General features: G+C 67.9%; 54 protein-coding genes (2 of these 54 running past the window's edge). 38 read left to right on the top strand and 16 right to left on the bottom strand.

What is annotated here, in order from left to right; all coding sequences use genetic code 11:
* Positions 1-277: the 3' end of a 4-hydroxyphenylacetate catabolism regulatory protein HpaA gene (gene hpaA / locus FHR96_RS11400; protein WP_183387805.1), read on the top strand. Its footprint begins 623 nt before the window's first position; the window shows 277 of its 900 coding nt (coding positions 624-900); the start codon falls outside the window, past its left edge; its stop codon occupies positions 275-277.
* Between the two features lie 65 nt (positions 278-342).
* Here hpaA and FHR96_RS11395 read toward each other — a convergent pair whose 3' ends face one another.
* Positions 343-2,244: an FAD-binding monooxygenase gene (locus tag FHR96_RS11395; protein ID WP_183387804.1), complete on the bottom strand. Its 1,902-nt coding sequence runs from the start codon at positions 2,242-2,244 to the stop codon at positions 343-345.
* A 589-nt stretch (positions 2,245-2,833) separates the two neighbouring features.
* Between FHR96_RS11395 and FHR96_RS11390 the strand changes: the two genes are divergently transcribed.
* The 3 genes from FHR96_RS11390 to FHR96_RS11380 are packed head-to-tail and all read left to right on the top strand — an operon-like array spanning position 2,834 to position 5,690.
* Positions 2,834-3,835, top strand: a complete 1,002-nt coding sequence (locus FHR96_RS11390; protein ID WP_246392896.1) for a TRAP transporter substrate-binding protein — start codon at positions 2,834-2,836, stop codon at positions 3,833-3,835.
* 44 nt (positions 3,836-3,879) lie between these two features.
* Positions 3,880-4,377, top strand: coding sequence for a TRAP transporter small permease (locus tag FHR96_RS11385; RefSeq protein WP_183387803.1), 498 nt, complete (start codon positions 3,880-3,882; stop codon positions 4,375-4,377).
* Positions 4,374-5,690, top strand: a complete 1,317-nt coding sequence (locus FHR96_RS11380; RefSeq protein WP_183387802.1) for a TRAP transporter large permease — start codon at positions 4,374-4,376, stop codon at positions 5,688-5,690. Before FHR96_RS11385 ends, FHR96_RS11380 begins: the two co-directional genes overlap by 4 nt.
* Before the next feature lie 158 nt (positions 5,691-5,848).
* Here the strand turns inward: FHR96_RS11380 and FHR96_RS11375 are convergent, their stop codons facing one another.
* The 4 genes from FHR96_RS11375 to hmgA all read right to left on the bottom strand — a co-directional run bounded on the left by FHR96_RS11375 (position 5,849) and on the right by hmgA (position 10,253).
* Positions 5,849-7,069, bottom strand: a complete 1,221-nt coding sequence (locus tag FHR96_RS11375; protein ID WP_183387801.1) for a Bcr/CflA family efflux MFS transporter — start codon at positions 7,067-7,069, stop codon at positions 5,849-5,851.
* Between the two features lie 124 nt (positions 7,070-7,193).
* A complete protein-coding gene (gene maiA / locus FHR96_RS11370; RefSeq protein WP_183387800.1) occupies positions 7,194-7,838 on the bottom strand; it encodes a maleylacetoacetate isomerase in 645 nt (214 codons plus the stop codon).
* Between the two features lie 18 nt (positions 7,839-7,856).
* Positions 7,857-8,876, bottom strand: a complete 1,020-nt coding sequence (locus tag FHR96_RS11365; protein ID WP_183387799.1) for a fumarylacetoacetate hydrolase family protein — start codon at positions 8,874-8,876, stop codon at positions 7,857-7,859.
* Positions 8,877-8,930: 54 nt separating this feature from the next.
* The gene (gene hmgA, locus FHR96_RS11360; protein WP_183387798.1) at positions 8,931-10,253 is read right to left on the bottom strand and encodes a homogentisate 1,2-dioxygenase; all 1,323 of its coding nucleotides are present in this window, start codon (positions 10,251-10,253) and stop codon (positions 8,931-8,933) included.
* Positions 10,254-10,372: 119 nt separating this feature from the next.
* Here hmgA and FHR96_RS11355 point away from each other — a divergent pair, with 119 nt between their 5' ends.
* Positions 10,373-10,840, top strand: a complete 468-nt coding sequence (locus FHR96_RS11355) for a MarR family winged helix-turn-helix transcriptional regulator (protein WP_183387797.1) — start codon at positions 10,373-10,375, stop codon at positions 10,838-10,840.
* A 48-nt stretch (positions 10,841-10,888) separates the two neighbouring features.
* Here FHR96_RS11355 and bhcR read toward each other — a convergent pair whose 3' ends face one another.
* From bhcR to serA, 5 genes are all read right to left on the bottom strand, one after another.
* Positions 10,889-11,725 (bottom strand): HTH-type transcriptional regulator BhcR, encoded by an 837-nt coding sequence (gene bhcR / locus FHR96_RS11350; RefSeq protein WP_183387796.1) that lies wholly within the window; start codon positions 11,723-11,725, stop codon positions 10,889-10,891.
* A gap of 226 nt (positions 11,726-11,951) precedes the next feature.
* Positions 11,952-13,298 (bottom strand): uracil-xanthine permease family protein, encoded by a 1,347-nt coding sequence (locus FHR96_RS11345; RefSeq protein ID WP_183387795.1) that lies wholly within the window; start codon positions 13,296-13,298, stop codon positions 11,952-11,954.
* 41 nt (positions 13,299-13,339) lie between these two features.
* Positions 13,340-14,695 (bottom strand): 8-oxoguanine deaminase, encoded by a 1,356-nt coding sequence (locus tag FHR96_RS11340; RefSeq protein ID WP_183387794.1) that lies wholly within the window; start codon positions 14,693-14,695, stop codon positions 13,340-13,342.
* A gap of 323 nt (positions 14,696-15,018) precedes the next feature.
* Positions 15,019-15,936, bottom strand: a complete 918-nt coding sequence (locus FHR96_RS11335; protein ID WP_183387793.1) for a DMT family transporter — start codon at positions 15,934-15,936, stop codon at positions 15,019-15,021.
* Between the two features lie 130 nt (positions 15,937-16,066).
* A complete protein-coding gene (gene serA / locus FHR96_RS11330; RefSeq protein ID WP_183387792.1) occupies positions 16,067-17,317 on the bottom strand; it encodes a phosphoglycerate dehydrogenase in 1,251 nt (416 codons plus the stop codon).
* A gap of 290 nt (positions 17,318-17,607) precedes the next feature.
* On the opposite strand from serA, the gene FHR96_RS11325 reads away from it, so the two are divergent.
* The 4 genes from FHR96_RS11325 to djlA are packed head-to-tail and all read left to right on the top strand — an operon-like array spanning position 17,608 to position 21,518.
* Positions 17,608-17,886, top strand: coding sequence for an exodeoxyribonuclease VII small subunit (locus FHR96_RS11325; protein ID WP_183387791.1), 279 nt, complete (start codon positions 17,608-17,610; stop codon positions 17,884-17,886).
* The gene (gene ispA / locus FHR96_RS11320) at positions 17,873-18,760 is read left to right on the top strand and encodes a (2E,6E)-farnesyl diphosphate synthase (RefSeq protein WP_183387790.1); all 888 of its coding nucleotides are present in this window, start codon (positions 17,873-17,875) and stop codon (positions 18,758-18,760) included. Before FHR96_RS11325 ends, ispA begins: the two co-directional genes overlap by 14 nt.
* 38 nt (positions 18,761-18,798) lie before the next feature.
* Complete coding sequence (gene dxs, locus FHR96_RS11315; RefSeq protein ID WP_183387851.1) at positions 18,799-20,760, top strand: 1-deoxy-D-xylulose-5-phosphate synthase; 1,962 nt, start codon at positions 18,799-18,801, stop codon at positions 20,758-20,760.
* Complete coding sequence (gene djlA / locus FHR96_RS11310) at positions 20,757-21,518, top strand: co-chaperone DjlA (protein WP_183387789.1); 762 nt, start codon at positions 20,757-20,759, stop codon at positions 21,516-21,518. Before dxs ends, djlA begins: the two co-directional genes overlap by 4 nt.
* Positions 21,519-21,600: 82 nt before the next feature.
* Here djlA and uraH read toward each other — a convergent pair whose 3' ends face one another.
* Entirely contained in the window at positions 21,601-22,008 is a 408-nt protein-coding gene (gene uraH / locus FHR96_RS11305; protein WP_183387788.1) for a hydroxyisourate hydrolase, read from the bottom strand.
* A gap of 141 nt (positions 22,009-22,149) precedes the next feature.
* On the opposite strand from uraH, the gene FHR96_RS11300 reads away from it, so the two are divergent.
* Positions 22,150-22,821 (top strand): heavy metal response regulator transcription factor, encoded by a 672-nt coding sequence (locus tag FHR96_RS11300; protein ID WP_183387787.1) that lies wholly within the window; start codon positions 22,150-22,152, stop codon positions 22,819-22,821.
* Positions 22,821-24,197, top strand: a complete 1,377-nt coding sequence (locus FHR96_RS11295) for a heavy metal sensor histidine kinase (protein ID WP_221195786.1) — start codon at positions 22,821-22,823, stop codon at positions 24,195-24,197. Before FHR96_RS11300 ends, FHR96_RS11295 begins: the two co-directional genes overlap by 1 nt.
* A gap of 47 nt (positions 24,198-24,244) precedes the next feature.
* Here FHR96_RS11295 and FHR96_RS11290 read toward each other — a convergent pair whose 3' ends face one another.
* The 3 genes from FHR96_RS11290 to ribA all read right to left on the bottom strand — a co-directional run bounded on the left by FHR96_RS11290 (position 24,245) and on the right by ribA (position 26,089).
* Entirely contained in the window at positions 24,245-24,535 is a 291-nt protein-coding gene (locus FHR96_RS11290) for a hypothetical protein (RefSeq protein ID WP_183387786.1), read from the bottom strand.
* Between the two features lie 123 nt (positions 24,536-24,658).
* On the bottom strand, positions 24,659-25,324 hold the full coding sequence (gene trhA / locus FHR96_RS11285) for a PAQR family membrane homeostasis protein TrhA (RefSeq protein ID WP_183387785.1): 666 nt from the start codon (positions 25,322-25,324) through the stop codon (positions 24,659-24,661).
* Positions 25,325-25,450: 126 nt separating this feature from the next.
* Positions 25,451-26,089, bottom strand: coding sequence for a GTP cyclohydrolase II (ribA, locus tag FHR96_RS11280; protein WP_183387784.1), 639 nt, complete (start codon positions 26,087-26,089; stop codon positions 25,451-25,453).
* Positions 26,090-26,227: 138 nt separating this feature from the next.
* Here ribA and hemE point away from each other — a divergent pair, with 138 nt between their 5' ends.
* The 3 genes from hemE (at position 26,228) to speE (ending at position 28,643) form a co-directional block, all read left to right on the top strand.
* Positions 26,228-27,304 carry a uroporphyrinogen decarboxylase gene (hemE, locus tag FHR96_RS11275; RefSeq protein ID WP_183387783.1) on the top strand — a complete coding sequence of 359 codons (1,077 nt, stop codon included), beginning with the start codon at positions 26,228-26,230 and terminating at the stop codon, positions 27,302-27,304.
* Positions 27,297-27,668, top strand: a complete 372-nt coding sequence (locus FHR96_RS11270; protein WP_183387782.1) for a VanZ family protein — start codon at positions 27,297-27,299, stop codon at positions 27,666-27,668. Before hemE ends, FHR96_RS11270 begins: the two co-directional genes overlap by 8 nt.
* Positions 27,669-27,743: 75 nt before the next feature.
* A complete protein-coding gene (speE, locus tag FHR96_RS11265) occupies positions 27,744-28,643 on the top strand; it encodes a polyamine aminopropyltransferase (protein ID WP_183387781.1) in 900 nt (299 codons plus the stop codon).
* Positions 28,644-28,880: 237 nt separating this feature from the next.
* On the opposite strand, the gene FHR96_RS11260 is transcribed toward speE, so the two are convergent.
* Positions 28,881-29,366 carry a hypothetical protein gene (locus FHR96_RS11260; RefSeq protein WP_183387780.1) on the bottom strand — a complete coding sequence of 162 codons (486 nt, stop codon included), beginning with the start codon at positions 29,364-29,366 and terminating at the stop codon, positions 28,881-28,883.
* A 215-nt stretch (positions 29,367-29,581) separates the two neighbouring features.
* Between FHR96_RS11260 and FHR96_RS11255 the strand changes: the two genes are divergently transcribed.
* Both FHR96_RS11255 and FHR96_RS11250 read left to right on the top strand, forming a co-directional pair.
* Entirely contained in the window at positions 29,582-30,010 is a 429-nt protein-coding gene (locus tag FHR96_RS11255) for a host attachment protein (RefSeq protein WP_183387779.1), read from the top strand.
* Positions 30,011-30,221: 211 nt separating this feature from the next.
* Positions 30,222-32,351, top strand: coding sequence for a methyl-accepting chemotaxis protein (locus FHR96_RS11250; protein ID WP_183387778.1), 2,130 nt, complete (start codon positions 30,222-30,224; stop codon positions 32,349-32,351).
* Positions 32,352-32,407: 56 nt separating this feature from the next.
* Here the strand turns inward: FHR96_RS11250 and FHR96_RS11245 are convergent, their stop codons facing one another.
* Positions 32,408-33,331, bottom strand: a complete 924-nt coding sequence (locus FHR96_RS11245) for a LysR family transcriptional regulator (protein WP_183387777.1) — start codon at positions 33,329-33,331, stop codon at positions 32,408-32,410.
* A 159-nt stretch (positions 33,332-33,490) separates the two neighbouring features.
* Between FHR96_RS11245 and FHR96_RS11240 the strand changes: the two genes are divergently transcribed.
* From FHR96_RS11240 to FHR96_RS11135, 22 genes are all read left to right on the top strand, one after another.
* Positions 33,491-34,267, top strand: coding sequence for a ferredoxin--NADP reductase (locus tag FHR96_RS11240; protein WP_183387776.1), 777 nt, complete (start codon positions 33,491-33,493; stop codon positions 34,265-34,267).
* A gap of 235 nt (positions 34,268-34,502) precedes the next feature.
* Positions 34,503-35,282 carry a GntR family transcriptional regulator gene (locus FHR96_RS11235; protein ID WP_343066364.1) on the top strand — a complete coding sequence of 260 codons (780 nt, stop codon included), beginning with the start codon at positions 34,503-34,505 and terminating at the stop codon, positions 35,280-35,282.
* Between the two features lie 260 nt (positions 35,283-35,542).
* Entirely contained in the window at positions 35,543-35,860 is a 318-nt protein-coding gene (nirD, locus tag FHR96_RS11230) for a nitrite reductase small subunit NirD (RefSeq protein ID WP_111382319.1), read from the top strand.
* A 3-nt stretch (positions 35,861-35,863) separates the two neighbouring features.
* Positions 35,864-36,169, top strand: a complete 306-nt coding sequence (locus FHR96_RS11225; RefSeq protein ID WP_183387775.1) for a recombinase-like helix-turn-helix domain-containing protein — start codon at positions 35,864-35,866, stop codon at positions 36,167-36,169.
* A gap of 52 nt (positions 36,170-36,221) precedes the next feature.
* Positions 36,222-37,253 carry an aromatic ring-hydroxylating oxygenase subunit alpha gene (locus FHR96_RS11220; protein ID WP_183387774.1) on the top strand — a complete coding sequence of 344 codons (1,032 nt, stop codon included), beginning with the start codon at positions 36,222-36,224 and terminating at the stop codon, positions 37,251-37,253.
* A gap of 1 nt (position 37,254) precedes the next feature.
* Complete coding sequence (locus tag FHR96_RS11215) at positions 37,255-38,010, top strand: SDR family oxidoreductase (protein WP_183387773.1); 756 nt, start codon at positions 37,255-37,257, stop codon at positions 38,008-38,010.
* A gap of 10 nt (positions 38,011-38,020) precedes the next feature.
* On the top strand, positions 38,021-39,226 hold the full coding sequence (locus tag FHR96_RS11210) for an NAD(P)/FAD-dependent oxidoreductase (protein ID WP_183387772.1): 1,206 nt from the start codon (positions 38,021-38,023) through the stop codon (positions 39,224-39,226).
* Between the two features lie 37 nt (positions 39,227-39,263).
* Complete coding sequence (locus FHR96_RS11205; protein WP_183387771.1) at positions 39,264-40,538, top strand: MFS transporter; 1,275 nt, start codon at positions 39,264-39,266, stop codon at positions 40,536-40,538.
* Positions 40,539-40,760: 222 nt separating this feature from the next.
* Entirely contained in the window at positions 40,761-41,888 is a 1,128-nt protein-coding gene (locus tag FHR96_RS11200) for an FAD-dependent monooxygenase (RefSeq protein ID WP_183387770.1), read from the top strand.
* A gap of 54 nt (positions 41,889-41,942) precedes the next feature.
* Positions 41,943-42,920 (top strand): TRAP transporter substrate-binding protein DctP, encoded by a 978-nt coding sequence (gene dctP, locus FHR96_RS11195; protein ID WP_183387769.1) that lies wholly within the window; start codon positions 41,943-41,945, stop codon positions 42,918-42,920.
* A 68-nt stretch (positions 42,921-42,988) separates the two neighbouring features.
* Entirely contained in the window at positions 42,989-43,501 is a 513-nt protein-coding gene (locus FHR96_RS11190; RefSeq protein WP_183387768.1) for a TRAP transporter small permease, read from the top strand.
* 42 nt (positions 43,502-43,543) lie between these two features.
* Positions 43,544-44,860 carry a TRAP transporter large permease gene (locus tag FHR96_RS11185; RefSeq protein ID WP_183387767.1) on the top strand — a complete coding sequence of 439 codons (1,317 nt, stop codon included), beginning with the start codon at positions 43,544-43,546 and terminating at the stop codon, positions 44,858-44,860.
* A gap of 28 nt (positions 44,861-44,888) precedes the next feature.
* Positions 44,889-46,466: a sulfatase family protein gene (locus FHR96_RS11180; protein ID WP_183387766.1), complete on the top strand. Its 1,578-nt coding sequence runs from the start codon at positions 44,889-44,891 to the stop codon at positions 46,464-46,466.
* Positions 46,467-46,797: 331 nt separating this feature from the next.
* Positions 46,798-47,610, top strand: coding sequence for an IclR family transcriptional regulator (locus FHR96_RS11175; RefSeq protein WP_183387765.1), 813 nt, complete (start codon positions 46,798-46,800; stop codon positions 47,608-47,610).
* Between the two features lie 160 nt (positions 47,611-47,770).
* Complete coding sequence (locus FHR96_RS11170) at positions 47,771-48,700, top strand: VOC family protein (protein WP_183387764.1); 930 nt, start codon at positions 47,771-47,773, stop codon at positions 48,698-48,700.
* 174 nt (positions 48,701-48,874) lie between these two features.
* Positions 48,875-49,399 (top strand): cupin domain-containing protein, encoded by a 525-nt coding sequence (locus tag FHR96_RS11165; RefSeq protein WP_183387763.1) that lies wholly within the window; start codon positions 48,875-48,877, stop codon positions 49,397-49,399.
* Between the two features lie 11 nt (positions 49,400-49,410).
* Positions 49,411-50,226 (top strand): alpha/beta fold hydrolase, encoded by an 816-nt coding sequence (locus FHR96_RS11160; protein WP_183387762.1) that lies wholly within the window; start codon positions 49,411-49,413, stop codon positions 50,224-50,226.
* A 13-nt stretch (positions 50,227-50,239) separates the two neighbouring features.
* Complete coding sequence (locus tag FHR96_RS11155) at positions 50,240-51,034, top strand: SDR family oxidoreductase (RefSeq protein WP_183387761.1); 795 nt, start codon at positions 50,240-50,242, stop codon at positions 51,032-51,034.
* A 16-nt stretch (positions 51,035-51,050) separates the two neighbouring features.
* Positions 51,051-51,845, top strand: a complete 795-nt coding sequence (locus FHR96_RS11150) for an aspartate dehydrogenase (protein ID WP_183387760.1) — start codon at positions 51,051-51,053, stop codon at positions 51,843-51,845.
* Between the two features lie 14 nt (positions 51,846-51,859).
* Positions 51,860-53,326: an aldehyde dehydrogenase gene (locus tag FHR96_RS11145; RefSeq protein ID WP_183387759.1), complete on the top strand. Its 1,467-nt coding sequence runs from the start codon at positions 51,860-51,862 to the stop codon at positions 53,324-53,326.
* A gap of 28 nt (positions 53,327-53,354) precedes the next feature.
* Positions 53,355-54,989 carry a thiamine pyrophosphate-binding protein gene (locus tag FHR96_RS11140; RefSeq protein ID WP_221195784.1) on the top strand — a complete coding sequence of 545 codons (1,635 nt, stop codon included), beginning with the start codon at positions 53,355-53,357 and terminating at the stop codon, positions 54,987-54,989.
* A 143-nt stretch (positions 54,990-55,132) separates the two neighbouring features.
* Positions 55,133-56,056: the 5' portion of a DcaP family trimeric outer membrane transporter gene (locus tag FHR96_RS11135; protein ID WP_183387758.1), read on the top strand. Its footprint extends 288 nt past the window's final position; the window shows 924 of its 1,212 coding nt (coding positions 1-924); the start codon lies at positions 55,133-55,135; the stop codon falls past the right edge of the window.

Raw genomic sequence — 56,056 nt, 5'->3', positions numbered from 1 at the left:
GCACCACTGGGTCCTGACGCAGTATGCCGATGCCTTGGGCGTCACCGAGAACCGCCTGAACGAGATCTGCCGGCGCACCGCGGGCAAACCCAGCAAGCGGCTGGTTATCGATCGCTTGATGCAGGAGGCGCGGCGGCTGCTGATCTTCACCACGGCCTCGGTCAACGAGATCGGCTACCAGCTGGGCTTCAACGATCCGGCTTACTTTTCGCGCTTCTTTACCCGCGAGGCAGGGGTGACGCCGGGAAGGTATCGCAGCAGCAATCGGGGCTCGTAAGCCCCCGCTGACTGTTGCTCACGGTCCTGAAGCTCGAGTGGCGACGTGCGATATGCACCATGGTCTCATCGGCGCGGAGCGTTCAGGTTTCCGTCGAAGAACGCGGCCAGATCCTCCATGGCCCCCAGGGGCAGTACCTGAGAGACGTACTGGTCTGGGCGCACCACGACGACGGCACCTTGCCGGTCGATGCCACGGGCCGCGAAGATGTCGGCCTGAGGATCGATGGCGTAGACCTTCTCATAATCGGTCAACTGGAAGGGGCCCACCTTCGGCATGAAGATGCCGGGAATCGTTGGGCCAAAATCGACTTTTCCATGGGGCTGCTGGTAGATCACCTTGACGTCGAACAGGCTGTCCAGGTCGCTGCCTTCCGGGGTGTATTTCACCACCGGCGAGTCCTGAGACTTCAGCAGCCATTCGGCCCAGGCGGCCAGGCGTGAATCCGCCCCCGGCGCCGTGCTATCGGCGAAGGCATAGAGGCGCCAGCGGCCGTCGGCCGTGGCGTGATGTCCCAGATGGGCAGGATTTCCATCACAGACCCGCATGACCGGCGCCGACTTGAAGCGCTTGCCCACCGGGAAGCCGGTGGCCAGAGACTGGTGTGCCGTGTTGCCGGTGATCATCGATTCCCGGTACTCGGTCATAAAGCCGGCGGGGAACTCGGCGGTCTTGACGTAGAAGTCTGCCAGCTCCTGGGGATCCTCGAACTCCTCGGCGGGCTTGGCCATCAGGCTCGACCATTCCTTGTCGAAGTCGATCAGGTTCTGGGCGACTTCCTGGCGCTCGCTGGAGTAGGTCGCCAGCAGGGATTCCGGGGCGATGCCCGACAGCACGTGGCCCAGCTTCCAGGCGATGTTCCAGCCGTCTTGCATGGAGACGTTCATGCCCTGGCCGGCCTTGGCACTGTGGGTATGGCAGGCGTCGCCGGCGATGAAGACGCGCGGCATGCGCGACCCCTCTTCCTCAGGTGGCACATCGTCGAACTTGTCGGTGATGCGGTGGCCCACTTCGTAGACGGTGTACCAGGCGCAGTCCTTCACGTTAAGAGTATAGGGATGCAGGATCTGGTTGGCCTTGGCGACGGTGGTTTCCAGGCTGGTCTGGCGAATCTGGCGGTTGTCGTCCTCGGCGACCTCGCCGAGATCGACATACATCCGGAACAGGTGGCCACCTTCGCGCGGGATGTGCAGGATGCTGCCGCCGCTGGCCGACTGTATGGCGCACTTGGTGCGAATGTCCGGGAAGTCGGTCGCGGCGAGCACGTCCATGACGCCCCAGGCGTGGTTGGCTACTTTACCCACGTGCTTGCGCCCGATCGCCTTGCGCACGCCGCTGTGTGCCCCGTCGCAGCCCACCACGTACTTGGCCTTGACCGTACGCTCCTCGCCCTCCTGCTCGCCACAGACATGCTGCAGCGTCACGGTGACTGGGTATTCCTCGCCATGATCGATGTCCAGGCCCAGGAACTGCAGACCGTAGTCGGGTTCCAGCCGGGTCGGAGAGTTCCTGGCGAACTCGGCGAAATAGTCCAGCACGCGGGCTTGGTTGACGATCAGGTGCGGGAACTCGCTGATCTTGCCGCCGCCATCGTCGAGGGCCACGGAGGAGCGGGTGATGTGTGACGGTTGTTCCGGATCCGGTGCCCAGAAGGCCATCTCGCTGATCCGGTATGCCTCCTCGGTGATCCGTCCGGCGAAGCCGAACGCCTGGAAGGTCTCTACGCTACGGGCCTGGATACCATCGGCCTGGCCGATTTCCAGTCGGCCGGGACGGCGGTCGACGATCCGAGTGGTGATGTTCGGAAACTTCGCCAGCTGCGCGGCGGTGATCATGCCGGCCGGGCCGCCGCCGACGATGAGTACGTCGACCTGCTCCGGCAGGGTCTCGGGGCGGTCGATGCCGCTGCCAGCGGCTGCTTCGACGCGGGGATCGCCGGAGACGTAACCGTGATGATGGAATTGCATTTTATCTCTCCTCCTTTGTTCTTCGGGCCGACCGGCGAGCCCCTGGGGTGTTCGAGGCCATCGGGCACCGAGGCCGCATCGTGGGGGCTACCGTGATGGTTTGCCGAGCGCTTCCGGCTCGGCACTGGTTCGGCTCCGGCCGTTATCAGGACGTCTGACATCCTCACTCACCGCCCGCAGGGAGCACAGGTGTTTTCCGGAGGAGAGATTGCACTTTCCGTGGGTGCGTCTTAGACCTTGGTCGCCCTAAGGACGTGGCGTGCATTGGCGGTTTGGGGCCGGCCCGTGACCGCGGACATAGACATTGGTCTACGGCAGCATGGCTCATTCGCTACGCAGAACCATCCTATTTTTTCATCAAGTAATTGTTTTTAAATAGAAAATATATGTTTTGTCGATGGGGGAAAAGGCGCTGGGACGCCGTTTGACCGGCATCACTTCGGGTGCTAAAACCGTTAAGTTATTAACATTAATATCTTAATAAATGCGCGAACGACGACATGGGTCGTCATCGACAGTCGATGAGAGGCAAAACATCATGAATAGAACAAGTAAGCGATTATTCGCGTCACTGACGATGGGAGCCGCCTTGGCATCGCCGATGGCCCTGGCCAGCGACACTGTGACGCTAAGGATCATGCATTTCCTGCCGGCCGTGTCGAATGCCCAGCAGAATGTCATCGAACCCTGGTGTAATGACCTGGAAAATCGATCGGAAGGACACATCGAATGCCAGATTTACCCCTCGATGCAGCTGGGCGGTAATCCGGCGCAGCTGGCAGATATGGTGCGGAATGGCGTGATCGATATCGCCTGGACGGCACTCGGCTATTCGGCGGGACGCTTCCCGCGCAGCGAGGCGCTGGAGCTGCCTTTCATGCTGCCGGGCGGAGGCGTCGAGGGCAGCGACATTGCTTGGGATTTCTATCAACAATATGCCCAGGAGGATTTCGAGGATTACAAGGTTCTCGCCCTCCAGAGCGACGGGGGTGGCAGCATCCATACGGCGGATACGGCCGTCCATGACATGGACGACATGGAGGGTTTACGCCTGAGGGCATCGACGCGAATGGCCGCGTCTCTGATCGACTCTCTGGGAGGCACGCCGGTCAGCATGCCGCCGGCCCAGATCGCCGACACCCTGGCCAAAGGCGTCATCGATGGGGCCATGGCGGTCTGGGAGGTTGTGCCGCCGACCAAGCTGGATGAGGTCACTCACTACCACTCCCAGACAGCGGAGAATCAGGCCACGCCTACCGTGACGACCCTGGCGATGCTGATGAACAAGCGCAGCTATGAAGGCATGCCCGAGGATCTGCGCAAGATCCTGAACGAGCTCAGCGGACGTGCGCTGTCCGTCCGCTTCGGCGAGTCCTGGGATCGCGCCATCGACTCCGTCCGTAGCGATATCAGTGCGGATCCCGACCACACCGTGATCACCCTGAGCGACGAGGAATACGTCGCCATGCGTGATGCCTCGCGCCCGATCATCGAGGATTGGGCGGCATCGAATGCCGGCGGTATCGACCGACAGGTGCTGGTCGAGGGACTGCAACAGATCGTCGAGCAGAAGGCGCCGAATCTGCAATGAAGGGGGCGGTCTCGGGCGAAGTTCCTGTCTTGGGAGTCATAAAGATGGAAAATGTGTTGCGTCGACTCTCGATTGGTTGCGCTGTGGCGGGTGGTGCCATCGTCCTGGCGATGATCGCGATGTCACTCGTTTCTCTGGTGGGACGAAAGCTGTTCTCCGCACCTGTTCCTGGCGATATCGAGCTGCTGCAGATGTCGATCGCCGTCGCCGTGGCGGCCTTCTTGCCTCTCTGTGAGATGAATGACAGCCATATTCGAGTGGACCTGACCGCGGGGCTCTTCACGCCAGTGGCCAACCGTATCCTGCTCGGCGTAAGTCATGTCGCCTTGGCGGGCATCGCGGCCCTGCTGGCCTGGCGCACCGCGCTGATGGCGGCCGATAGCTACGCCTATGGCGCCATCAGCACCATGCTGAGCGTGCCGCTGTGGATTCCGCAGTTCGCCCTGGTGCCGGGCCTATTGCTGCTGTCGCTGTGTGCCCTATACCGCGGCGTGGTAAGTGTCGGGACCCGATTGGATGATGATAGTGAGGTGCGCTCATGAGTGGACTCGAGATAGGCGCGATCGTCCTGGCGGTGCTGATGATCATGCTCGGCCTGCGCATTCATGTCGGCGTGGGAATGCTGCTTGCGGGAGTTGGCTGTTACCTGATAGTAAACGAGGGGGATACCAATGCCCTGCTCTTCACCCTCAATAACCTCGTCTATGCGCGCTTCTCGAGCTATGACCTGGCGGTCATTCCGCTGTTTGTGCTGATGGGGCAATTTGCGATCCACGGCGGCCTGTCGCGGGCCCTGTTTCGGGCCGCGGCGGCCTTCATTGGCCACTGGCGAGGTGGGCTTGCGATGTCCGCGGCCGGGGCCTGCGCCGGCTTCGGTGCCATCTGTGGCTCGTCCCTCGCGACGGCAACGACGATGAGCCAGGTCGCGATGCCGGAGCTGGCGCGCCACCATTATGACAAGCGCCTCGCCGCCGGTACCGTCGCCGCGGCGGGAACCCTGGGAATCCTGATTCCTCCCTCGGTTCCCTTGATCATCTACGCCGTGCTGACGCAGGAGTCGATTGCTAAGCTGTTTATGGCCGCCGTGGTCCCCGGGGTGATCGCCATGCTGGGCTACATGGTGGTGATCCGCCTGGTCGCGACCCGTACCATGCGCGATGTCCCGCCTGCCCCGAGGCATGACTGGCGCGAAAGGCTCGATGCTCTCTGGGAGGTGGTGCCGGTCATCCTGATCTTCGTCGTGATCATCTTCGGCATCTACGGCGGCTGGGCCAACCTCACCGAGGCCGCCTCGATCGGGGCCGCCGCCTGCGGTGGATATGCGTTCCTGCGCGGTGGTATGCGCCGCGCTGGGCTCTACCGGAGCCTGCTCGGGACCGCCGAAGCGACGGCGATGATCTATCTGGTCGTGGTGGGGGCCGACCTGCTCAATAGCGGGCTTGCCCTAAGCCAGATGCCCGCCGAACTGGCCGACTGGGTGATGGGCAGTGGACTCGCGCCGCTGAGCGTCTTGCTGTGCATCCTGGTGATCTATCTGCTGCTCGGCTGTGTAATGGACTCTTTGTCGATGATCCTGCTGACCATCCCGATCTTCTACCCGATTGTCCTCGGGTTGGACCTGTTTGGCCTGGATTCCACGGGCAAGTCGATCTGGTTCGGCATCATCGCACTGATGGTGGTGGAGATTGGGCTGATCACGCCTCCCATGGGTATGAACCTGTTCATTGTTCAGAAGTATGGTCCCGGTACGACAATGGGGACCGTCAGCCGTGGCATTGTTCCCTTCCTGTTCGCCGATACATTGCGGATCGGGCTCTTGGTTGCTATCCCGACTCTCTCCTTGCTGTTTTTATAGGCTTCGATGCGGAATGCGGTCCTCTTGGCCGCACTTGGCCGGCTTGTCATTGCGAGCCGGCCTTTTTTCGCTTGAAGGGGAGCAACCGCTGAGCTCTGGGGAGAGCGAGATTTACCTCCTTGCATCGAGTCGTGGTTGGAGCGATGACGCGGAGTCGTTCACCGGGCGTGGGAGCCATCGGTCGCCAGGTCGTGCGTTTGTCTCGCTTTGACCAGCCGGGCATAGGCCGCCAGGGCCAGTACGCCGGATAGCCCGATGGCCAGGGTCATGGCGAGCGAGGTGCCGTCGTGGAACTGGCCGACCATGGCCCCGCCCAGGGCGGCGATGGTCATCTGCAGGAAGCCGAACAGCGAGGAGGCCGAGCCGGCGCACTGCGGGTTGGGCGCCAGGGCCCCGGCCATGCTCTGCGGCATGACGATGCCGAAGCCGATCATGTAGACGATGTGCGGCAGGATGATGGCCCAGGCGGTATGGACGCCGAGCAGCGCCAGGGCGGCCATGGTCACGCCGCCCAGCGCGCAGAGCAGGGTGGCGCGTGACAGCAGTCGATCGCGCCCCAGCCGCCGGCTGTAGCGCCCGCTGAGCATGCTGCCGGTGAAGAAACCGCCGACGATCAGCGTGAACAGCACGCCGTAGAGCCCCGGCGATACCCCCAGGTACTCGATCAGCACGAAGGAAGAGCCGGACAGGAAGGCGAACATGCCGGCGAAGGCGGTGGCGTTGGTCAGCGTGTAGCCGACGAAGGCGCGCTGGCCGAGCAGCATCCGGTAGTTGGCGAGGATGGCGCCCGGGGCGATGGACTGGCGGCGCTCGGCGGGCAGCGGCTCGGGCAGCCACCAGGCCAGGATCGCCAGCATCAGCACCGCGTAGCCCGCCAGCAGCCAGAAGATGGCGGTCCAGCCGAACGTGGTCAGCAGCCCCGCGCCGACGATGGGGGCCAGGGCCGGGGCCATGGCCATGACGCTGGCCATGTAGGAGAGCACCCGCCCGGCCTCGACCGGGCCGTGGATGTCGCGCACCGCGGCCCGGGCCAATACCGGCCCGGCGGCGCCGCCCAGCGCCTGCAGGAATCGGCCAAGCAGCAGCCATTCGATGTCCGGCGCCAGGGCGCACAGCAGGCTGGCCACCAGGAAGAGGCCGAAGCCGGCGATCATCACCGGGCGGCGCCCGAAGCGGTCGGAGACCGGGCCGCAGAACAGCTGGGCCAGGGCAAAGCCGGCCATGTAGACGCTGAGCGTGAGCTGGACCCGCTCGGGGCTGGCGCCGAGCGCCTCGGCCATGGCCGGCATGGCGGGCAGATACATGTCGGTAGCCAGTGGTCCCAGCGCGGTCAGGGCGGCAAGCACGGCGACGGTAGCGGCGGAAGTCGGCCTCAGCACGGCGTCTCCTCGGTGAGTGAATGGTCACCAACGATGACGGGCGTCGCCTGCGCCACGCCCGTCATCGTCAGGAAGCCACCGGAAGGAACGGGCTTCGGTGCTTCCTTAGCCCGCTTATTGTACCTCAGCTCGCGTCGGGCTGCTCCTCGGGGGCCGCTTTCCTGAACGCTTCCAGCGCCCGGGCGTTCCCGGCGATACGCCGGATCCGCGGGTAGGCCGAGAGGTCGCACTCGAAGCGCTCGGCGTTGAACACCTGGGGCACCAGGCAGATGTCGGCCAGGGTCGGGGTGTCGCCGTGGCAGAACTCGCCGCTGCCGGCCTCGCGGCTGAGCTGGGTCTCCAGGGCGGCGAAGCCCTCGTGGACCCAGTGCCGGTACCAGGCCAGCTTGGCCGCGTCGTCGACGCCGAGCTCGCCCACCAGGTACTTGAGCACCCGCAGATTGTCGAGCGGATGGATTTCGCAGGCCACCAGCTGGGCCAGGGCGCGCACCCGGGCGCGGTCGGCGGGGTGTTCTGGCAGCAGCGCCGGGGTCGGGTGGCACTCCTCCAGATACTCGCAGATCGCCAGCGACTGGGTCAGCCGTAGCCCGTCGTCGGTCTCCAGCACCGGCACCAGACCCTGCGGGTGGCGCGCCAGGTGGGCCTCGCCGCGCTGTTCTCCCTTGACCAGGTTGACCGGGGCCTGGTCGTACGCCAGACCCTTGAGGTTCAGCGCGATGCGCACCCGGTAGGCGGCCGACGAGCGGAAATAGCCGTAGAGCGTCGTCATTTGCCTCTCTCCTGGGGCTTACTTGGCCTGATATTGCACGACCCGCTGGTCGATGGCGCCGAAGATGCTCTTGCCGTCGCGGTCGAACATCTCGATGCGCACCCGATCGCCGAAGCGCATGAAGGGGGTCCTGGCGCTGCCGTGGAGGATCGTCTCGACCATCCGCACCTCGGCCAGGCAGCTGTAACCCACCCCGCCGTCGGCCACTGGCTTGCCGGGGCCGCCGTCGGCGTCGGGGTTGGAGACGGTGCCCGAGCCGATCACCGCGCCGGCACCCAGGTAGCGGGTGCGGGCGGCGTGGGCGACCAGCTCGGGGAAGCCGAAGATCATGTCCGGGCCGGCCTCGGGCTCGCCGAACTTATCGCCGTTGAGGTGCACGGTCAGCGGCAGGTGGACGCGGCCGTCCTTCCAGGCGTCGCCCAGCTCGTCCGGGGTCACGCAGATCGGCGAGAAGCTGGAGGCCGGCTTGGCCTGGAAGAAGCCGAAGCCCTTGGCCAGTTCGCCGGGGATCAGGCCGCGCAGGCTGACGTCGTTGACCAGCATGATCAGCTTGATGTGGCCGGCGGCCTGCTCGGGCGTCACCGCCATCGGCACGTCGTCGGTGATCACCGCGATCTCGCCCTCGAAGTCGATGCCGTGCTCCTCGCTGATCGCCTCGATGTCGGCGCTCGGGGCCAGGAAGCGATCGCCGCCGCCCTGGTACATCAGCGGGTCGGTCCAGAAGGTCTCGGGCATCTCGGCGTTGCGCGCCTGGCGCACCAGCTGGACGTGATTGAGGTAGGCGGAGCCGTCGGCCCAGTCGTAGGTTCGTGGCAGCGGCGAGTGCAGGGCGGCCATGTCGAGCTCGAAGGCGCCCTCGGCGCGGCCCTCGTTGAGCGCTGCGTAGCGCTCTTCCAGGCGCGGGGCGAGCGCGTCCCAGTCCTCGATCGCCTGCTGCAGCGTGGCAGCGATCCCGGTGGCGCTCACCACGCGGGTCAGGTCCCGGGAGACGATGATCAGTTCGCCGTCGCGGCCGACGTTCAGGGTAGCCAGTTTCATGGAAGCGGTCCTCTTGTCGTCGACGAGGCCTTTGGCCTCGTCCGTGTCAGGGTGTCAGGGCGTGTTCGGGTCGAAGTGGGCACGCAGGGTCGACCAGACGTCCACGTAGTCGTGCTGGCGGAAGTCGGCGGCAAGCGCGGCCTCGGTGGGGTGGAAGACGTAGCGGCTCTCGAACATGAAGGCCAGCGTATTGCCTTGATATTGCGGTTCGAGTTTCGCCTTGCTGGCCTTCTCGAAGGTGTCGGCATCGGGCCCGTGGGGCGACATGCAGTTGTGCAGGCTGGCGCCGCCGGGCACGAAGCCCTCTGCCTTGGCGTCGTACTCGCCGTGGATCAGGCCCATGAACTCGCTCATCAGGTTGCGATGGAAGTAGGGCGGACGGAAGGTGCCTTCGGCCACCATCCAGCGCGGCGGGAAGATCACGAAATCGACGTTGGCCGTGCCGGCGGTGTCCGAGGGCGAAGTCAGCACGGTAAAGATCGACGGATCAGGGTGATCGAAGCTCACGCTGTTGATGGTGTTGAAGCATGCCAGGTCGTACTTGTAGGGCGCGTAGTTGCCGTGCCAGGCCACCACGTCCAGCGGCGAGTGGTCGAGCCGGGTGCTCCAGAAGCGGCCGGAAAACTTGGCCACCAGCTCGAACTCGCCCTGGCGGTCCTCGAAGGCGGCCACCGGGGTCAGGAAATCGCGCGGGTTGGCCAGGCCGTTGGCGCCGATCGGCCCCAGGCCGGGCAGCTCCAGGGGGCTGCCGTAATTCTCGCAGACATAGCCCCGGGCCTGTGTTTCGCGAGAACCGTCGCTGCCCCCGGCCAGGCGCACCTGGAACTTGATGCCACGCGGGATCACGGCGATCTCGCCGCTGCCCACCTCGAGCTCGCCGAGCTCGGTGCGCAGCCGCAGGGTGCCCAGCTGGGGCACGATCAGCAGCTCGCCGTCGGCGTCGTAGAAGAAGCGCTCGGTCATGTCGCGGTTGAAGGCGTAGACGTGCACCCCGCAGCCGGTCTGGGCGGCGGCGTCGCCGTTGACGGCGACGGTCAGCAGGCCGTCGATGAAGTCGGTAGGCGCCTCGGGCAGCGGGGCGGGGTCCCAGCGCATCTGGTTGGGATCCGCGGCGGGGCGGGCCGGCGGCGCGGTGGCCACGCGGCCCGCCTCCAGCGGCCGGTAGGCGCTCTGCACTACCGAGGGACGGATGCGATACAGCCAGCTGCGCAGGTTGTGGGGGCGTGGGGCGGTGAAGGCCGACCCGGAGAGCTGCTCGGCGTAGAGGTCGTAGGGGCAGCGCTGGGGAGAGTTCTGGCCTTCGGGAAGCGCACCGGGCAGGGCCTCGGTGGCAACGTGGTTCCGGAAGCCCGGCTGATAGTCGAGCGATGTTGTCATTCTTTACGACCTCCTGGGCAAAAATGGTTTCAAGTGAAACTATGCCAAGGCTAGACCCTGTTGGTTTCATATGCAACCATTTCCCGGCCCTTCCCGAACTGACTCGCAGAGTGATGCCCATGCCCACCGACGATGCCGCGCCGACGAGCTTCGATCTCGATCATTTCCTGCCCTATCGCCTCAACAGCCTGGCCGATCGCATCAGCCAGGCCCTGGCCCGCCTCTACGAGACGCGCCACGACCTGAGCGTGGCCCAGTGGCGGGTGCTGGCCTGGCTGCATCATCGCGAGCAGTTGACCGCCAAGCAGATTCGCGAGGCCACGCGCATGGACAAGGCGCGGGTATCCCGGGCGGTGCAGGCGCTGGAGGATCGGGGGCTGATTCGGCGGCGGCCATCGCCGGAGGACCAGCGCCGTCACGAGCTGCGTCTTACCGAGGCGGGGCTGGCGCTGCTGGAGGAACTGATTCCCGAGGCGCGGGCCTGGGAGGCGGAGCTGGTCGCGCCGCTGAGCGTGGATGAGTACCGCCAGCTGTTCGAGCTGATGGCTCGGTTGGAGGGGCAACTGGGGCGGCTGGAAGGGGAGTGAGATAGAGAGGCGTGAGGAGAGGGGCCCGGCGGAAGCGCCGGGCCCGGGTCAGGCCAGGGCCTCGTCGTGGGCGGGGATACGGCCGCCCAGCCGGGCGGTGATCTCCTCGGCGGCGTCGCGAACCTGCTCGCCGAGCTCGGTGAGACGCTCCTCGGGAATCCGCGCCATGGGGCCGGAGACCGAGATGGCTGCCAGCGGAATGCCCTGCTCGTCGTGGATGCAGGCGGCCACGCAGTGCAGGCCGATGGCGTGCTCTTCGCGATCGCAGGCGTAACCCTGGCGGCGGATCTCGGCCAGGCTTTCGCGTAGCGCGACGGTATCGTGGATGGTGTTGGTCGTGACGCGTGCCAGGCCGCGTTCGTCGAGCACGCGTTCGAGCTCGTCGTCGGGCAGCCAGGCCATCAGCGCCTTGCCGACGCCGGAGGCGTGCAGCGGGGCCCGGGAGCCCAGGCGGGTGATCATGCGCATCATTTGCGGTGACTCGCTCTGGGCCAGGAACACCGCGGTACTGCCGTCGCGCACGCCGAGGTTGGCGGTTTCGCCGGTCTGGGCGGTCAGCCGGCGCAGGAAGGGCCGGCTGGTGCCGACGAAGTCGCGAGCCTCGAGGAAGCTGTTGCCGATGCGAAAGGTCTTGACGTCGATCTTCCACATCCCGAGCTCGTTGTCCTGGGTGACATAGCCCTGGCTCTGCAGGGCCTGGAGCAGCCGGTGGGTGGTGGAGGGGGCGAGTTCCGCCTGTTCGGCGATCTCCGACAGCGCCAGGCCGCCGGGGCTGCCCGCCAGGCGCTCCAGCAGGTTTAGCCCGCGCACCAGGGACTGGCTGTGGCCGCCACTGCTCTTGCCCGATGCCGGTCGTCCCGCCGTTCTGCGCTTGACTTCACTCACTGCCTGATCTCCTGCTGCGACTGCTCTGGAGCTATCAGCATACCCGCTCAAGCGCGGCCTGTCTTGCCTGCGGAAATGGTTTCCATCGATGGACGCCTGCGCGCCGGAAACGCGCCTCGATGCTGGGACGCGGCGCCGGGGCCGGCGACGGAAGAGAAGGGAGATAGGGGCCGGCTTGCCGACCCGCGGGGAAAGCGTGGCCGCCCCATTGGGGCGGCCGGTGGGGTCAGACGTCGTCGCGGAAGGTGCGGTCGTGCTTGGGCAGCACCAGGTTCAAGATGATGGCGCACAGCGCGCCGGGGATCAGCCCGGATTCGATGATCGCCTGGACGTTCTCGGTGTAGCCGGCGTAGAGGCCCTCCTGGGCGGGCAGGCCGATGGCCGCCGACAGCGAGATGCCGATGATCACCATGTTGCGCTTGTTGAAGTCGATGTGGGAGAGCATCTTGATGCCGGCGCTGGCGATCATGCCGAACATGATCAGCACCGCCCCGCCCAGCACGGCATTGGGAATGCTCGAGATCAGTCCACCCAGCTTGGGTACCAGGCCGGCCAGTACCAGGAAGCCGCCGCCGATGGCCACCACGAAGCGGCTGACCACCCCGGTGAGGGCGACGATGCCGACGTTCTGACTGAAGCTGATCTGCGGGAAGGCGTTGAAGACGGCGGCGAACACGCTGGACAGGCCGTCGGCCATCACCCCGCCGGAGAGCTCCTTGTGGGTGGGTTCGCGGTCCATGCCGCCGGCGGTGGTGCCGACGATGTCGCCGATCGACTCGGCGCAGGTGACCACGGCCAGCAGCACCACCGGCAGGATCGCCGAGAGGTGGAACTCCACGCCGATGGCGAACGGCGTCGGCAGCGAGAACCAGTCGGCCGAGCCGATGGAGGAGAAGTCGACGACGCCGAACGCCAGCGCGCTGCCATAGCCCACCAGCAGGCCGATCAACGGCGCGGTCTCGGACCAGATGCCGCGGCCGAACTGGTGCAGGCCGAGCGTCACCACCAGCACCAGGGCGGCCAGCAGCAGGTTGTGTGCGGCACCGAAGTCGTCGGCACCGAAGCCGCCACCGGCGTAGGCGAAGCCCACCGGCATCAGCAGCGTGCCGATCATGACCACGAAGACCCCGGTGACCACCGGCGGGAACAGGAAGCGGAACCAGGGCAGGAAGAGCCCCACTAGGGCCATGGCGATGCCGCCGCACAAGGCCGCGCCGAGCGCCGCCGGAATGCCCATGCCCACGGCGATGGGGATCAGCACCGGCACGAAGCCGAAGCTGGTGCCCATGACGATCGGCAGCCGAGCGCCGATGGGGCCGAGGCCCAGCGATTGCACCAGGGTCGCTACCCCGGCCACGAACATGGCCGCCTGGATCATCAGCGTCGTCTGGTCCTCGGGGAGGTCGGCGGCGCCAGCAATGATGATCGGCACGGTGACGTTGCTGACGAACATCGCCAGGATGTGCTGGATGCCCAGCGGAATCGCCCGGCCGAGCGGCGGCATGGCATTGACGTCGTGGGTACTGCGCACCTTCGGCGCCTTGGCCTCGGTGGCGGTATCGGGTGTCGACATGGGTGGTCTCTCCTGTTGTCGTTGTTGGAAACCCGTTCGAACTAGACGGCGCTGCGTAGCGCCTTGGCAGCCTGGTCATGGCGGGCCAGCAGGGCGTCGAGATCGACGCCGACCGGCCGGCCCTCGGTCACCCGCCACTGCCCGGCGACCATCACGCGATCGGCGCGGTGGGCGCCACACAGCAGCAGGGCGGCGATGGGATTCTCCGCGCCCGAGAAGCGCGGCTCGTCGAGGCGGAACAGCGCCAGGTCGGCCTGCTGGCCGGGCGCCAGGCCGCCGATGTCGTCGCGGCCCAGGCAGCCGGCCGAGCCCTGGGTCGCCCAGCGGATCACGTCATCGTGGGTGACCCGGCTCGGAGCGTAGCGCAGCCGCCCCAGCAGCAGCGCCTGGCGCATCTCCTCGGCGAGGTTGGAATGGTCGTTGGAGGCGGAGCCGTCCACCGCCAGGCCCACCGGACAGCCGGCGGCTTCCAGATCCAGGGTGCGGCACAGCCCCGAGCCCAGCACCATGTTCGAGGAGGGGCAGTGGGCGATGCCGGTGCCCGCGGCACCCAGCCGAGCGATTTCCTCGTCGTTGAAGTGGATGCCGTGGGCCAGCCAGGTGCGGGCGGACAGCCATCCAGTGGCCTCCAGGTAGTCCAGCGGGCGCATGCCGAACAGCCGCTCGCAGTAGGCGGTCTCGTCCTCGGTCTCGGCCAGGTGGGTGTGCAGGCGCACGTCCTTCGCCTCGGCCAGGCGGGCGCTCTCCTGCATCAGCTCGCGGCTCACCGAGAACGGCGAGCAGGGCGCCAGGGCGATGGTGGTCATGGCGCCGTCACCGCGCTGGTGGTGGGCATCGATCAGCCGCGCGCTCTCGTCGAGGATGGTGCGCTCGTCCTGGACCACCGACTGTGGCGGCAGGCCGCCGTCATCGCGACCCACGCTCATCGAGCCGCGGGTCAGGGCGGCGCGTACGCCGAGGCGCTGGGCGGTTTCCACCTGCACGTCGATGGCCTGGGCAAGGGCGCCGGAGAACACGTAGTGGTGATCGGCCACGGTGGTGCAGCCGCTCATCAACAGCTCGACCATGGCCAGCTCGCTGGCCACCGCCATCTGCGACTCGTCGAGGTGGGCCCAGACGTCGTAGAGGGTGGTCAGCCAGGGAAAGAGTTCCTTGTTCAGCGCCGGCGAATAGGCACGCGTCAGGGTCTGGTAGAAGTGATGATGGGTGTTGACCAGACCCGGCAGCAGCACGTGATCCGAGGCGTCGAAGCTCGCGTCGACCGGAGTGTCGGGCGTGCCGCCCGCCGGCACCGCCTCGACGATGCGCTCACCGCGCACCACCACGCCGCCGGCGGCCTTGGGGTCGCTGCAGGCGCGGGGGTGGCGGATCCACAGGGTCTGTGCGTTCTCGGTCATGATTGTCCTCCTGAAACGCCGCCGGGGGCGGCAGGGTGGACAAAGGGTTACCCAAGTCTCGTTCGGCAATGCCGCAAAAGTGTCTGCGCTTGGCCATACGGCGTTAAAAATCAGCTCAAAATGCTCATTTACGTCTAGTAAACTCCGCTTTCTCGCTGATTTTTGCCTTGTCTGACCTTCGCTCGCCGACTTTTCCAGCATGGCCGAGGGACCGGAGCCTTGGTTCAGGTGCCTTTGTGGTGTTGTGTACGACGCTGTGTCGTGGATGAATCAAGGATTGTGTACAAAATGAGAGGGTTTTGCGCGACTGTCAAGACGAACGCTCAACGGCGTTCGTCGGGGGTCTGCTCTCGGGCAAGTGCCGCGGCCTTGAGCCGGCTCAGCCGGTCGCCGAACAGATAGGCGCCCAGTGCCACCAGGATCAGTGCGGCGCCGATCAGCATCGAGGCCGAGGGGCGTTCCTGGTTCAGCAGCATGCCGAGGCCCAGTGCCAGGATTGGCGTGATCAGGGTCACCAGGGCCACGGTGGCGGCGTGCAGTCGCGAGAGGATCAGGTAGTAGCAGAGGAAGCCGATCAGCGAGCCGAACACCGCCAGGTAGAGCACCGCCCAGCGGCCACGCTCGGTGAGCGGAATGGTCAGCGGCTCGCCGCTGGCCAGCCACAGGGCCAGGAAGCAGGGCAGGCTCAGCGCCAGGGCGCCGACGGTCTGCTCCAGGGGGCCGAGGCCTGCCGCCACGCGCTGCACGGCGATGCCGCTGCCGCTGAACAGGGTGACCGCCGCGAGCATCATGATCAGGGCGCCGAGCTGGCCGCCGCCCACGCCGAGGCCGTCGAGGAATACGACGCCAAGCCCCACCACGCCCAGGGCGCAGCCGAACCAATGCCAGCGGCGCAGCTTGCGGGCTCCGGGCAGCGCCTGGAGGATCAGCCCCGAGATCAGCGGGGCCATGCCGAACATCACCGAAAGCAGCCCCGAGGGCAGCTGCTGAGAGGCGTGATAGCTCAGTGCCATGGCGCCGAACACCCCGGGGACCGCGGCCGCGTAGCTGGCCAGTGCTCGGCGGTCGCGGCGCAGCCCTCGGCGCAGTACGGCGAGGATCAGGACGCCGGCGACCAGGGCGATCAGCATGCGCAGCATCACGCTGCCGATCGGCGCGCCGGCCTCGGCGCTCCACTTGATGCCCAGTGGCGTGGTGGCCCACACCAGTACCACGATGAGATAGGCCGGTCCGGTCGGCATGGCGGCATTCCTGAGGCGAAGGGTGATGGCGAGCGGTGTGTCGCCGGCTCATCATTATCGCGAAAAAAACCGCCGCGTCGATGACGCGGCGGCGGTCGAGGTACGGCGCCGTGTGAACGGCCGGCTGGCTTCAGCCCTCGTAGCTGGACTCGGAATAGAGCACCCGCACCCGCTTGGTATGGGCGACCTGGCTCAGCGCCTCCAGAGCCTTGGGGCCATAGTCCTTGTCGACGTCGATGACCACGTAGCCGATGCGCTCATTGGTCTGCAGGTACTGGCCGAGGATGTTGATGTCGTTCTCGGACAGCACCTTGTTGATCTCGGACAGCACGCCCGGCACGTTGTCATGGATGTGCAGCAGGCGATGCTTGCCGGGATGGGCCGGCAGCGCCACCTCGGGGAAGTTGACCGAGGTGATGGTGGTGCCGTTGTCGGAGTAGGTCACCAGCTTTTCGGAGACCTCGATACCGATGTTTTCCTGGGCCTCCAGGGTGGAGCCGCCGATATGCGGGGTGAGGATGACGTTGGCCAGGCCGCGCAGCGGGCTGACGAACTCCTCGTTGTTGCCCTTGGGTTCCACCGGGAAGACGTCCACTGCGGCGCCGTTGAGGCGGCCGGCCTCGAGCGCCTCGGCCAGCGCCTCGATGACCACCACGCTGCCGCGGGAGGCGTTGATCAGGATGCTGCCCGGCTTCATCAGCGCGATCTGCTCCTCGCCGATCATCCAGCGGGTGGAGGGCAGGTCCGGCACGTGCAGGCTGACGATGTCGGCGCGGGCCAGCAGCTCCTCGAGGCTGCCCACCTGGCGGGCGTTGCCCATGCCCAGCTTGGTGACCACGTCGTAGTAGATGACGTCGAAGCCGAGCGATTCGGCGAGCACCGAGAGCTGGGCGCCGATGCTGCCGTAGCCGACGATGCCCAGGGTCTTGCCGCGGGCCTCGTGGGAGTTCTTGGCCGACTTCAGCCAGCCGCCCTGGTGGGCGCGGGTGCTCTTCTCGGGGATGCCGCGCAGCAGCATGATCGATTCGGCCAGCACCAGCTCGGCCACCGAGCGGGTGTTGGAGTAGGGCGCGTTGAATACCGGGATGCCGCGCGCCAGCGCCGCGTCCAGGTCGACCTGGTTGGTGCCGATGCAGAAGCAGCCCACGGCCACCAGCTTCTCCGCGGCGTCGAAGACGCGCTCGTTGAGCTGGGTCCGGGAGCGGATGCCGATGAAGTGGACGTCGCGGATCTTGTCGATCAGCGTTTCCTCGTCCATCGAGGTCGGCAGGTGCTCGATGTTGGTGTACCCGGCGTTGAGTAAGTTATCCACCGCGCTCTGGTGGATGCCCTCGAGCAGCAGGATCTTGATCTTGCTCTTGTCCAGGGACGTCTTGGCCATGGTCGAATCAACCCCTTCTTAGGTGTGCGCCGCTTGCGGTTCAAGGTGGGGGAGCGATGGAACCCGCCAGGTCGCGGAGGCCTGGGCCGGTGCCGGCTCGAAATGAGGCCACAGATGTTACCACAGCCACGGGGCGCCAAGATGAAAATGCTGCGCTGCCGACATGAGGCGCTTGCATGACACGCCCCGGCTCGCGCGGCCTGGGCCGCGACCCTGACGGGGCAGACGACCCCCGGGGGGGAGCGTGTATACTGTCGCCCTCATGGTGGGAGCGACCGACGAGGAAAGCCATGGCGGAACAGCACAGCGAGCCCGGAGACGAGGCCGCCCCGACGGACTTCGCCGCGACCGTCGAGCGCCTGGAGGCGCTGGTGTCGCGGCTGGAGTCCGGCGAACTGACGCTGGAGGGCTCGCTTGAGGCCTTCGAGCAAGGCGTGCGTTTGACCCGCGATGCACAGCGCCGCCTCGACGAGGCCGAGCTCAAGGTGCGCACCCTGACCGAAGGCGAAGACGGTGGCATGGACCTCCGGCCCTTTGCCCCGCCCGCGGAGGACGATGGTGAACGCTGATAACCTGGCGGTGCGACTGGCCGCCGACCGGGCGCGAGCCGATGCCACCCTGGAGCGCCTCTTCGCTGAACGGCCGGCCCCGTCGCCACGCCTCGAAGCGGCGATGCGCCACGGCGTGCTGGTCGGCGGCAAGCGCCTGCGGCCGGTACTGGTCTATGCCGTCGGCCGTGCCCTGGGTGCCGACGAGACGGCGCTGGACGCACCGGCGGCGGCGCTGGAGCTGATTCACGCCTACTCGCTGGTTCACGACGACCTGCCGGCGATGGATGACGATGACCTGCGGCGCGGTCAGCCCACGGTGCATCGGGCCTATGACGAGGCCACGGCGATCCTCGCCGGCGACGCCCTCCAGGCGCTGGCCTTCGAGGTTCTGGCCACGACGGCCCATCCGCGGCTGCCGGCGATGATCGCCACCCTGGCCCGCGCCGCCGGTCGTGATGGCATGGTGGCGGGACAAGCGCTGGACCTGGCCGCCGTGGGCGGCCACCCTGACGTGACGGCGCTGGCCACCATGCATCGCCACAAGACCGGCGCGCTGATTCGCGCCGCAGTGAGGCTGGGTGGCCTGGTCGCGGTAGCCGAGGACGACCCGCGGCTGGCCGCCCTGGAACGCTACGCCGAGGCCATCGGCCTGGCCTTCCAGGTCCACGACGATGTGCTCGACGTCACCGGCGACACGGCCACCCTGGGCAAGGCCTCCGGCGCCGATGCCGCCCGCGACAAGCCGACCTATCCCAGCCTGCTGGGGCTGGAGGGCGCGCGGGCCCGGGCCGCCGAGCTGGTCGATGAGGGCGTGGCGGCACTGGCGCCGCTGGGCGATGCCGCTGCGCCCCTGGCCGCACTGGCCCGATACATGATCGAGCGTGACCACTGAGGAGGCCCATGCCGGCTTCCCTGACAGATAGAGCCTTCATGAAGCTGTTCGATGACATTCCGGTCGAGCGTCCGGCGACGCCGCTGCTCGACACCCTGGAGACGCCGGCCGCCCTGCGGGCCATGGACGATGCCCAGCTCGCCCAGGTGGCCGACGAACTGCGCGCCTACCTGCTCTACAGCGTGGGCGTCTCGGGCGGGCACTTCGGTGCCGGCCTCGGCGTCGTGGAGCTCACGGTGGCGCTGCACCATGCCCTGGAAACGCCCCACGACCGCCTGGTGTGGGACGTCGGCCACCAGGCCTATCCCCACAAGATCCTCACCGGGCGCCGCGAAGCCATGACCGGGATCCGCCAGTACGGCGGCCTGGCGGCCTTTCCGCGGCGCGCCGAGTCGGAGTACGACACCTTCGGCGTCGGCCATTCCAGTACTTCGATCTCCGCGGCGCTGGGCATGGCGCTGGCCGCGCGCACCCGCGGCGAGAAACGCCGGGCCTGCGCGGTGATCGGCGACGGGGCGCTGACCGCGGGAATGGCCTTCGAGGCCCTGGCCCATGCCGGCCATGTGGATGCCAACCTGCTGGTGGTGCTCAACGACAACGAGATGTCGATCTCCGAGAACGTCGGCGGCATCGCCAGCTACCTGGCGCGGATCCTGGCCAGCAAGCCCTATACCAGCATGCGCGAGGGCGGCAAGAAGGTGCTCTCGCACCTGCCCGGGGCGCTGGAGCTGGCGCGGCGCACCGAGGAGCACATGAAGGGCATGGTCAGTCCGGCGACCCTGTTCGAGGAGATGGGCTTCAACTATATCGGCCCCATCGACGGTCACGACCTGGCGACCCTGACCCAGACGCTGCGCAACATGCGCGACCTGGAGGGGCCGCAGTTCCTGCACGTGAAGACCCGCAAGGGGCGCGGCTTCCTGCCCGCCGAGGCCGATCCCATCGGCTACCATGCGATCACGAAGTTGGAAAAGAACGAGCCGGAAAAGAACGGCAACACCCCGCCGCCGCTCAAGCCCTCCGCGCCGCCGCCAAAGAAAAAGCAGAAGTACTGTAACGTCTTCGGCGACTGGCTGTGCGACATGGCGGCGGCCGACGAACGGCTGATCGGCGTTACCCCGGCGATGCGCGAGGGCTCGGACCTGATCCGCTTCTCCCAGGAATACCCCGAGCGCTACTACGACGTGGCGATCGCCGAACAGCATGCCGTGACGCTGGCCGCTGGCCTGGCCTGCGAGGCCATGAAGCCGGTGGTGGCGATCTACTCCACCTTCCTGCAGCGCGGCTACGACCAGCTGATCCACGACGTGGCGGTGCAGGAACTGGATGTGACCTTCGCCATCGACCGGGCCGGCCTGGTCGGTGAGGACGGTCCGACCCACCACGGCGCCCTGGACCTGTCCTACCTGCGCTGCGTGCCGGGCATGGTGGTGCTGGCGCCGGCCGACGAGGCCGAATGCCGGGCCATGCTCAGCGCCGCCTACCATCATCCGGGGCCCGCCGCGGTGCGCTATCCGCGCGGCACCGGGCCGGGCGTCGAGATGCCCGAGCATCTGGAGCCGCTGCCGATCGGCGAGGCGCAGCTGCGTCGCCGCGCCGGCAGCGGGGGCCCGAAGGTTGCGCTGCTGGCCTTCGGCAGCCTCAATGGCCCGGCCGCCGAGGTGGCCGAGCGGCTCGATGCCACCCACCTCAACATGCGCTCGGTCAAGCCGCTGGACCGCGAGGCGGTGCTGGCCGCGGCCGCCAATCACGACCTGCTGGTGACCCTGGAGGAGAACGTGGTGGCCGGCGGCGCCGGCAGCGGCGTGGGCGAGCTGCTGGCCGCCGATGGGCTCGGCGTCGCGCTGCTCCAGTTGGGCCTGCCGGATACCTTCGTCGAGCACGGCAAGCCGGCGGAGCTATTGACCGAATGCGGCCTCGACGCCGAGGGCATCGAGGCCGCGATTCGCCGCCGGCTGGGGAATGCCCCCGCCGCCACGGAACAGGGAGAGACGCCATGATGATGGCCATTATTATCGGTGCACTGCTGGGCCTGTGGATCGGCGGCCCCCTGGGGCTCTTGATCGGCGGCGGCCTCGGCTACTGGCTGGTGCAGCGCCTGCGCAAGAGCATGCTGGGCAAGCTGGCCGGGGTACAGGCGCAGTTCCTCGAGTCGACCTTCGCGGTCATGGGCTGCCTGTGCAAGGCCGACGGCCGGGTCTCCGAGGACGAGCTCGAGGCCTCGCGCAAGCTCTGGGATCGCCTGCGTCTCGGCGAGACCCAGCGCGCCAAGGCGCGGGCCGACTTCACCCGCGGCAAGAGCGCGGACTTCGACCTGGACGCCGAGCTGGCCAAGGTACGCCAGATCGTCGGTTCCCAGCCGGCGCTGCGCCAGGTGTTCCTGCAGGTTCAGCTGGCGGCGATCGCCGCCGACGGACAGCTGCATCCCGCCGAGCAGGAGATGCTGATGCGGGTGATGCGTGGGCTGGGCTGCTCCGAGGCCGAGATCGCCCAGATCGAGGCGATGCTGCGCGGCGGACCCGAGGCGGCGGGCGACTCGGGCCCTTCCCTGGAGGACGCCTACCAGGTGCTGGGGGTCTCGGCCGAGGCCAGCGATGCCGAGATCAAGAAGGCCTATCGGCGGCTGATGAGCGAGAATCACCCCGACAAGCTGGCCGCCAAGGGCATGCCCGAGAGCATGCGCGAGGTCGCCAAGGAGCGCACCAGCGAGATCGGCAACGCCTACGAGCGCATCCGCAAGGCCCGAGCCACCGCCTGACCGCGCTTTGCACCATGCGCCAACGCAAGGAAGCCCCTGACCGAGGTCGGGGGCTTCTTGCATTCGGCGGGCCGGCGCCGCGTTAGCTGCCGCGGTAGGTGGAATACCCGTAGGGGCTGAGCAGCAGCGGGATATGGTAGTGCTGGGCGCTGTCGGTCACTTCGAAGGGCACCGGGATTTCCGGGAAGAAGGTCTGGGTATCGTGTGCGGCGAACCAGTCGCCGGTCTCGAAGGTCACGCGGTAGATCCCCGGGGTAAAGGGCTGGTCGTCGGGATAGAGCGCCGAGATGCGGCCCGACTCGGCCGTGGTGCCGGTGGCCAGGGTCTCCCAGCCGCTCTCGGTCTGCTTCTCGAGCTGGACCTCGACGCCCGGCGACGGCTGGCCGGACTGGATATCGAGCACGTGTACGCTCAGCGGATTGTCGGCGGCCAGGGCCGGGGCGGCGGCACACAGGCCGAGGGCGGCGATCAGCGTTCGGGATAGGCGCATGGAAGGCTCTCCTGTGATGATGGAGACGCCAGCCTGACAGCGTCGCGCCGTCGACTTCCTGACGCGAGGATTACGACTTTGTAATGGGCAGCCCATGCGCATCGGGCTAGCCTGTGGCGTCATTTCACGAGGGCCCGATTCATGCGCATCCTGCTGGTGGAGGACGAAAGCAAGACCGCCGACTACCTGTCCCGAGGGCTCGGCGAGGCCGGCTACCGGGTCGAGGTGGCCCGGGACGGGCTGGACGGCCGGCACCTGATCGAGGAAGCCAACTTCGACCTGATCATCCTCGACGTCATGCTGCCTGGGCTCGACGGCTGGGAGCTGCTGCGGCTGATCCGGCGTCGCAGCCAGGTGCCGGTGCTGTTCCTGACCGCCCGGGACGCCGTGGAGTATCGCGTCAAGGGGCTGGAGCTGGGCGCCGACGATTACCTGGTCAAGCCCTTCTCCTTCGTCGAGCTGCTGGCCCGGGTGCGGACCCTGCTGCGCCGCGGCCCGCCCCGCGAGCGGGAGCGCTACCAGGTGGCCGACCTGCACATGGATGTGCTGAAGCGGCGGGTGACGCGGGGCGAGGCGCGGCTGTCGCTGACCAATCAGGAGTTCGCGCTGCTGCAGCTGCTGCTGGAGCGCGAGGGCGAGGTGCTGTCGCGGACCCTGATCGCTTCCGAGGTGTGGGGGATGAACTTCGACAGCGACACCAACGTGGTCGAGGTGGCCGTGCGGAGGCTGCGGGCCAAGGTCGATGACCCCTTCCCGCACCGGCTGATCCACACCGAGCGTGGCATGGGCTACGTGCTGGAGGATCGCAGCTGATGCGTGGGCCGTCCTCCCTGTCGCTGCGGCTGTCGCTGCTCTTCGCGTTGGTGACGCTGGTGCTGCTCGGTGGCCTGGGCGCCTACCTCTACCACGCCCTGGGCGAGCAGATCGCCTGGCGCGACGACCAGATGCTGCAGGGCCGCCTCGAGCGCATGGAGGCGCTGCTGGACGACGGTGAGAGCATCGCGGCGCTGCGCCGCCGACCGCTGCTCTACGCCAACATGCTGGGCAATCGCGAAAGCCTGCTGTGGATACTCGATGCGCAGGGCACGCCGCTGATCGAGGTCAATCCGCCGGGCCTGCCGGTGCCCGAACTGCCGTCGGCACCGGAAGGGCGCCTCGGCGAGCATCCCGCCGTCGAGGCGACGCGCCTGGCCTGGCGCAGCCTCGACCATGACGGGCGACGCCTGACCCTGGTGGCCGGCAAGACGCTCGACGAGCGCGAGCGGATGCTGGCCGCCTATCGGCTGCGGCTATGGCTCGCCATGGGAGTGGGCGCGGTGCTGGCCTGTGTGCTGGGCTGGGCCGTCGCTCGGCGTGGGCTGCGCCCGGTCAGGCGGTTGGCCGATCGTGCGCGCATGATCGACGTGGCGCACCTGCACCAGCGCCTGGAGGCGAGCGACGAAACGACGGAGCTGCGCGAGCTGAGCCGTGCGCTCAACCAGATGCTGGCGCGCCTGGAGGAGGGCTTTGCCCAGCTGTCACGCTTCTCCGAGGATCTGGCCCACGAGATGCGCACGCCGCTGGGCAACCTGCTGGGGGCGACCCAGCAGGCCTTGCAGCGTGAGCGTGCCTCGGAGGAGTACCGCCAACTGCTGGGTTCTCACGTCGAGGAGTACGAGCGGCTGTCGCGCATGATCGAGACCATGCTGTTCCTGGCGCGTACCGAGCAGCCGTCGCAAACGCTGCCCCGCGAGGTGCTCGACCTGGGGACCCTCGTCGACCAGCTGTGCGACTACTTCGAGGGCATGGCCGAGGACGACGGCCGCTCGCTGGTCAATCGCACGCAAGGGCGGGTGACGGCCAATCTCGACCTGCTGCGCCGGGCGCTTGCCAACCTCATCGACAACGCGCTGCGCCATGGCGGCAGCGGCACCGAGATCCGCCTGGTATCGCGGCCGGAGGCCGGGAGGCTCCGCCTCGGGGTGATCAGCCACGGAGCACCGATTCACGACGCCGAGCGGGAGCGGCTCTTCGAGCGCTTCTATCGCGGCGATCCGGCGCGCTCGCGGCCGGCGGGCACCGGCGGCCTGGGGCTTGCCATCGTGCGTTCCGTGGCGCAGCTGCACGGTGGGGAGGCGTGGTGCGAAAGCGACGCGGCCGCCACCGTCTTCTGGCTGAGTCTGCCAGCGGACGGCGGCGGCCGCGACTGACCAGGCCGCCCCCGCGAGGGAGCGGCCATGCCATCGACCCGGTGCTGTCAGCCCTGGGTCGCCTGGCGGGCCAGGTCGATGGCGTCGTCGCTGGCGACGATCTGTGTCGCCTGGGGCTGGGCATTCAGGCGCAGACGGGCCTGGGCCATGGCCTCGCTGCCGCCCCAGTCGGCCGGCGCCTGGCGGGAGGCGCTGTCGGTGGCAGTGTCCTGGGACACGGGCGCGGTGGACAGCGACTCCTGGTGCAGCTGGAGTGCCCGCTCGGTGGCCGGGTCGGCCTGGGCGGCCAGGGGCAGGGCGGCGAGCAGCAGGCTAGCGGTGATCAACTTGAGTTTCATGTGAGATTCCTTCGTCGGGCGTGTTTGATAGCGACAATAATAATAGCTGACTAACAATTAGCAAAGGGAAACGATGCTATGGCGTCGATAACGCCTGACTATGTTCCGGCCGGGTGGGGCGCCTCAGCCCGGGTAGGGCAGCACGTCGGTGACCACGGCGGCGTAGTGGCAGGCGCTGCCGCCCATCACGCACAGGTGCCAGGCGGCGTGGTTGAAGGGGATGGCGCGGACTGCGAAGAACACCAGTCCCAGGGAGTAGGTCAGGCCGCCGGCGACCAGCAGGCCGATACCGGTCATTGACAGGGCGCCGTCGAGCTCTCCGGCGGCGACCAGTATCAGCCAGCCCATCAGCAGGTAGATGGCCATGTGCAGGCCGCCCAGCTCCCAGGGACGCCATAGCTTGAGGGCGATCCCGGCGACGGCGAGGGTCCAGATCACCGCCAGTAGCGGCTCGCCGAGCGAATCCTGCAGATTGACCATCAAGAAGGGCGTATAGGTGCCGGCGATCAAGGTATAGATCGCGCAGTGATCGAGGAGCCTGAAGGCGCGCTTGAGGCCGGGGTGGCGCGTACTGTGGTAGAGCGTCGAGGCGGTGTAGAGCAGCACCAGGGTGGTGCCGTATAGGGAGACGGCGGCGATCTTGTGCGGGCTCGCGGTCAGGCCGCGGCTGCTGATGGCGACCAGCGCTACCATCCCGGCGACGCTCAGCAGCGCTCCCACGCCATGGCTGACGCTGTGCAGCAGCTCCTCGAGAAGCGAATAGTCGGGGTCGCCGGGGTGCCGAGCCATGACGGATCCTCCCTTTGTGCTTCGACGTCGGCGTCGAAGCGGAGGTTCCCGTCAGTCGGGAAAGTCATCCAACGCAGGGGGAAAGCAGGGGCATCGCGTCGGCCCTGAGCGATACCGCTCCTCTGCTCAGGGCTTGTTGCGTTCGATGTCCACGTCGCTGGCCTGCGTAAAGTCGCCCAGCACCATCATGTGGCCGAGCTTGCCGGCCTTGGTGGAAAGATAGTGCTCGTTGTGGGGATTGAGGCCGGTGGTCAGCCCCACCCGCTCGCTGACCTCGACGCCTGCTCGGGTCAGGGCATCGACCTTGCGCGGGTTGTTGGTCATCAGCCGCAGCGCGCCAATGCCCAGGTGCTCGAGCATCGGCAGGCAGAGATCGTAGCGGCGCAGGTCGGCGGCGAATCCGAGCTGCTCGTTGGCTTCCACGGTGTCGGCACCCTGGTCCTGCAGGTGGTAGGCGCGGATCTTGTTGAGCAGACCGATGCCTCGACCCTCCTGGCGCAGGTAGAACAGCACGCCGCGGCCCTCCTCGGCGATGCGCTTGAGCGCTTCCTGGAGCTGGTAGCCGCAGTCGCAGCGCATGGAGAACAGTGCGTCGCCGGTCAGGCATTCGGAGTGGACGCGGCCCAGCACCGGTGTGCCGTCGCCGACGTCGCCCAGGGTCAGCGCGATGTGGTCCTTGCCGGTGGCTTCGTCCTCGAAGCCGTGCATGGTGAAGGTGGCCCAGGGCGTGGGCAGCCGGGAGGCGGCGATGTAGCGAATCGTCACGATGTACCTCGATGCATGACCATGGCGTGGCCGATGGATATGCTCGCATTCTATCAGGACGATGACGGGCTCACGAGCAGCCCGTGCGGTGTCGATGGGGTACAATGTGGCCCACATTTCCCGTGGATGAGCGCCCGCATGGAACTCAACAACGATCGCCTTCTGCGCGCCCTGGCGCGGCAGCCCGTGGACCGCACCCCGGTGTGGATGATGCGCCAGGCCGGCCGTTACCTGCCGGAATACCGCGAGGTGCGTGCCGAGGCCGGCAGCTTCATGGACCTGTGCCGCGACCGTGATCGTGCCTGTGAGGTCACCCTGCAGCCGCTGGAGCGCTATCCGCTGGATGCCGCCATCCTGTTCTCGGACATCCTCACCATTCCCGACGCCATGGGGCTGGGGTTGTACTTCGAGACCGGCGAGGGGCCCAAGTTTCGCAAGCCGGTGCGCACCGCCGAAGCGGTGGAGGCACTCAGCGTGCCCGATGCCGAGCGCGACCTGGACTACGTGATGAACGCCGTCACGACCATTCGCCGGGAGCTGAACGGCCGGGTGCCGCTGATCGGCTTTTCCGGCAGCCCCTGGACGCTGGCCACCTACATGGTGGAAGGCGCCTCGAGCAAGGACTTCCGCCATGTGAAGGCGATGCTCTATGACACGCCGGACACCATGCACCGGCTGCTCGACACCCTGGCCCAGGCGGTGACCGACTATCTCAATGCCCAGATTCGCGCCGGCGCCCAGGCCGTGCAGATCTTCGATACCTGGGGCGGGGCGCTCTCAACGCCGGCCTATCTGGAATTCTCGCTGCGCTACATGGAGCAGATCGTCGCCGGCCTGATCCGTGAGCACGAGGGACGCAGGGTGCCGGTGATCCTGTTCACCAAGAACGGCGGCCAGTGGCTCGAAGACCTGGCGGCGACCGGCGCCGACGCCCTGGGGCTCGACTGGAGCACCGAGCTGGCCGGAGCTCGACAGCGGGTCGGCCATCGGGTCGCCCTGCAGGGCAACCTGGATCCCAACGTGCTGTTCGCCCGGCCCTCGGCGATCCGCGCTGAAGTGGCGCGCATTCTCGACAGCTATGGCGAGGGGCCGGGCCACGTGTTCAACCTGGGGCACGGTATCAGCCAGTTCACCGACCCGGAGCGTGTCACCGCCTTTCTCGACGCCCTGCACGAACTGAGCCCGGCCTATCATCAGCGCATCGCCCATGACTGACCCGGGGCGGCTGCGGCGCTGGCATGACCGCCGTCGGCTGTGGGCGGTGCTGGCCGCGGTGGCGGCGCTGTTGGTTGCCTGGGGCAGCCTCATGCCGGGCGACGAGCTGCCCGATGCGTTGCCCTGGGACAAGGCCAACCACTTCCTCGGCTACGCCGCCATCGCCGGGCTCTGCGGACTGGCCGGGCTGCGTCTGCCACTGGCCTTCGCCGCGGCCGCGCTGTTCGGCGTGGCGATCGAATTCGCCCAGATCGCGGTGCCCGGGCGCTTCGGCGGCGACCCGGCCGATATCCTGGCCAATACATTGGGCGCCGGCTGCGCGGTGCTGGCGCTCCACGGGCTGCGCCGGGGCTTCCTTCGCTAGCCGTCCTGGGCTATCTTGCGGCCGCCGCTTTGCCGGCGGCCCGCTCTTCTCCACACGTTACCTTGAGGGTCCCCGATGAGCTCCTCTCTTGATTCCGGCCCCGATGCTGGCCTCGGCTCTGGTTCCAGTTCCGGCTGGTTCACCGAAGTCTTCGACAGCCACGGCAGCGCCTTCTCGCTGAAGGTCACCGAGAAACTGCACGAGGTGCAGAGCCCCTATCAGCACCTCGAGGTCTACGCCACCGAGACCTACGGCAACCTGATGGTGCTCGACGGCTGCGTGATGCTGAGCGATCGCGACAACTTCCTCTATCACGAGATGATCGCCCACCCCGCGCTGTTCACCCATGCCGCCCCGCGGCGGGTGGTGATCATCGGCGGCGGCGATTGCGGCACCCTGCGCGAGGTGCTGCGTCATCCCGGCGTCGAGAAGGTCACCCAGATCGATATCGACGAGGAAGTGACCCTGGCCGCCGAGCGCTTCTTCCCGGCGCTCACCGCGTCCAACGACGATCCCCGCGCCGAGCTCATGTTCGCCGACGGTGTGCAGTGGATCGAGGAGGCGGGCGACGAAAGCGTCGACGTGCTGATCATCGACTCCACCGATCCGGTGGGGCCCGCCGAAGGGCTGTTCAAGACCGACTTCCTGCGCCGCTGTCATCGCGTGCTGCGTCCCGGCGGCGTGCTGGTGCAGCAGAGCGAGTCGCCGCTCTATCACAGCGGCACCATCATCCGCGAACTGCGTCGCGACATGCGCGAGGCCGGCTTCGACAGCGTGGCCACGCTGCCCTTCCCGCAGCCGGTCTATCCCTCCGGCTGGTGGAGCGTGACCCTCGCAGGCAAGGCGCTCGACGTCACCGCGTTCCGCGAGACGGATGTCACGGCGCACGAGCTGCCGCTCGACTACTACACCGTCGAGGCCCATCGCGGCGCCCTGGCGCTGCCGCCTTTCATGCGCCGCTTGCTGGAAGAGTGACCAGGCTCCTCGATAGACCGCGGATGACAGCGACGACCCCCGGCCAAGGCCGGGGGTCGTCGCTTCGAGGGGCATACAAACGACTGCGCTCGGCCATTGCGGCGTTGAAATAAGCATTCAAGATGCTCATTTTCCAGCTTGTAAACTCGCACGCGAGCCCGGTCCGTTTTTCAGCCTGTTTCGCCTTGCCTGGCCTTCGCTCGTGACGTTTGTAAGCCCCTCGCGAGCGAAATGTCGTCACAGCCGCGGCTCGTTGGCGGGCGCCGGTTCGGCGTGTCCTCCGGCCAGGTCCAGGCTCGGTTCGTCCTGGCGGCGACGCGGGGCCTGGCGGGCGACGCGGGCCGGACTCAGCACCGCGTCCTCGCCGTCGACCTCGCGCCCGCCGGCGGTCCAGGCACGCTCCTGGTCATGGACCGCGGGGCGGCGTTCCACCGAACGGGTGACCACGGCGCCGGGGGCGAAGCCGGGGCGCTGGGCCGCCAGGTAGTGGGGGAGCAGCCATAGTTCGGCCAGCAGGCGGGTGGCGACCATGGCCAGCAGCATCACGCCGCCGCCGAGCGCCAGCTCGGGCCAGGCCGTCGCCCAGTCGGTATCGGCCAGCCAGGGCGTGCGCGGGGCCAGCCACAGGCCGCCGGCGGCCAGCAGGCCTAGCTGAATGGTCGCGTGGCAGAACAGCAGGGTAGAGCGCGGCAGCGGTTGCCGCGGGAACAGGAAGTGGCGCATGTCGTGTCCTCCGGGGTTCGGCCATGGGGATGCCGCTCGCTGGTGTCGGGGCTCCGTGCCGATGAGTCGGGCATCCTACCCCAGCCGGCGGCCGTGCGGCAGTGTCCGCGGATGCCGACGCCAGGTGTCGCCGTTTGACGCTTGAGAGGGGCTTGCCAATGCTGAGAGAGTGGGCGAGGGAGCCCCTCTCGCCCCACATCCCTCAAGGAGCGACTATGACGACCTATATCGTGGTGGCCGATGCCGCCAGGGCGCGGGTCTTCACCCGTGATGCCCTCAAGCTCGAAGAGAAGGACAGCCTGGTGCATGCCGAGGGCCGCCTGCACGAAGGCGACCTGGTGACCGATCGCGAGGGCGACGTACACGAGTCGACATCCACCACCGCGCGTTCCTCCGGCGGAGAGAGCGTGGCGTCTGCCCATCACGAGACCCTGTTTGCCCGTGAGGTGGCCGATCGTCTGTATCGGGCCCGGGTCGACAATACCCTGGAGAAGCTGATCCTGGTGGCGCCGCCCCGCTTTCTCGGCCTGCTGCGCGACAAGCTCGATGCCCCGACGGCAAAGCGGGTCATCCACACCCTCGCCAAGGACCTCACCAAGGCCAGCCTCGAGCACATCCAGGAGGCGGTGAGCGACCTGCGCTGATCGTTCGGCGACATCCGCGAAGCGAGGTCGAACCGGGGGCGTCAAGTCGGCGGACGGCGTGCCGATAACACGAATCCCTTGTCCCGATTCGCGAGTGTCTTTTTCATGACGATGCTTTCCCCGATGCGCGGGGCGGCCCACCCGCCCCGCGTCCCCCTGGCGTGTGCCTGGCACCTCTTGCCCCGTCCATTCCCACCGCGGGAGGCCGGCCATGCGCTTTAAGTCGTTGCGTACCCATGTCGCGCTGCTGGTCGGGCTGTGCATCCTGGCGGTGGCGGCGGTGCTGGTCGGCTATGCGACCTGGGCCGGATCACGCTCCCAGTCCCTGGTGGCTCAGCACGCCGGCGATCTGGTCGAGGCCAATGCCCGACAGCGCCTCGAAGCCCTGGCCGAAGCGCGCTCACAGGCGATCCGGCGCCAGCTCGAGGGTGCCCTGGGGGTGGCCCGCGGCCTGGCCGACACCAATGCGCTGATGGGCGAGCGTGATGACGAGGAGCGGGCTCGCCTGACCCTGGGGCGTCGCGAGCTGTCCTATCTGGCCCGCGACGCGGTGGCCGAGCACCCCGACCTGCTGGACGCCTTCATAGGCTGGGAGCCGGATGCCTTCGGCCCCGATGGCTACTTCACCGACATCGAGGACGGCGGCTACGGGCCTGATGGCCGCTTCATGCCATGGTGGTATCGCACCGCCGATGGTGGCCTCGAGGTGCTGTCGCTGGGCGACGGCATGGAGAGCGAGGCGCGCAACGCCCAGGGCATTCGCGAGGGCGAGTATTACCTGTGCCCGAAGGAAACCCGACGTACTTGCATCATCGATCCCCACTACTACGACTACGGCGGCGAGCAGAAGCTGGTGACCTCGTTCAACGTGCCGATCCTGGTGGACGACGAGTTCCGTGGCATCGCCGGCGTGGATCTGGACGTGGATTTCCTGCAGGGCATGCTCGCCGAGGCCAACCAGGGGCTCTACGACGGCGTGGGCGAGATGGTGCTGGTGGCCTCGCGGGGCGTGGTCGCCGCGGCCACCGACGCCGATGCATCCCTGGGCGAGCTCGCGGCTGACACCCTCGACGAGACGCTGCAGGCGCCGTTGGCCGCGGCCCGCGACGGCGAGTCGAGCTATCGTTTCGACGCGCAGGCCGGGCGCTTCGAACTCTATCGCCCCTTCACCATCGGCGACACCGGAGAACGCTGGGTGCTGGCGATTCGCCTGCCCGAGCAGGCCGTGCTGGCCGGGCTGCATGGCCTGGAGGCGCGGCTGGCCGAGCAGCGTCGGGCCGATTTCTGGGGCATGACCCTGGTGGGCCTGCTGGTGGCGGGCCTGGGCCTGCTGGTGAGCTGGCTGATGGGCGGCAGCATCGCCAGGCCGCTGCGCCTGCTGGCCGAGCGCATGCGCGACATCGCCTCCGGCGACGGCGACCTGACGCGGCGCCTGCCGGTGCGCGGCCGCGACGAGACGGCGCGATTGGCCATCGAGTTCAACGCCTTCGCCGACAAGGTCAACGACGTGCTGGTCGACGTTCGCGACAGCAGCGAATCGGTGAACGTGGCCGCCACCGAGATTGCCCAGGGTGGTCAGGACCTGTCGCGGCGCACCGAGAACGCCGCGTCCAGCCTGCAGCAGACCTCGGCCTCCATGGAGGAGATCACCGGCACCGTGGAGCACACCGCGGATGCGGCGCGGCAGGCCAGCGGCCTGGCGGCGTCGGCCAGCGAGGTGGCGAGTCGCGGTGGTGAGGCCATGGGCCAGGTGGTGGAGACGATGCAGGGCATCAGCGAATCGTCGCGACAGATCGGCGAGATCGTCACCCTGATGGACAGCATCGCCTTCCAGACCAACCTGCTGGCGCTCAACGCCTCGGTGGAGGCGGCCAGAGCCGGCGAGCAGGGGCGCGGCTTCGCGGTGGTGGCCGGCGAGGTACGCCAGCTGGCCAGCCGCAGCGCCGAATCGGCCAAGCAGATCCGGGCGCTGATCGACACCTCGGCCACCCGCACCGAGGAGGGCGAGCGCCAGGTGCGCGCTGCCGGGGACACCATGGAAGAGCTGGTGGGAAGCGTTGCCCGGGTGGCCGACGTGCTGGGCGAGATCACCGCTGCCACCGGCGAGCAGCGCGACGGCATCGGCCAGGTCAACGTGGCGGTGTCCGAGCTCGATAACATGACCCAGCAGAACGCGGCGCTGGTGGAGGAGTCGACCACCGCCGCCGAGCGGCTCAAGGAGCAGGCCGACCATCTCGCCGAGCTGGTCGGCGGCTTCACGCTGAAGGCTCGCGACGACTCGGCGCCGGCCTTGCCGGCGGCCCGCCCCCGGCGGGCCGAGCTCGCCCTGCTGGAGGACTGAGCCGGCCAGCGTTTGCGCCGAGCCGGTCACGGCACAGGGACGTGCCGCATGGCCGGTCAATAGTGGGGCAGATCGAGCTGGTCGCTACGACGGATGCCTTCGGTCATCTGCCGGCATAGCTTGAGGAACTCGCGCATGCCGGGCGCCAGGTACTTGTGCCGGTGCCAGATGAAGGCGAACTGACGGCTCAGGTCCAGATCGGGCGTGGGGATCGGCACCAGGCTGCCGCGGCGGAAGGCGTCGCGCAGCGCCAGCCGCGATACGCAGCCGACGCCCAGGCCGGATTCCACGGCGCGCTTGATGCCCTCGGTGTGCTCGAGTTCGAGCAGGGTATTGAAGCGTCCACGACGGTGCCGGGCGGCCTGTTCCAGGGTCAACCGGGTGCCGGAGCCCTCCTCGCGCATGATCCAGGCTTCCCGCAGCAGCCGGTCGAGCTCCACCGGGCCTTGGCCGGCCAGCGGGTGACGCGGGGCGCAGAACACCGCCAACTCGTCCTCCACCCACGGCTGGGTGATCACGTCTTCGTCCTCGCACTGGCCCTCGATCAGCCCCAGGTCCAGCTCGTGGTGCCGCACGCTGTCGATGATGGTGCGGGTGTTGCGCACCTGCAGGCGGATGCGGCTGCCCGGGTGCTGCTGCATGAAGTCGCTGATCAGCAGGGTGGCCAGGTAGTTGCCGATGGTCAGGGTGGCGCCGACGTCGAGGGTGCCGATGCCCTGCTGGCCGCGCAGCAGCTCCTCGACTTCCTCGGCACGATCGAGCAGCGCCACCGCCTTGGGCAACAGCTGGAAGCCCAGGGCGTTGAGCTTGAGCCGCTTGCCGATCCGGTCCAGCAGCCGGCAGTCGAACTGTCGCTCGAGCTCGGCCAGGGCGGTGCTGGCCGCCGACTGGGACAGCGACAGGGCGCGGGCGGCATGGGAGACGCTCTCGTGCTGGGCCACGGCCACGAACACTTCGAGCTGGCGCAGGGTATAGCGCATCCGGCAGGCTCCGATCTGGTTTATCCGTATTATAGATAAGCTTTATTCATACAATCCATTTAACAGATATTCCGCCGTCTCTTAGAATCATCTGCAAAGACCGATCGACGCAATTATGCGTTTACGGAATATATGTTTTCGGAATAGACGGGAGCCGGCATGAGCAAGTTCGCCCTGGAAGAGGTCCTCAGCGTTCATCACTGGAACGACACCCTGTTCAGCTTCAAGACCACCCGCGAGCGCAGCCTGCGCTTCAAGAACGGTCAGTTCGTGATGATCGGCCTGGAAGTGGACGGCAAGCCGCTGATGCGCGCCTATTCCGTCGCCAGCCCCAACTACGAGGACCACCTGGAGTTCTTCAGCATCAAGGTGCCGGACGGCCCCCTGACCTCGCGCCTGCAGCACCTCAACGTCGGCGACCAGATCATGGTCAGCCGCAAGCCCACCGGTACCCTGGTGACCGACGACCTGCTGCCGGGTCGCAACCTCTACCTGCTGTCCACCGGTACCGGCCTGGCGCCGTTCATGAGCCTGATCCAGGATCCGGAAGCCTACGAGCGCTTCGAGAAGATCGTGCTGATCCACGGCGTGCGCACCGTCAGCGAGCTGGCCTATGCCGATTTCATCACCAAGGAGCTGCCGGCCCACGAGTACCTGGGTGAGGAAATCAGCGAGAAGCTGGTCTATTACCCCACCGTGACCCGCGAAGAGTTCCACACCATGGGGCGTCTGACCGATCACATCCGCACCGGCAAGCTGTTCGAGGATACCGGCCTGCCGACGCTGGATCCCAAGCAGGATCGCGCCATGATCTGCGGCAGCCCGGCGATGCTCGACGAGACCAGTTCGCTGCTCGACGAGCTGGGCTTCAATATCTCGCCGCGCATGGGCGAGCCCGGCGACTACGTGATCGAGCGGGCCTTCGTCGAGAAGTAAGCCGGAAGCCCGAAAAGCGGCGCTACGCGGGCTTAAGCTGGAAGCGTGAAGAGCGCCGCTACGCGGCTGGAAGCTGGAAGAAACCCCTTGACCCCATGATGTCGGGGCTCATGCTGGCTTCCAGCTTCCAGCTTCCAGCTTCGGGCTTCGGGCTTCGGGCTTCGGGCTTCGGGCTTCGAGCCTGCGGCCGGGCCTGCTAGAATCCCCGCCTTCATTCCCGTCACAAGGCGCCGCCGTGCTGACTCTGCTCGCCGACCGTGTCGCCAGGCACCTCGAACGTTCTCCCAGGTCGCCCAAGTATCTGTGCATGCGCGATGCGATCATCGAGCTGATCGTCGAGGGTCGGCTGGAGGAGGGCGCGCGCCTGCCCACCGAGCAGGCGCTGGCCGAGGCGCTGCCGCTGAGTCTCGGCACCGTGCAGAAGGCGCTGCGTGACCTGGTGGAGAGCGGCGAGCTCTATCGCCAGCGGCGCCTGGGCACCTTCGTCGCCGGCGGTGACCATCGCCGCGAGATCACCACTCCCGCCTTTGGCTTCCTGCGCCCCGACGGCGCTCGGGTGCGCATGGTGTTCATCCGCCTGCTCAAGCGCGAGCGCTTGAGCCGCCAGGGGAACTGGCGCGAGATCCTGGGGCCGTGCGAGGAAGGCCATGTGCGGCTGGTGCGCCAGGATCGCATCGACGGCGCCTTCGACTGCCATACCGAGATCTACCTGCGCGCCGACATGGCGGCGCCGCTGCTCGAGGTCGAGGCCGAGGCGCTGGAGCACGAGAGCGTGCTGCCGCTGCTCGAGGCTCGGGCCCGGGTAACGGTCAGTCATGCCGAGAATCGGGTACGGCTGGTGCGGCTGCCCAAGCCCGCGGCTCGGGTCATGCTGCCCGACCAGGCCGATGCCCCGCCGCTGGGGCTGCGCCTCGAGACCTTCTATCGCCTGGCCGACGACACCACCGTGGCCTGGCAGATCATGCACATTCCCGCCAACGACTATCGTCTTTCCCTGCGCACCGAGCTGCGTTAGGCCATTTACGAAAACTGCCAGCGCTCGCCGACTTTTCGCACAAAACCTGGGCAACGCCCACCGGTCTCTCGAACCCGCTCCCATGCCGCCTGCCTATGCTGTAGGCAGGTGACGCTGTCGTCGCGCCGGCTCAATACTATATAGTATTTGACAGCCGACCCGGCGTGCCTATACTGGCGTCAAGGATCATATAAAAAACTCCGTCTCAAATAAGAGATTCGTCAGGGATGAATCATCCCCCGACCGATGAGGACCGAGCCATGAGTTGGACCACCGTCTGCAAGACCGATCAGGTGCAGGAAGACTTCCCCTATTCCGCCAAGGTCGACGGCAAGGAGATCGGCGTCTACGTGCTCGACGGCGAGTACTACGCTCTCGAGGATGTCTGTCCCCACGCCTATGCCCTGCTGTCCCAGGGCTTCGTCGAGGACGGCCAGGTGGAGTGCCCGCTGCACGAGGCGACCTTCGACATCAAGAGCGGCAAGTGCCTGCGCGAGCCCGCCGACCGTGATCTCCACGTCTACCCGGTGCGGATCATCGACGACGAGGTGCAACTCGAGACCAGCGAGGAGAGCTGAACCATGGCCCAGCAAGACTACAACCCCCAACTGAAGCAGTGGCAGCGCATCATTCCCTCCAGCGAGCCGGGCCAGGGCCATATCGAGGCGCCGGGCGGATTCGCCAACCCCGTGTGGCAGACCCGCGCCAGCGCCCCGGGCGCCTTCGAGCATGCCCTGGTGGCGGCCCTCGAGGAGGTCTTCGCCGACGGCGCGACCGAGCTGGACGCCGTGGTCGAGGGCCTCAACGCCCGCCACCGCCACGATCGCAACGGCCAGGCCTGGACCCAGGAAAGCTTCCTTCAGGAGATGGCGGTGCTCGGGCAGTGATCCGCCCGGGGCCGCGTCCCCTTGCCAGTACAAGACATAACGAGGTCGAGACATGACTAGTGCATCCTCCGTCGACACCGCCGTCCAGGACTACCTGGACAGCGGCCTGCGTTCCCTCTGGTATCCCGTCGCCGCCAGCTGGGAGGTCGGCAGCAACCCCGTCGGCATCACCCGACTGGGCGAGAACCTGGTGCTGTGGCGCGGCTTCGACGGTACCCTGCATGCCGTCGAGGACCGCTGCCCCCACCGCGGCGCGCGCCTGTCCAAGGGCTGGAACCTAGGCGATCGCCTGGCCTGCTGGTATCACGGCGTCGAGGTCAACGGCGAGGGCGAGGTCTGCGACGTACCGGCGATCAGCAACAGCCCGCTGGTCGGCCAGGCCTGCGTGCGTCGCTATCCGATCCAGGAGGCGCATGGCGCCATCTTCGTCTATTTCGGCACCAGCCCGGACGAGGAGCCCGGCGAGCTCGAGCTGCCCGAGCAGTTGACCGACGGCGAGACCTACGGCCACTTCCTGTGCACCGCCACCTGGAAGTGCAACTACCAGTACGCCATCGACAACGTCATGGACCCGATGCACGGCACCTACCTGCACTCGGACTCGCATTCCATGGCCGAGGGTGATCGTCAGGCGGAGATGGTACTCGAGCCCACCGAGAGCGGCTTCATCTTCAAGAAGACCGGCCAGACCGGGGTCAACTTCGACTGGGTGGAGTTCGGCAACACCAATGCCCTGTGGCTGCGCCTGTCGATCCCCTACCAGCAGCGCTTCGGCCCGGGCGGCCCGTTCTGGATCGTCGGCATGGCGGTGCCCGAGGACAAGGAGCACACCCGGGTGTTCTTCTGGCGGGTACGCAAGGTGGACGGCTGGCAGCGTCAGGTGTGGCGCTTCTTCTACCGCACCAAGCTCGAGCAGCTGCATTGGGACGTGCTGGAGCAGGATCGCATCATCCTCGAGAACCTGGCCCCCGAGGCCCGGACGCACGAGAATCTCTACCAGCACGACGTGGGCCTCTCGCGGCTGCGCCGGGTGATGCTGAAGATGGCCAAGAAGCAGCTGGCCGAGCGCCAGCAGGCGGCCTGACATGGCCGAGATGCTGAAGGGCAAGCGCATCCTGGTGACCGGTGCCGCTCGCGGCCTGGGCCGCAGCGTCGCCGAGGCCGCCGCCGCCGAGGGCGCGCGGCTGGTGATCAGCGACATCCTCGAGACCGAGCTTGCGCAGACCGCCGAGGCGCTGCGCGAGCGCGGCGCCGAGGTCGAGGCGCTGGTCATCGACCAGGCCGATCCCGCTTCCATCGAGGCGGGCATGGCACGGATCGCCGAGGGCGGTGCCCTGGACGGGCTGGTCAACAACGCGGCCATCGCCACCGGCGTCGGCGGCGAGACCATGATGGACTACGACATGGCCCTGTGGGACCGGGTGATGGCGGTCAACGTGCGCGGCACCTGGCTGATGACCCGCGCCGCGGTGCCGCTGCTCGAGGCCAATGGCGGCGGCCGGGTGGTCAACCTGGCCTCGGACACCGCCCTGTGGGGTGCACCCAGGCTGATGGCCTACGTCGCCAGCAAGGGCGCGGTGATCTCCATGACCCGCTCCATGGCCCGCGAGCTCGGCGAGCGCCGCATCGGCGTCAACGCCGTGGCCCCGGGGTTGACCCACTGCGAGGCCACCGAGTACGTGCCCCAGGAGCGCTACGACTACTACACCCAGGGGCGCGCCCTCAAGCGCGAGCAGCAGCCCGACGACGTGGACGGAACCATCCTCTACCTGCTCTCGGATTGGTCGACCTTCGTCACCGGCCAGGTGATCCCGATCAACGGCGGCTTCGTCTTCAACTGAGGTGGTGCACATGGCAAGCGATATCCAGCACATCGTGGTGATCGGCGGCGGCCAGGCCGGCGGCTATGCCTGCAAGGCGCTGCGCGGCGAAGGCTTCGAGGGCCGACTGACCGTGGTCGCCGACGAGCCCCACGATTTCTACGAGCGGCCGCCGCTGTCCAAGGGCGTGGTCACGGAGAGCGAACCGCTGCCGCGGCTGTTCCCGAAGGAGAGCCTGGCAGCGCTCGACATCGACTGGCGGCGCCCGCGCCGTGCCGTCGAGATCGACCGTGCGGCCGGCGAAGTGGTGCTCGACGACGGCGAGCGGCTGCCCTACGATCGCCTGCTGATCGCCACCGGCAGTCGACCGCGGCTGCCGGTGGCCGAATGGGCGAGCCTCGCCAACGTCATGACCCTGCGCACCTGGGACGACGCCACCCGACTCAAGGCCAAGCTCGAGGGCAGCCGCCGGATCGGCATCATCGGCGGCGGCTGGATCGGCCTCGAGGTCGCCTCCAGCGCCCGCAAGCTGGGCGTCGAGGTGGATGTCTTCGAGCGGGCCCCGGCGCTGTGCGGTCGCAGCGTGGGGCCCGAAGTGGCCGAGGCGATTCGCGAGCTCCACGAGCGCCACGGCGTCGGCCTGGAACTCGCTCGCCAGGACATCGCCCTGGGCGAGGAGGGCGACGGCCGGGTGAATGTCGTGGCCGATGGCGAGGCCCGGGAGCCCTACGATCTGGTGGTGGTGGGGACCGGCGTCGAGATCAACCTGGAGCTGGCCCGCGAGGCGGGGCTCGTCACCGAGCAGGGCATCGTCATCGATGCCGCCGGGCACACCTCTGACCCGCGGATCTTCGCCGCCGGCGACGTGGCCCAGCACCCTCACCTGGGGCTCTGCCTGCAGTCCTGGGCCTACGCCCAGAACCAGGCGCGGGTGGTGGCCGACGCCATGCTCGGCAAGGACGCCCACTACGACGAGCCGGCCTGGCTGTGGTCCGACCAGCATGGCGTCAACATCCAGATCCTCGGCGTGCCGAGCGGCGAGTTGCACTGCGTGGTGCGTCGCGATCCCCAGGGGCCGGTGTTCTTCTACCTGGACGACGAGAATCGACTGGTGCAGATGGTGGCCTTCGACCAGCCGCGCGCCATCAAGCTCGGCAAGCGTTGGCTGGCCGCCGAGCGGGTGCTCGACCCCGAGGCGCTGGGCGATCCCGACTACAACCTGATGCAGCTGCGCTGAGTCGACCTCCCTGACGACACAACGATAAGGTGAACCGATGTCCGATACCGCTGCCTCGGCCTTGACGGCCGGGGCTACGCCCGATGCCGGGCCATCGAGCGGCGCGCGGCGCTGGCTGGTGCCCCTGGCCCTGCTGGCCTGCGTGATCCTGTCGTTCTTCGACAAGATCAGCGTTGCCGTACTGATCTCGAGCCCGGCCTTCCAGGCCGACCTGGGGCTCGTCGGCGAGTCGACCAAGCTGGGCCTGCTGATGACCGGCTTCCTGCTCTCCTACGGGGCCTCGTCGATGTTCCTGGGCTTCCTCGGCGACATCTTCAGCCCCCGCAGTTGCCTCTACGGCATGCTGATCCTTACCGCCAGCATCATGGCGGTGATGGGCTTCGTCGACGATTACGGCCTGATGCTCGGCCTGCGCGTGCTGCTGGGCATCGCCGAAGGGCCGATGTTTGCGGTGGCCTATACCATCGTCAAGCGGCTCTTCCCGCCGCGCGAGCAGGCCCGGGCGACCATGCTGTGGCTGCTCGGCACGCCGATCGGCGCCACCCTGGGCTTTCCCTTCACCATCTGGGTCATCGACCAGTTCGGCTGGCGAGCCAGCTTCTTCGCCATCGCCCTGCTGACGGTGCCGGTGATGCTGCTGGTCTACCTGGTGTTCCGGCGCCTCGACGTCAGTACCCGCTCCCCGGCGCTGCAGCACAGCGACAAGCAGCACGTGCCGCTGGCGACCCACCGCGCCGCCACCGGTCGGCTGCTCAAGCGCTGGACCTTCTGGTCGATGTGCCTGTTCAACGTTGCCTTCCTGGCCTACCTGTGGGGCCTCAACAGCTGGCTGCCCACCTACCTGGTCCAGGACAAGGGCATCGATCTCGACCAGGCGGGGATCTTCTCCTCGCTGCCGTTCATCGCCATGCTGCTGGGTGAGGTGATCGGTGCGATCGTCTCCGACCGCTTCGACCGGCGCGCGCTGATGTGCTCGATCGCCATGCTCGGTGCGGGCCTGGGATTGGCGATGGTGCTGTCCATCGAGGGCTCCAACTGGGCGATGATCGCCGCCATGTCGTTCAGCGCCGCGATGTGGGGCGTCGGTGCGCCCAACGTCTTCGCGCTGCTGGCCAAGGCCACGCCCTCCGACGTCAGCGCCACCGCCGGCGGTATCTTCAACGGCCTGGGCAACTTCTCCGGTGCCCTGGTGCCGGTGCTGATCGGCGCCCTGATCGTCGCCACCGGCGACATGACCGCCGGGCTGATGTTCATGATGGCCATGGCCTTCCTCGGCGCCGTCGTGCTCCTCCCCCTGGTTCGCCGCTACTGAGTGAGCGGCCGGCGCCGGCCCGTCCCGGGTCGGCGCCGCCCTTTTCGCACCCATCCTGTTGATTTTCCGAGGGTCGTTGATCGACCTCCGGCGACCGTCCGGGCGACGTTTGACAAAGGTCGACGGCGAGCCTACATTGCTATCATCAAATAATAAACAAAGTTTCAAATATGGCACGCCAAGCGGCGCGCCGTCTGGGATGGCAACAAAGGTAACAACAGCATGACAAGCCTGAAGATCGGTATCTGCGGTGGGGGTGTCGGCGGTCTCTGTGCAGCGCTGGCGCTGCGTCAACAGGGCCATGAGGCCATCGTCTTCGAACGTGCCAAGCAGTTCCTGCGCATCGGTGCCGACGTCAACCTGACCCCCAACGCCGTGCGTGCCCTGGATCGCCTGGGCGTGGGCGAGGTGCTGCGCGAGACCGCGGCGCGTCCGACCCACCGCATCAGCCGTACCTGGGATACCGGCGAGGAGACCTCGCGGCTGCCCATGAGCGAGGCCGCCGAACAGCGCTACGGCGCCCCGCAGCTGACGATCCATCGCGGTGACCTGCTGCAGGCCCTGGAGAAGGCGCTGCCCGAGGAGGCCATCCGGCTGGGCAAGCAGGCCGAACGCATCGAGCAGGGCGAGCCGATGCGCATTCACTTCGCCGACGGCAGCCATGAGGACGTCGACCTGGTGGTCGGCGGCGACGGCATTCACTCCGCCGTGCGTCGCGAGCTGTTCGGCGCGGACCAACCCGAGTTCACCGGCCTGGTGTCCTATCGCTCGGTGGTGCCGCGCAGCGCGGTGCCGGAGATCGAGAACCTGGATGCCTTCACCAAGTGGTGGGGCCCGAGCCCGGATGTCCAGGTGGTGGTCTTCCCGCTGACCCGCGGCGAGGAGGTGTTCATCTTCGCCACCACAGCCCAGGACGACTGGCGCGAGGAGTCCTGGACCCTGCCCGGCGACGTCAACGAGCTGCGCGCGGTCTACAAGGACTTCCACTCCGACGTCCAGGCCCTGCTGGCCGCCTGTGAGGGCGTGACCAAGTCGGCGCTCTATGTGCGCGAGCCCATGGAACGCTGGTCGGTGGGGCACGCCACCCTGATCGGCGACGCCGCCCACCCCATGGTGCCCTTCATGGCCCAGGGCGCGTGCATGGCCATCGAGGACGCGGTGGTGCTGTCGCGCTGCCTGGAGGGCGTCGACCGCGCCGGGCTCTCCGCGGCGCTGGACCGCTTCGAGTCGGCCCGCAAGGAGCGTACCGCCAAGGTACAGCGCGGCTCCCGGGCCAACGACTGGCTCAAGGGCGAGGGAAATGCCGACTGGGTCTACGGCTACGATGCCTGGGGCGTGGCGCTGGCCTGACGCCGGCCTCTGCTCCCCGAACGCTTCAATAACAACATCCGAGGAAATTCCCGCATGACCAAGAAGCTCCTGACCACGTCCCTGCTGGGCCTGTCCCTGGCGACCGCCGCCGGGGCCGCCCAGGCCGAGGAAATCACCCTCAACGCCGTCTCCTTCACCCCCAAGAGCGCGGTGGTATCACACGGCTTCGAGGCCTTCGTCGAGGCGATCAACGAGAAGTTCGACGGCGAACTGCAGATCAACTGGCGCGGCGGCCCCGAGGTGATGCCGCCGTTCCGCCTGGCCGATGCGGTGCGCAACGGGTCCATCGACATGGCGATGACCAGCCCCAGCTACTATTCCGGCCTGGTGCCGTCGGCCACTGCCTCCAACCTGTCGTTCAAGACCTACGACGAGATCGCCCAGACCGGCTACCTGGACCTGATGACCGAGGTTCACGCCGAACGGGGCCTGCACTATCTCGGCGAGATCCCGGCGAGCCCGGTGAAGTTCTTCCTGTTCTTCAAGGACGAAGTCACCGGCCTCGACGATATCTCGGGCAAGCGCATCCGCGTCTTCCCGACCATCCTGCCGTTCGTCGAGTCGCTCGGCGCCGAGCCCCTGGTGCTGCCGATGGGCGAGATCTATACCGCCATGGAGCGTGGCGTGATCGACGGCTTCGCCCAGAGCAACCTCGGCTGGGTCGACCAGTTCGAGGACGTGGTCAACTACTACGTCACGCCCCCCTACTACCGGGCCGGCTTCAACGTGCTGGTCAACCCGGAGGCCTGGAGCGAACTGCCCGAGGACCTGCAGGCGCGCGTGCAGAGCTACCTGCGCGATGAACTGGCGCCCGAGATCGACGAAAGCTGGAACGACATCATCGCGACGGGCTATCAGCAGATGGACGATGCCGGTTTCCAGGAGGTCGAGCTGACCGGTGACGACGCCGACCAGTATCTCTCGACCGCCATCGAGGCGGCCTGGGACAAGCTGGCCGAGGACGTGGATCCGGAGCTGCATGCCAAGCTCAAGGCCATGCTGGTCGACTGATCGCCCCTGCGTCCCCGGCGTCCTCTCCCTAGGGCGCCGGGGCCCGACCACCTTTCGGGACCCCCGCTATGGATGACTCTCTTTGCGCCTCGCGCCCCTCGTCTTCGGCGTTCATGCGCGGCGTCAGCCGGCTGAACCTGTGGCTGGCCTGGCTCAGCGGCCTGGTGCTGGTCGCCGCCACGACCCTGGTGTTCCTGGAGATTCTCTCCCGGGTGCTGTTCGACCACTCCCTGGTCTGGGTCATCGAGCTCAGCGAATACTCGCTGCTCTACATGACCTTTCTCGGCGCCCCCTACCTGCTGGAGAAGCACCGCCACGTGGCCATCGACCTGATCACCGACGCCCTGCCCGAGTGGGCGCGGCGCCTGCTGGTCGGCGTGCTGTGTGCCCTGGCGGCGGTGGCCTGCGGCTACTGTACCTGGGTCGGTGGCCTGGTGACCCTCGACCAGTTCGAGTACGGGATGCGCGAGACCACCCTGATGCGACCGCCGAGCTACCTGATCACCATGGTGTTCCCCCTCGGCATGCTGCTGCTCACGATCCAGTTCGTGGCGCAGACCCTCGACAGTTTCAAGCGCTGAGCCCACGGCCTGCGCACAGACAATACTCCCCTGGAGGCTGATATGGACTGGTGGCTGACGCTGCTCCTGCTCATGGGACCGCTCCTGCTGCTGATGATGCTCGGCATGCCGGTGGCGTTCGCCTTCCTGGTCGTCAACCTGGTCGGTGCCTATGTGCTGCTGGGCGGCATGTCCGGCGTCGAACAGCTGGTGATCAATACCACCGGGGCGCTGACCAGCTTTACCCTGGTGCCCATCGCCATGTTCATGATCATGGGCGAGGTGATGTTCCGTTCGGGCATCGCCAACGATCTGCTCGACACGCTCGACAAATGGTTTGGAAAACTTCGCGGAAGACTGGCCTTCATGGCCGTCGGCGGCGGGGTGCTGTTCTCTACCCTGACCGGCAACAGCATGGGCTCCATCGCCCTGCTGGGCTCGAGCCTGGTGCCGGAGATGGAGAAACGCGGCTACAAGAAGCCGATGTCGCTGGGGCCGATCCTCGGCTCCGCCGGCCTGGCGATCATGATTCCGCCGAGCTCGCTGGCCGTGGTGCTGGGCGTGGTGGCCGAGCTGCCGATCGGGCGCCTGCTGATCGCCATCATCCTGCCGGGCCTGCTGATGGCGGTGCTCTACACCGTCTACATCCTCGGCCGCTGTACCCTGCAGCCGGAGGTGGCGCCGTCCTTCGACGTCGCGCCCACGCCGATGCGGGTCAAGCTCGAAGCCGGGGTGCGCAACATCCTGCCGATCGGCATCATCGTGTTCGCCGTGGTCGGGGTGATCTTCCTGGGCCTGGCCACGCCTACCGAGGCGGCGGCCTCCGGCGCCGTGGCCACGGTGCTGCTGGCGCTGGGCAAGCGCCGCCTGAGCCTCGACATCTTCAAGAACTCGATGTTCGAGAGCGCCGCCATCTCGGTGATGGTGCTGCTGATCGTTGCCGGCGCTATCGCCTTCACCCAGCTGCTGTCCTTCACCGGGGCGACCTTCGGGCTGATGGACGCGGTGCTCGGCCTGCCGTTCGGCGACAAGACCATCGTGCTGGCCATGGTGCTGACCGTGGTGGTGCTGGGCATGTTCATGGGCCCGTTGCCGATCATGATGATCACCCTGCCGATCTTCGTGCCGGTGGTGGAGCAGTTCGGCTTCGATCCGCTGTGGTTCGCCGCGCTGTTCCTGATTGCCATCGAGACCGGCTCCACCTCGCCGCCGCTGGGCGCCGCGCTGTTCGTGATGAAGGCCGTGGCCCCCCAGGGCACCGGCATGGGCAGCATCTACAAGGCGGCGGTGCCGTTCCTGGTCTGCGATTTCCTGGCCATCGCCATCGTCTTCGCCTTTCCGGCGATCGTCACCTGGCCGGTCGGCCTGATGTTCGACTGAGCCGGCGATCCCGAGCGAGGAGGCAGAGATGCGACGCCCGAACTTCATCGTCTTCATCACCGACCAGCAGCGCGCCGAGCACCTGGGCTGCTACGGCGACCCCACCGTCCGCACGCCGCACCTGGATGGCCTGGCCGCGAAGGGGGTGCGCTTCACGCGCTTCCACGTGGCCACGCCGATCTGCCAGCCCAACCGGGCCTGCCTGGTCACCGGCCAGCAGCCGTCGGTCAACGGGGTGCGCCAGAACGGCATCCCGCTGGACCTGGACAGCGTGACCTTCGCCGACGCGCTGCGTGGGGCCGGCTACCGCAGCGGCTACATCGGCAAGGCGCACTTCCAGAACGTCACCGACATCCCGGCGCCCGAGCGGCGGCAGGGCGGCGAGGGCGAGACGTTGCCCGACGCGCTCGGGCACAGCCTGCGCCGCCAGCGCGACGGCGACGCCTACCGCTGGGAAGTGCGTCGGCGCTGGGCCGAGACGCCGGACCTCGCGCTGCCCATGCCCTACTATGGCTTCGAGCACGTGCGGCTGTGCATCGGCCACGGCGACCAGGTCGAGGGCCATTACAGCGGCTGGCTGCGCGAGCGGCATGCCGATCCCGATGCGCTGCGCGGGCCGGCCAATGCCCTGCCCGACGAGCGCGTCACGGCGCCCCAGTGCTGGCGCACGGCGCTGCCCGAAGGCTCCTATCCGACCGCCTACGTCGCCGAACAGGCCTGCGCCTTCCTCGACGACCAGGACGACGAGACGCCCTTCGTGCTGGTGGTGTCCTTCCCCGATCCCCATCACCCCTTCACCCCGCCCGGGCGCTACTGGTCGATGTACGATCCCGACGAGGTGGTGCTGCCGGCCACCGCGGGGCGCTCGGTCGAGGCCATCGCCGACCTGCCGGATGCGGCGCTTGCGGCCTATCGCTGGGGCCGCGACGAGCCCGACAGCCACTGGCCGCTGAGCCTGTCCGAACGCCAGCTGCGCGAGATCATCGCCCTCAACTACGGCAGCATCTCGATGGTCGACGATGCCGTGGGCCAGGTGCTGGGGCGGCTCGACGAGCGGGGGCTGGCCGAGGACACCGTGGTGGCCTTCACCTCGGACCACGGCGACTACATGGGCGATCACGGCACCGTGCTCAAGCTCGGCCTGCATTTCCAGAGCGTGGTGCGCGTGCCGCTGATCTGGCACGACCCCCACTCGTCCGAGGCCGGCGGAAGCGTCTCGGGGCGGCTCGGCAGCGCCATCGACCTGGCGCCGACGCTGCTGCAGCGGGCCGGCCTGAAGACGCCGATCGGCATGCAGGGCCGCGACCTGTTCGACGCGCAGCGGCCGGCGCCGCCGGTGTTGATCGAGGATGCCGGCATCCAGGTATTCCGTGACGGCGACGCCGACAGCGGCATCACCACCCTGGTCACCGAGGACTGGCGGCTCAGCCTGTTCGAGGGCGAGGAGGGTGGCGAGCTCTATCACCTGGCCGAGGATCCCCACGAGACCCGCAACCTATGGGGCGATCCCGCCCATCAGGGCACCCGGATGGCGCTGCTGGAGGCCCTGGCGCGGCGCATGATCGAGCTGCGCGACAAGCGATTGTCGGCCACTGCCAGGGCCTGAGTCCGCCTTACCCGCTCCCAAGGGCGAGCGGGCGCGAAGGCAGGCCGGATGAGCGGTTTTTTTCTCATAAAAATCAGAGAGTTGTAAGCCATTTCTGGCGCCTTTAGCGGACCTTGACAAATGGCGGTGCGGCGTCTATCTTCATTCTGTATCAAATAAGAAATACAGTTTAATATTTGAAATAGCGGCAACGGTAAGCCGCCAAGGGAAGCCGAGGTGCAATCGGCTCCCGGGTCCCGATTCCGGTATCGTAGGCGCAAGGGCGCCAGGGCTCAGAGAGGAGCCCGCCAGCCGGCGCGGAAACCGACCCACACCAAGAGGCGATGACGCGATGAGCGACACCGAGAAGGACGCAAGGAAGTACCTGATCCCGGGCCTGGAGCGCGGCCTGATCATCCTGATGGAGCTGAGTCGCAGCCACCGGGAGATGAGCTTCGCCGAGATCGTCAAGTGCGTCGATATCCCCAAGGCGACGGCCTATCGCGCCATCCAGACGCTGGAATACATGGGCTTCATCCGGCGTCATCCGTCCACCGGCCTGTATTCGCTGGGGGTCAACGTGCTGCGGCTCGGCTTCGAGTACGTCGCTTCCCTGGACGTGGTCCAGGTCGGCCAGCCAGTGATCGAGTCGCTGCGCGACAAGACCGGCTGCTCGAGCCATATCGCCATCCGCGACGGCCGCGACGTCATCTATGTGGCCCGGGTCAGCGCCGCCAACGCCACCGTGCGCCGGGTCAGCGTCGGCACGCGGCTGCCGGCGCACCGCACCTCCCTGGGGCGGATGCTGCTGACCGGCCTGAGTCGCCAGGAGTTCGAGGCGCTCTACCCGGAATCGACGCTGCCGGACGCGGAGCCCGGCGCTCCCGCCGACCGCGAGGCGCTGTGGCAGCTGGTCCAGGAGGATCGCGAGCGCGGCTACGTGATCGCCGAGTCGTTCTTCCAGTTCGGCATCTCCTCGATCGTCTACCCGCTCTACAACCATGACGGCGAGGTCGAGGGCGTGGTCAGCATCATGGTGCCGGTGCACGAGATTCCCGAAGCCGACCGCGAGCGCCTGCGCCTCGAGGTCGCCGAGGCGGCCAACGGCATCTCCAACCTGCTGGGCTACCAGGGCGGCGCCGGAGGGCAGCGTCAGATGAGATGAAGACGCCCTGATCCAACCCGTCGGACGCTTGACGTCCGGCTCGAGCCAACACGGCAACCAGACGACTGTCGCGAGGCGCTTGCCTCGCGAGCGGGGACCCTTTGTGTCCGTGACATCGCCCAGCATGGCGGTCGACGTCACACAAGAGCAGGAGATCGACATGAGTATCGTGGGTATCGAAGCATTGGAGTTCGGCGCCGAGGACGTCGAGGCCGGCAAGCAGTTCGTCGAGGACTTCGGCCTGGCGCCGGTCGACGGCGAGGCGGGAGCCGCGACCTTCGAGACGCTCAACGGCGCCCGCCTGGCGGTGCGCTCCATCGACGACCCGGCGCTGCCGGCGGCCTTCGAGGAGGGCTCGACCCTGCGTCGCATGACCTGGGGCGTGGCGAATCTCGAGGCCCTGGAGCCGCTGCGCGAGCGCCTGCGCGACCAGCCCGGCTACGTCGACCACGGCGATCGCCTCGAATGCCGCGATCCCAACGGCCTGACCGTGTGCATCCGGCCCACTCGGCTGCACGACGTCGAACTGGAGGTCACGCCGATCAACCAGTGGGGTGACATGCAGCGCGTCGACCAGCCGAGTCCGGTCTACGAGCGGGCCACCCCGGCGGGCATCGGCCACGCGGTGTTCTTCGTCGACGACCTGGAGGCCAGCGAGCGCTTCTACCGCGAACTGCTGGGCTTCTCGGTCTCCGATCGCTACATCGACCGCGCCGTCTTCCTGCGCATGCAGGCGCGTGGCGGCCATCACAACATCTTCCTGCTCAAGCTGCCGCACCGCGGCGCGGGCCTCAACCACGTGGCCTTCACCGTGCGCGACATCCACGAGGTGATCGGCGGCGGCCTGGCGATGAACCGTCGCCAGTGGAGCACCTTCATCGGCCCCGGCCGCCACCCGATCTCCTCGGCCTACTTCTGGTACGTCAACAGCCCGCTGGGCGGTGCCTTCGAGTACTACACCAACGAGGACTACCTGACCGAGGCCTGGGTGCCGCGCGAGATGCAGCACTCCCTGGAATCGTTCACCGAGTGGGCCATCGAGGGCGGCATCGACGCCGAGACCCGGCGCCAGAAGAAGGCCGACGCCTGAGCCAAGGCCGGCCCCGGGGCTGGCCGATCGAGCAGCACTCAAGTTTCACCATCGAGGTCGGTCGCCCACGGGCGGCCGGCACGGGGACCCCTCGTCCTGAATCCGGCCGCTAGCCGGGCGACACGCGCAACGAGGCCTCCCCGACACCCAAGCGCGATCCCGAGGAGAGACACCATGTCCGAGCAGTTCGCTACCTGGAGTAAACCCGACGATCTGTCCTTCGAGGACTGGATCGAGTCCCGCATCGCCCGCTTCAAGGGTCGCAAGTACGACTGGAACGCCCTGAAGTTCCAGGCCGACTTCGATCCCAAGTATCGCCGTGCCCAGATGCGCTACATCGGCACCGGTGCCACCGGCGTGGCCGACGACACCAACACCATCCCGGCCGAGCACTTCACCTTCTCGACCATGGTGCTGCCGTCCAAGTGCGAGGGGCCGCTGCACGTGCATGACGACGTCGAGGAAGTGTTCTTCGTCCTCAAGGGCTCCATTCGCCTGTTCCTCAAGGATGGCGACCACTACACCGAGACCGTGCTCGGGGAGCGTGACGTGGTCTCCGTGCCGCCGGGCATCTACCGCGGCCTGCTCAACGAGAGCGAGGAAGAGGCGCTGATGTGCGTGATGCTGGGTACGCCCAAGCCGCAGATCCCGACCTATCCGGACGATCATCCGCTGTCCAAGGTCAAGCGCAACGGATGAGTGGGCCGGCCATGACACCCCAGACCCTGACGCTCGACGCCGGCCGCCAGGCCTACCGCGAGACCGGCGAGGGCCCCGCCATCGTGCTGCTCCACGGCATCAGCTCCGGGGCGGCCTCCTGGGCACCGCTGGCCGCGCACCTGGGTGGCTATCGGCTGCTGGCCTGGGACGCTCCGGGCTACGGCGACAGCCAGCCGCTGGCCGCGGCCGAGCCCACGGCGGCCGACTACACCGTGCGCCTCGAGGCCTGGCTCGACGCCTTGGGCATCGAGCGCTGCGTGCTGGTCGGCCACTCGCTGGGGGCGATGATGGCCAGTGCCTTCGCCGCTCGCCGGCCCGAGCGGCTGGCCGGGGTGGTCCTGGCCGACCCGGCGCTCGGCTATCGGGATGCCGACGACGCCAAGCGCGACAGCGTCTACCGCAGCCGCTGGACGATGCTGGTCGAGCAGGGCCATGAGGCCTATGCCGCGGCCCGCGCCCCGCGCCTGCTGCGTGATGGCGCCGATGATGCCGATGTCGCCCGGGTCCGCGAGGGCATGCAGCGCCTGCACGTGAAGGGCTTCGCCCAGGCCTGCTGGATGCTGGCCAACGATGCCCTGGAGGGCTACCTGCCCGAGGGGCTGCCGGTGCCGGCCACGGTGCTGTGCGGCGACGAGGATGCCATCACCACGCCCGAGGCCTCACGGGCCCTGGCCGAGCGCCTGGGGCTGCCCTATCGCGGCCTGCCGCGTGCCGGGCATGCCAGCTACATCGATGCGCCTGAGGCCTTCGGCGCGGCCGTCGCGGCCTTCGCCGGGCCGCTGCTGGCGCCATCCACCCGGAACTGACGAGGACGACACCATGAGCTTTATGATCGAAGACCGGGTGGCGGTGGTCACCGGCGGATCCTCCGGGATCGGCCTCGAGACCGTGCGCCTGCTGCTGACCCATGGCGCCCGGGTGGCGCTGTGCGGCCGCAACCCCGAACGGCTCGAGGCGGCCCGCGCCGCCCTGGCCGAGGAATTCCCCGCCGCCGAGCTGCTGGCCGAGACCTGCGACGTGCTCGACGAGGCCTCCTGTGCGGCCTTCGCCGAGGCGGTGCGCGGCCGGTTCGGCGGCGCCGACATGCTGATCGCCAACGCCGGCCAGGGCTACGTGGCCCATTTCGACGACACCCCGCGGGAGGCCTGGCTGTCCGAGGCCAACCTCAAGCTGTTCGGGGTCATCAATCCGCTGAGCGCCTTCCGCGAGCAGCTGGCGGCGTCCGAGATCGGCTCGCTGACCTGCGTCAATTCGCTGCTGGCCCTGCAGCCCGAGCCGCACATGATCGCCACCTCGGCGGCGCGGGCCGCGCTGCTCAACATGACCCACTCGCTGTCCCACGAGCTGATCGGTGACGGCATCCGGGTCAACTCCATCCTGCTGGGCATGGTCGAGTCCGGCCAGTGGCGCCGCCGCTTCGAGCAGCGCGACGACACCTCCCAGAGCTGGGAGGCGTGGACCGGCGCCATCGCCGCCAAGCGCGGCATCCCCATGGGGCGCCTGGGCCGCCCGCAGGAGCCGGCCCGCGCGCTGGTCTTCCTGGCCTCCCCGATGGCTTCCTTCACCACCGGCGCCGCCCTGGACGTCTCCGGTGGCTTCAACCGCCACCTGTGACGACGCGGAGAACCCCATGACCAAACGACTGATGATGATCGGCTACGGCGCCATGGGCAGCGAGGTGCACCGCCTGCTGCCCGAGGGACTGGAACTGGCCTGGGTGGTGGTGCCGGAGGCCTTCGCCGCCGGGGTGCGCGACCGCCTGGCCGGCCAGGCCGAGGTGCTGACCGCCATCGACCAGTGCGCCGCGCGCCCCGACCTGGTGGTGGAGTGTGCCGGCCAGCCGGGCCTGGCCGAGCACGGCGAGGCGGTGCTGCGCCGCGGCCTGACCCTGGCGGTAGTGGCCACCGGTGCGCTGTCCGACGAGGCCCTGTACGAGCGGCTCGCCACCGCGGCTCGCGAGGGCGGCGGGCGCATGCAGCTGCTGTCCGGTGCGGTAGCCGGCATGGACGGTCTGTCGGCGGCCCGCGAGGGCGGCCTGGACGAGGTCACCTACGAGGCCTGCAAGGCGCCGCGCAGTTGGAAGGGCAGCCACGCCGAACGGCTCGTCGACCTCGATGCCGTCGCCGAGAAGACGGTGTTCTTCGAGGGCGACGCCGGCGAGGCCGCGAGGCTGTTCCCGGCCAACTCCAACGTCGCCGCCACCATCGCCCTGGCCGGCGTGGGCATGCGCGACACTCGGGTGAAGCTGACCGTCGATCCGGCGACCACGCGAAACACTCATCGTATTCATGCCAGGGGCCGCTTCGGCGAGTTCACCATCGAGCTCAACGGCTACCCCCTGGAAAGCAATCCCAAGACCTCGACCCTCGCCGCCCTGTCGGTGGTGCGCGCCTGTCGCCAGGCGCTCGAGCCGGTCTCGTTCTAAGGGAGGTGTCCGAGATGACCCTGAAGATTTTCGTTGCCGGCGAATGGCGCGAGGGCCGCGGCGACCCCATGGTGTCGCGCTTTCCCGCCGACGGCTCGGTCAACGCCGAGCTCAACGCCGCGAGCCTCGACGACGTCGAGGAGGCGATCGCCGCCGCCGACGCGGCCTGGCGTGCTCCCGCCTGGCGCGAGCGCCTGCCCCATGAGCGGGCCGAGGTGCTGTATCGCGTCAGCGACCTGATCCGCGAGCGACTCGACGAGCTCGCCGCGCTGCAGACCCGCGACAACGGCAAGCCGCTGGCCGAGGCCCGCGGCCTGGTGGCCAGCGCTGCCGGTACCGCGCGCTACTTCGCGGCGGCCTGCGAGACCCTGGAGGGCGAGCTGCCCACCCGCCGCAGCGCCGAGTTCCTGACCCTGAGCCAGTACGAGCCGCTCGGGGTGATCGCCGCCATCACGCCGTGGAATTCGCCGATTGCCAGCGAGATGCAGAAGGTCGCCCCGGCGCTGGCCGGCGGCAATGCCGTGGTGCTCAAGCCCGCCGAGGCCACCCCGCTGATGGCGCTCAAGCTCGCCGAGCTGTTCGAGGAAGCCGGCCTGCCCAAGGGGCTGCTCAGCGTGCTGCCGGGCCGCGGCCGGGTGATCGGCGAGGCCATCGCCCGCCATCCCAAGGTGCGCAAGATCTCCTTCACCGGCGGCACCAGCACCGGTCGCCACCTGGCCCACGTGGCCGCCGACAAGCTGATCGGCACCTCCCTGGAGCTGGGCGGCAAGTCGCCGACCATCATCCGCGAGGATGCCGACCTGGAGCAGGCGGTGAAGGGCGTGGCCTACGGCATCTTCAGCTCCGCCGGCCAGGCCTGCATCGCCGGCTCGCGGCTGTTCATCCACCGCAGCCGCTACGACGAGGTGATGGCGCGTCTCGAGACCATCGCCCGCGAGCTGCGCGTCGGTCACCCCGAGACCCCGGGCGTGCACCTGGGACCGCTGATCAGCGAGGCGCACCGCGACGGCGTGGCGGCCTACGTCGAGCGGGCCCGCGAGGAGGGTGGCCGTATCCGCGCTGGCGGCGTGATCCCCAGCGAGGGCGAGCTGGCCGCGGGCAGCTTCTATCCGCCGACCCTGATCGAGGGCCTGCCCCACGACAGCGCGGTCTGCCAGGAGGAGATCTTCGGCCCGGTGCTGGTGGCGCTGCCCTATGACGACGAGGACGAGCTGGTGGGCCTGGCCAACGACAACGTCTACGGCCTGGCCGCCGGCATCTGGAGCGCCGACTACCGCGCGGCCCTGCGTCTCGCCGACCGGCTCGAGGCCGGCACGGTGTGGATCAACACCTACAAGAAGTTCTCCATCTCGACGCCCTTCGGCGGCTACAAGGAGAGCGGCCTGGGCCGCGAGAAGGGCCGCCAGGGCATCCAGGCCTACATGCAGCAGAAGAGCCTGTACCTGGGCCTCGACGCGAACCCCAACAGCTGGTGCGACTGAGCGCCCACGGTCACAGAGGATTAGCATCATGACCACCATCACCGTGGGCGAAGCCGTCGCCCGCACCCTGGAAGCCCACGCGGTCTCGGCCGTGTATGGCGTGATTTCCATCCACAACCTGCCGATCGCCGACGCCATCGGCCAGCGCGAGCGGGTACGCTTCGTACCCTCCCGCGGCGAGGCCGGGGCGGTGACCATGGCCGACGGCCACACCCGCGTCGGCGGGCTCGGCGTGGCCCTGACCAGCACCGGCGCCGGTGCCGGCAATGCCGTGGGCGCCATGCTCGAGGCGCTCAACGCCGGTACCCCGCTGCTGCACATCACCGGCCAGGTCGAGAAGGCCTACCTGGATCGCGACGCCGGCTTCATCCACGAGACCCGCGACCAGATGGGCTTCCTCGCGGCCTGCTCCAAGCGCGCCTACCGCGCCTGTACCCCCGAGCAGGTGGTGCCGCTGCTGCATCGCGCCATCCAGGAGGCGATGACCCTGCCGCGCGGTCCGGTGAGCCTGGAGATTCCCATCGACATCCAGGCCAGCCAGGTCGAGTGGATCGAGACCGCGCCGGCGTCTCCCGCCGCGCCGGCCCGGGTCGCCGACGCCGAGGTCGACGCCCTGGCCGAGCGGCTGCTGGCCGCCGAGCGGCCGGTGCTGTGGATCGGCGGCGGCTGCCTGGAGGCCGGTGAGGCCGTGCGTCGCCTGGCCGACGCCGGCATCCCGGTGGTCTCCAGCACCCACGCCCGCGGCGTGCTGCCCGACAGCCATCCGCGCAGCCTGCGCGCCTTCCACAGCGCCCCGGCGGTGGAAGAGCTGTTCGCCGCCAGCGACCTGATGCTGGTGGCCGGCTCGCGGCTGCGCAGCAACGAGACCCGCACCTACTCGGTGGACCTGCCGCGGCCGCTGGTGCAGATCGACGTCGATCCGGCGGCGGCTCACCGCAACTATCCCGCCGACGCCTTCCTGTGCGGCGAGTGCGGCGACGTGCTGTCGCGCCTGGCCGATCGCCTGGAAGGCAAGCGCGCCCCCGACGCCGAGGTCGACCGCGAGGTCGCCAAGGCCGTGGCCGCCGCCGAGCGAGCGCTGCGTGATCAGGTCGGCGAGTACGCCAAGCTCTGCGACGCGGTGCGCGAGTCGCTGCCTGCGGACGGCATCTTCGTGCGCGACATCACCGTCTCCGGCAGCACCTGGGGCAGTCGGCTGCTGCCCATCGAGCGCCCGCTGACCAACATCCATTCGCTGGCCGGTGCCATCGGCCAGGGCCTGGCCACCGGCATCGGCTGCGCGGTGGGCGCCGAGGGCCGCAAGGTGGTCACCGTGGTCGGCGATGGCGGCCTGATGCTGATGGTCGGCGAGCTGGCCACCCTGGCCCAGGAAGGCCTCGACATGACCCTGGTGGTGATGAACGACGGCGGCTACGGCGTGATGCGGGGCATCCAGGACAAGTACTTCGAGGGTCGTCAGTACTACAACGACCTGCACACTCCGGACTTCCAGGCCATGGCCGAGGCCCTGGGCCTGCCGCGCTGGAAGGTCGGCCACGGCGACGACTTCCAGGCCGTGCTGGCCGAGGCCGTGGGCCGTGCCGGTCCGGCGGTGGTCGAGGTGGACATGGCCAGCGTCGGACCGCTGGAGTTCGCCGGCCCGCCCCAGAAGACCCTCTACTGATGCTCGGCGTCACCGGTGAGCCGGTGACGCCTCATACCACCACTACTGCGATGGAGGAGAGGCGAGGGAACATCGAGAGAACATGAACGAAAAAAACAATTTTTTAGCTTCCGTTTCATAACAACGAATCAAGAGAGACTCTTATGCAAGCCAAGAAGACCCTGATGCTGGCCCTGCTGCCGGCAGGATTCCTTGCGGCCCAAAGTTCCTCGGCCTTCGATGTGGTCGAGGCCGGTCAGCCCGTCGTCACCGGCGAGCCGAGCCGTGTGGGCGCGCCCTGGAATCACCGCAGCACCTTCAACATTCCGGGCACCAATACCGATGTGGCCTTCGGCGGCTACGTCAAGTTCGACGCCCTCTACGATTTCGACTACGACCTGGGCGAGATCACCGACCCGCTGGCCGCCGCCAGCGAAGCCAACGCCACCGACGGCAAGACCACCTTCACCGCCCAGGAGACGCGGCTGAACTTCCGCACCCAGACTCGCTTCGGCGACGAGATGCTGAAGACCTACTTCGAGGGCCACTTCGCGCCCGACAACAAGTTCAACCTGCGCCACGCCTACGGCGAGTACAACGGCTTCCTGGCGGGTCAGACCTGGACCAACGCCATGTTCTTCCTGGGAACGCCGCGGATTCTCAAGCTGGGCGGGCCGATCGGCTACGCCACCGGGCGCCCCGAGCAGGTGCGCTATACCTACCAGTCGGGCGCCAACACCTTTGCGGTGGCTCTGGAGAACCCCGAGTCCTCGATCTCCGATCTCGGTCCCGGCGGCGCCGCCGACGAGAACACCGAGCTGCCGGACCTGACCATGCGCTATCGCTACAAGCGCAACTTCGGGATCTCCGGGGTGGTGCGCCGGTTCTCCACCGACTCGGCGGTGAGTGGCCAGGACGAGAGCGCCACCGGCTATGGGGTGATCGCCCAGGCGGCGCTGCCGATGGGCAGCACCACCCTCAAGGGCAACATGATGGTGGGCAGCGGCCTGGGCGGCTACCTGGACTACGTGCCGGCCTCGGGCGCCAAGTTCCGGGCCCCGGACGCCTACCTGGACGCCGACGGCAAC

Origin of the sequence: Halomonas organivorans, assembly GCF_014192055.1 — a bacterium.
GTDB classification, from domain to species: Bacteria; Pseudomonadota; Gammaproteobacteria; order Pseudomonadales; family Halomonadaceae; genus Halomonas; species Halomonas organivorans.
The sequence above is the reverse complement of the archived record's forward strand: the minus strand, read 5'-3'. Positions and strand labels throughout refer to the sequence as shown.

What these genes read in the sequence shown, in the direction of transcription:
- FHR96_RS11150 (WP_183387760.1), top strand. Translation starts at nt 51,051, where the DNA reads ATGACCAAACGACTGATGATGATCGGCTACGGCGCCATGGGCAGCGAG.
- FHR96_RS11205 (WP_183387771.1), top strand. Translation starts at nt 39,264, where the DNA reads ATGTCCGATACCGCTGCCTCGGCCTTGACGGCCGGGGCTACGCCCGAT.
- FHR96_RS11325 (WP_183387791.1), top strand. Translation starts at nt 17,608, where the DNA reads ATGGCGGAACAGCACAGCGAGCCCGGAGACGAGGCCGCCCCGACGGAC.
- FHR96_RS11340 (WP_183387794.1), bottom strand. Translation starts at nt 14,695, where the DNA reads ATGACCGAGAACGCACAGACCCTGTGGATCCGCCACCCCCGCGCCTGC.
- FHR96_RS11160 (WP_183387762.1), top strand. Translation starts at nt 49,411, where the DNA reads ATGACACCCCAGACCCTGACGCTCGACGCCGGCCGCCAGGCCTACCGC.
- FHR96_RS11300 (WP_183387787.1), top strand. Translation starts at nt 22,150, where the DNA reads ATGCGCATCCTGCTGGTGGAGGACGAAAGCAAGACCGCCGACTACCTG.
- FHR96_RS11225 (WP_183387775.1), top strand. Translation starts at nt 35,864, where the DNA reads ATGGCCCAGCAAGACTACAACCCCCAACTGAAGCAGTGGCAGCGCATC.
- FHR96_RS11220 (WP_183387774.1), top strand. Translation starts at nt 36,222, where the DNA reads ATGACTAGTGCATCCTCCGTCGACACCGCCGTCCAGGACTACCTGGAC.
- FHR96_RS11155 (WP_183387761.1), top strand. Translation starts at nt 50,240, where the DNA reads ATGAGCTTTATGATCGAAGACCGGGTGGCGGTGGTCACCGGCGGATCC.
- FHR96_RS11165 (WP_183387763.1), top strand. Translation starts at nt 48,875, where the DNA reads ATGTCCGAGCAGTTCGCTACCTGGAGTAAACCCGACGATCTGTCCTTC.
- FHR96_RS11335 (WP_183387793.1), bottom strand. Translation starts at nt 15,936, where the DNA reads ATGCCGACCGGACCGGCCTATCTCATCGTGGTACTGGTGTGGGCCACC.
- FHR96_RS11200 (WP_183387770.1), top strand. Translation starts at nt 40,761, where the DNA reads ATGACAAGCCTGAAGATCGGTATCTGCGGTGGGGGTGTCGGCGGTCTC.
- dxs (WP_183387851.1), top strand. Translation starts at nt 18,799, where the DNA reads ATGAAGCTGTTCGATGACATTCCGGTCGAGCGTCCGGCGACGCCGCTG.
- FHR96_RS11240 (WP_183387776.1), top strand. Translation starts at nt 33,491, where the DNA reads ATGAGCAAGTTCGCCCTGGAAGAGGTCCTCAGCGTTCATCACTGGAAC.
- FHR96_RS11185 (WP_183387767.1), top strand. Translation starts at nt 43,544, where the DNA reads ATGGACTGGTGGCTGACGCTGCTCCTGCTCATGGGACCGCTCCTGCTG.
- FHR96_RS11140 (WP_221195784.1), top strand. Translation starts at nt 53,355, where the DNA reads ATGACCACCATCACCGTGGGCGAAGCCGTCGCCCGCACCCTGGAAGCC.
- FHR96_RS11380 (WP_183387802.1), top strand. Translation starts at nt 4,374, where the DNA reads ATGAGTGGACTCGAGATAGGCGCGATCGTCCTGGCGGTGCTGATGATC.
- FHR96_RS11245 (WP_183387777.1), bottom strand. Translation starts at nt 33,331, where the DNA reads ATGCGCTATACCCTGCGCCAGCTCGAAGTGTTCGTGGCCGTGGCCCAG.
- FHR96_RS11260 (WP_183387780.1), bottom strand. Translation starts at nt 29,366, where the DNA reads ATGCGCCACTTCCTGTTCCCGCGGCAACCGCTGCCGCGCTCTACCCTG.
- FHR96_RS11170 (WP_183387764.1), top strand. Translation starts at nt 47,771, where the DNA reads ATGAGTATCGTGGGTATCGAAGCATTGGAGTTCGGCGCCGAGGACGTC.
- FHR96_RS11145 (WP_183387759.1), top strand. Translation starts at nt 51,860, where the DNA reads ATGACCCTGAAGATTTTCGTTGCCGGCGAATGGCGCGAGGGCCGCGGC.
- djlA (WP_183387789.1), top strand. Translation starts at nt 20,757, where the DNA reads ATGATGATGGCCATTATTATCGGTGCACTGCTGGGCCTGTGGATCGGC.
- FHR96_RS11250 (WP_183387778.1), top strand. Translation starts at nt 30,222, where the DNA reads ATGCGCTTTAAGTCGTTGCGTACCCATGTCGCGCTGCTGGTCGGGCTG.
- FHR96_RS11180 (WP_183387766.1), top strand. Translation starts at nt 44,889, where the DNA reads ATGCGACGCCCGAACTTCATCGTCTTCATCACCGACCAGCAGCGCGCC.
- FHR96_RS11255 (WP_183387779.1), top strand. Translation starts at nt 29,582, where the DNA reads ATGACGACCTATATCGTGGTGGCCGATGCCGCCAGGGCGCGGGTCTTC.
- nirD (WP_111382319.1), top strand. Translation starts at nt 35,543, where the DNA reads ATGAGTTGGACCACCGTCTGCAAGACCGATCAGGTGCAGGAAGACTTC.
- FHR96_RS11210 (WP_183387772.1), top strand. Translation starts at nt 38,021, where the DNA reads ATGGCAAGCGATATCCAGCACATCGTGGTGATCGGCGGCGGCCAGGCC.
- FHR96_RS11395 (WP_183387804.1), bottom strand. Translation starts at nt 2,244, where the DNA reads ATGCAATTCCATCATCACGGTTACGTCTCCGGCGATCCCCGCGTCGAA.
- hmgA (WP_183387798.1), bottom strand. Translation starts at nt 10,253, where the DNA reads ATGACAACATCGCTCGACTATCAGCCGGGCTTCCGGAACCACGTTGCC.
- FHR96_RS11190 (WP_183387768.1), top strand. Translation starts at nt 42,989, where the DNA reads ATGGATGACTCTCTTTGCGCCTCGCGCCCCTCGTCTTCGGCGTTCATG.
- FHR96_RS11215 (WP_183387773.1), top strand. Translation starts at nt 37,255, where the DNA reads ATGGCCGAGATGCTGAAGGGCAAGCGCATCCTGGTGACCGGTGCCGCT.
- FHR96_RS11290 (WP_183387786.1), bottom strand. Translation starts at nt 24,535, where the DNA reads ATGAAACTCAAGTTGATCACCGCTAGCCTGCTGCTCGCCGCCCTGCCC.
- FHR96_RS11355 (WP_183387797.1), top strand. Translation starts at nt 10,373, where the DNA reads ATGCCCACCGACGATGCCGCGCCGACGAGCTTCGATCTCGATCATTTC.
- dctP (WP_183387769.1), top strand. Translation starts at nt 41,943, where the DNA reads ATGACCAAGAAGCTCCTGACCACGTCCCTGCTGGGCCTGTCCCTGGCG.
- FHR96_RS11295 (WP_221195786.1), top strand. Translation starts at nt 22,821, where the DNA reads ATGCGTGGGCCGTCCTCCCTGTCGCTGCGGCTGTCGCTGCTCTTCGCG.
- FHR96_RS11385 (WP_183387803.1), top strand. Translation starts at nt 3,880, where the DNA reads ATGGAAAATGTGTTGCGTCGACTCTCGATTGGTTGCGCTGTGGCGGGT.
- speE (WP_183387781.1), top strand. Translation starts at nt 27,744, where the DNA reads ATGAGCTCCTCTCTTGATTCCGGCCCCGATGCTGGCCTCGGCTCTGGT.
- hemE (WP_183387783.1), top strand. Translation starts at nt 26,228, where the DNA reads ATGGAACTCAACAACGATCGCCTTCTGCGCGCCCTGGCGCGGCAGCCC.
- FHR96_RS11365 (WP_183387799.1), bottom strand. Translation starts at nt 8,876, where the DNA reads ATGAAACTGGCTACCCTGAACGTCGGCCGCGACGGCGAACTGATCATC.
- ispA (WP_183387790.1), top strand. Translation starts at nt 17,873, where the DNA reads ATGGTGAACGCTGATAACCTGGCGGTGCGACTGGCCGCCGACCGGGCG.
- FHR96_RS11345 (WP_183387795.1), bottom strand. Translation starts at nt 13,298, where the DNA reads ATGTCGACACCCGATACCGCCACCGAGGCCAAGGCGCCGAAGGTGCGC.
- trhA (WP_183387785.1), bottom strand. Translation starts at nt 25,324, where the DNA reads ATGGCTCGGCACCCCGGCGACCCCGACTATTCGCTTCTCGAGGAGCTG.
- FHR96_RS11270 (WP_183387782.1), top strand. Translation starts at nt 27,297, where the DNA reads ATGACTGACCCGGGGCGGCTGCGGCGCTGGCATGACCGCCGTCGGCTG.
- serA (WP_183387792.1), bottom strand. Translation starts at nt 17,317, where the DNA reads ATGGCCAAGACGTCCCTGGACAAGAGCAAGATCAAGATCCTGCTGCTC.
- uraH (WP_183387788.1), bottom strand. Translation starts at nt 22,008, where the DNA reads ATGCGCCTATCCCGAACGCTGATCGCCGCCCTCGGCCTGTGTGCCGCC.
- maiA (WP_183387800.1), bottom strand. Translation starts at nt 7,838, where the DNA reads ATGACGACGCTCTACGGCTATTTCCGCTCGTCGGCCGCCTACCGGGTG.
- FHR96_RS11175 (WP_183387765.1), top strand. Translation starts at nt 46,798, where the DNA reads ATGAGCGACACCGAGAAGGACGCAAGGAAGTACCTGATCCCGGGCCTG.